This window comes from Streptomyces sp. NBC_00083 (assembly GCF_026343295.1).
GTDB lineage: Bacteria > Actinomycetota > Actinomycetes > Streptomycetales > Streptomycetaceae > Streptomyces.
In genome coordinates, this window is sequence record NZ_JAPELY010000001.1 from 1 (window position 1) to 57,671 (window position 57,671).

47 protein-coding genes, 1 tRNA gene and 1 pseudogene (1 of these 49 running past the window's edge) are annotated in these 57,671 nt (G+C 71.1%); 33 read left to right on the plus strand and 16 right to left on the minus strand.

The window, feature by feature from the left end:
• Window positions 1-34 precede the first annotated feature (34 nt).
• A complete protein-coding gene (locus tag OOJ98_RS00005; RefSeq protein WP_267055439.1) occupies window positions 35-373 on the plus strand; it encodes a DNA cytosine methyltransferase in 339 nt (112 codons plus the stop codon).
• Here the strand turns inward: OOJ98_RS00005 and OOJ98_RS00010 are convergent.
• On the minus strand, window positions 294-1,181 hold the full coding sequence (locus tag OOJ98_RS00010) for a hypothetical protein (RefSeq protein WP_267052528.1): 888 nt from the start codon (window positions 1,179-1,181) through the stop codon (window positions 294-296). The two genes, OOJ98_RS00005 and OOJ98_RS00010, sit on opposite strands and share 80 nt — an antisense overlap.
• Window positions 1,182-1,512: 331 nt before the next feature.
• Between OOJ98_RS00010 and OOJ98_RS00015 the strand changes: the two are divergent.
• Window positions 1,513-2,274, plus strand: a pseudogene (locus tag OOJ98_RS00015) (site-specific integrase); the annotation flags it as partial.
• Between the two features lie 67 nt (window positions 2,275-2,341).
• Here OOJ98_RS00015 and OOJ98_RS00020 read toward each other — a convergent pair.
• A tRNA-Pro gene (locus OOJ98_RS00020) sits at window positions 2,342-2,415 on the minus strand.
• A 102-nt stretch (window positions 2,416-2,517) separates the two neighbouring features.
• Complete coding sequence (locus OOJ98_RS00025; RefSeq protein WP_267052529.1) at window positions 2,518-3,447, minus strand: metallophosphoesterase; 930 nt, start codon at window positions 3,445-3,447, stop codon at window positions 2,518-2,520.
• Window positions 3,448-3,525: 78 nt separating this feature from the next.
• Here OOJ98_RS00025 and OOJ98_RS00030 point away from each other — a divergent pair, with 78 nt between their 5' ends.
• A complete protein-coding gene (locus OOJ98_RS00030) occupies window positions 3,526-3,990 on the plus strand; it encodes a GatB/YqeY domain-containing protein (RefSeq protein ID WP_267052530.1) in 465 nt (154 codons plus the stop codon).
• Window positions 3,991-4,295: 305 nt separating this feature from the next.
• Here the strand turns inward: OOJ98_RS00030 and OOJ98_RS00035 are convergent, their stop codons facing one another.
• Window positions 4,296-6,575 carry a transglycosylase domain-containing protein gene (locus OOJ98_RS00035; protein WP_267052531.1) on the minus strand — a complete coding sequence of 760 codons (2,280 nt, stop codon included), beginning with the start codon at window positions 6,573-6,575 and terminating at the stop codon, window positions 4,296-4,298.
• A gap of 450 nt (window positions 6,576-7,025) precedes the next feature.
• Between OOJ98_RS00035 and OOJ98_RS00040 the strand changes: the two genes are divergently transcribed.
• Entirely contained in the window at window positions 7,026-7,400 is a 375-nt protein-coding gene (locus OOJ98_RS00040) for a WhiB family transcriptional regulator (RefSeq protein ID WP_267052532.1), read from the plus strand.
• Between the two features lie 238 nt (window positions 7,401-7,638).
• Here OOJ98_RS00040 and OOJ98_RS00045 read toward each other — a convergent pair whose 3' ends face one another.
• Complete coding sequence (locus OOJ98_RS00045; RefSeq protein WP_267052533.1) at window positions 7,639-8,967, minus strand: ArsA family ATPase; 1,329 nt, start codon at window positions 8,965-8,967, stop codon at window positions 7,639-7,641.
• Entirely contained in the window at window positions 8,964-9,926 is a 963-nt protein-coding gene (locus OOJ98_RS00050; protein WP_267052534.1) for an ArsA-related P-loop ATPase, read from the minus strand. The genes OOJ98_RS00045 and OOJ98_RS00050 overlap by 4 nt, the downstream gene beginning before the upstream one ends.
• A gap of 312 nt (window positions 9,927-10,238) precedes the next feature.
• On the opposite strand from OOJ98_RS00050, the gene OOJ98_RS00055 reads away from it, so the two are divergent.
• The 4 genes from OOJ98_RS00055 (at window position 10,239) to OOJ98_RS00070 (ending at window position 13,110) form a co-directional block, all read left to right on the plus strand.
• Window positions 10,239-10,400, plus strand: a complete 162-nt coding sequence (locus tag OOJ98_RS00055; protein ID WP_010986011.1) for a DUF4177 domain-containing protein — start codon at window positions 10,239-10,241, stop codon at window positions 10,398-10,400.
• Complete coding sequence (locus OOJ98_RS00060; RefSeq protein ID WP_267052535.1) at window positions 10,397-10,867, plus strand: RidA family protein; 471 nt, start codon at window positions 10,397-10,399, stop codon at window positions 10,865-10,867. Before OOJ98_RS00055 ends, OOJ98_RS00060 begins: the two co-directional genes overlap by 4 nt.
• 160 nt (window positions 10,868-11,027) lie before the next feature.
• Window positions 11,028-12,086, plus strand: coding sequence for an NUDIX hydrolase (locus tag OOJ98_RS00065; RefSeq protein ID WP_267052536.1), 1,059 nt, complete (start codon window positions 11,028-11,030; stop codon window positions 12,084-12,086).
• 193 nt (window positions 12,087-12,279) lie between these two features.
• The gene (locus OOJ98_RS00070) at window positions 12,280-13,110 is read left to right on the plus strand and encodes an MBL fold metallo-hydrolase (protein WP_267052537.1); all 831 of its coding nucleotides are present in this window, start codon (window positions 12,280-12,282) and stop codon (window positions 13,108-13,110) included.
• A 509-nt stretch (window positions 13,111-13,619) separates the two neighbouring features.
• On the opposite strand, the gene OOJ98_RS00075 is transcribed toward OOJ98_RS00070, so the two are convergent.
• Complete coding sequence (locus OOJ98_RS00075; protein ID WP_017947815.1) at window positions 13,620-14,294, minus strand: Crp/Fnr family transcriptional regulator; 675 nt, start codon at window positions 14,292-14,294, stop codon at window positions 13,620-13,622.
• 680 nt (window positions 14,295-14,974) lie between these two features.
• Between OOJ98_RS00075 and nth the strand changes: the two genes are divergently transcribed.
• The 4 genes from nth (at window position 14,975) to OOJ98_RS00095 (ending at window position 20,127) form a co-directional block, all read left to right on the plus strand.
• A complete protein-coding gene (gene nth / locus OOJ98_RS00080) occupies window positions 14,975-16,114 on the plus strand; it encodes an endonuclease III (protein ID WP_267055440.1) in 1,140 nt (379 codons plus the stop codon).
• A 775-nt stretch (window positions 16,115-16,889) separates the two neighbouring features.
• Window positions 16,890-17,546 carry a CoA pyrophosphatase gene (locus tag OOJ98_RS00085; RefSeq protein ID WP_267055441.1) on the plus strand — a complete coding sequence of 219 codons (657 nt, stop codon included), beginning with the start codon at window positions 16,890-16,892 and terminating at the stop codon, window positions 17,544-17,546.
• 13 nt (window positions 17,547-17,559) lie between these two features.
• Window positions 17,560-18,753 (plus strand): MarP family serine protease, encoded by a 1,194-nt coding sequence (locus OOJ98_RS00090; protein WP_267052538.1) that lies wholly within the window; start codon window positions 17,560-17,562, stop codon window positions 18,751-18,753.
• A gap of 21 nt (window positions 18,754-18,774) precedes the next feature.
• The gene (locus OOJ98_RS00095) at window positions 18,775-20,127 is read left to right on the plus strand and encodes a 6-phospho-beta-glucosidase (protein ID WP_267052539.1); all 1,353 of its coding nucleotides are present in this window, start codon (window positions 18,775-18,777) and stop codon (window positions 20,125-20,127) included.
• 36 nt (window positions 20,128-20,163) lie between these two features.
• Here the strand turns inward: OOJ98_RS00095 and OOJ98_RS00100 are convergent, their stop codons facing one another.
• From OOJ98_RS00100 to OOJ98_RS00125, 6 genes are all read right to left on the minus strand, one after another.
• Window positions 20,164-20,361, minus strand: a complete 198-nt coding sequence (locus OOJ98_RS00100) for a hypothetical protein (protein ID WP_267052540.1) — start codon at window positions 20,359-20,361, stop codon at window positions 20,164-20,166.
• Window positions 20,362-20,496: 135 nt separating this feature from the next.
• On the minus strand, window positions 20,497-21,444 hold the full coding sequence (locus OOJ98_RS00105; RefSeq protein ID WP_267052541.1) for an alpha/beta fold hydrolase: 948 nt from the start codon (window positions 21,442-21,444) through the stop codon (window positions 20,497-20,499).
• The gene (locus tag OOJ98_RS00110) at window positions 21,441-21,917 is read right to left on the minus strand and encodes a phage holin family protein (protein ID WP_267052542.1); all 477 of its coding nucleotides are present in this window, start codon (window positions 21,915-21,917) and stop codon (window positions 21,441-21,443) included. The genes OOJ98_RS00105 and OOJ98_RS00110 overlap by 4 nt, the downstream gene beginning before the upstream one ends.
• 75 nt (window positions 21,918-21,992) lie before the next feature.
• A complete protein-coding gene (gene nhaA / locus OOJ98_RS00115) occupies window positions 21,993-23,387 on the minus strand; it encodes a Na+/H+ antiporter NhaA (RefSeq protein ID WP_267052543.1) in 1,395 nt (464 codons plus the stop codon).
• 318 nt (window positions 23,388-23,705) lie between these two features.
• Window positions 23,706-25,718 carry an acetate--CoA ligase gene (gene acs / locus OOJ98_RS00120; RefSeq protein WP_267052544.1) on the minus strand — a complete coding sequence of 671 codons (2,013 nt, stop codon included), beginning with the start codon at window positions 25,716-25,718 and terminating at the stop codon, window positions 23,706-23,708.
• 138 nt (window positions 25,719-25,856) lie between these two features.
• Window positions 25,857-28,175 carry a bifunctional SulP family inorganic anion transporter/carbonic anhydrase gene (locus OOJ98_RS00125; RefSeq protein ID WP_267052545.1) on the minus strand — a complete coding sequence of 773 codons (2,319 nt, stop codon included), beginning with the start codon at window positions 28,173-28,175 and terminating at the stop codon, window positions 25,857-25,859.
• Window positions 28,176-28,457: 282 nt separating this feature from the next.
• Between OOJ98_RS00125 and OOJ98_RS00130 the strand changes: the two genes are divergently transcribed.
• Window positions 28,458-29,753: a hypothetical protein gene (locus tag OOJ98_RS00130; protein WP_267052546.1), complete on the plus strand. Its 1,296-nt coding sequence runs from the start codon at window positions 28,458-28,460 to the stop codon at window positions 29,751-29,753.
• On the opposite strand, the gene OOJ98_RS00135 is transcribed toward OOJ98_RS00130, so the two are convergent.
• Window positions 29,731-30,729, minus strand: a complete 999-nt coding sequence (locus OOJ98_RS00135; protein ID WP_267052547.1) for an ATP-binding protein — start codon at window positions 30,727-30,729, stop codon at window positions 29,731-29,733. The two genes, OOJ98_RS00130 and OOJ98_RS00135, sit on opposite strands and share 23 nt — an antisense overlap.
• A 102-nt stretch (window positions 30,730-30,831) precedes the next feature.
• On the opposite strand from OOJ98_RS00135, the gene OOJ98_RS00140 reads away from it, so the two are divergent.
• Window positions 30,832-31,650, plus strand: coding sequence for a Fic family protein (locus OOJ98_RS00140; RefSeq protein ID WP_267052548.1), 819 nt, complete (start codon window positions 30,832-30,834; stop codon window positions 31,648-31,650).
• 457 nt (window positions 31,651-32,107) lie between these two features.
• Here the strand turns inward: OOJ98_RS00140 and OOJ98_RS00145 are convergent, their stop codons facing one another.
• Window positions 32,108-32,944 (minus strand): HAD family phosphatase, encoded by an 837-nt coding sequence (locus OOJ98_RS00145; protein ID WP_267052549.1) that lies wholly within the window; start codon window positions 32,942-32,944, stop codon window positions 32,108-32,110.
• 444 nt (window positions 32,945-33,388) lie between these two features.
• Between OOJ98_RS00145 and ssd the strand changes: the two genes are divergently transcribed.
• From ssd to OOJ98_RS00180, 7 genes are all read left to right on the plus strand, one after another.
• Window positions 33,389-34,504 carry a septum site-determining protein Ssd gene (gene ssd, locus OOJ98_RS00150; RefSeq protein ID WP_267052550.1) on the plus strand — a complete coding sequence of 372 codons (1,116 nt, stop codon included), beginning with the start codon at window positions 33,389-33,391 and terminating at the stop codon, window positions 34,502-34,504.
• Window positions 34,501-35,742, plus strand: coding sequence for a TadA family conjugal transfer-associated ATPase (locus tag OOJ98_RS00155; protein ID WP_267052551.1), 1,242 nt, complete (start codon window positions 34,501-34,503; stop codon window positions 35,740-35,742). The genes ssd and OOJ98_RS00155 overlap by 4 nt, the downstream gene beginning before the upstream one ends.
• Window positions 35,743-35,777: 35 nt before the next feature.
• Entirely contained in the window at window positions 35,778-36,674 is an 897-nt protein-coding gene (locus OOJ98_RS00160; RefSeq protein WP_267055442.1) for a type II secretion system F family protein, read from the plus strand.
• A 41-nt stretch (window positions 36,675-36,715) separates the two neighbouring features.
• Window positions 36,716-37,465, plus strand: a complete 750-nt coding sequence (locus OOJ98_RS00165) for a type II secretion system F family protein (RefSeq protein WP_323177869.1) — start codon at window positions 36,716-36,718, stop codon at window positions 37,463-37,465.
• Between the two features lie 166 nt (window positions 37,466-37,631).
• Window positions 37,632-37,889, plus strand: a complete 258-nt coding sequence (locus tag OOJ98_RS00170; RefSeq protein WP_267052553.1) for a DUF4244 domain-containing protein — start codon at window positions 37,632-37,634, stop codon at window positions 37,887-37,889.
• A complete protein-coding gene (locus OOJ98_RS00175; protein ID WP_267052554.1) occupies window positions 37,876-38,253 on the plus strand; it encodes a TadE family type IV pilus minor pilin in 378 nt (125 codons plus the stop codon). Before OOJ98_RS00170 ends, OOJ98_RS00175 begins: the two co-directional genes overlap by 14 nt.
• A complete protein-coding gene (locus tag OOJ98_RS00180; protein WP_323177870.1) occupies window positions 38,250-38,678 on the plus strand; it encodes an Rv3654c family TadE-like protein in 429 nt (142 codons plus the stop codon). Before OOJ98_RS00175 ends, OOJ98_RS00180 begins: the two co-directional genes overlap by 4 nt.
• Here OOJ98_RS00180 and OOJ98_RS00185 read toward each other — a convergent pair.
• Window positions 38,620-41,097, minus strand: coding sequence for a DEAD/DEAH box helicase (locus tag OOJ98_RS00185; RefSeq protein ID WP_267052555.1), 2,478 nt, complete (start codon window positions 41,095-41,097; stop codon window positions 38,620-38,622). The genes OOJ98_RS00180 and OOJ98_RS00185 overlap by 59 nt on opposite strands.
• Before the next feature lie 79 nt (window positions 41,098-41,176).
• On the opposite strand from OOJ98_RS00185, the gene OOJ98_RS00190 reads away from it, so the two are divergent.
• The 12 genes from OOJ98_RS00190 to tmk form a co-directional block, all read left to right on the plus strand.
• Window positions 41,177-41,530: an STAS domain-containing protein gene (locus OOJ98_RS00190; protein WP_053728100.1), complete on the plus strand. Its 354-nt coding sequence runs from the start codon at window positions 41,177-41,179 to the stop codon at window positions 41,528-41,530.
• A gap of 104 nt (window positions 41,531-41,634) precedes the next feature.
• On the plus strand, window positions 41,635-42,081 hold the full coding sequence (locus OOJ98_RS00195; protein WP_267052556.1) for an ATP-binding protein: 447 nt from the start codon (window positions 41,635-41,637) through the stop codon (window positions 42,079-42,081).
• 272 nt (window positions 42,082-42,353) lie between these two features.
• Window positions 42,354-44,747, plus strand: a complete 2,394-nt coding sequence (locus OOJ98_RS00200) for a sodium-translocating pyrophosphatase (RefSeq protein ID WP_267052557.1) — start codon at window positions 42,354-42,356, stop codon at window positions 44,745-44,747.
• A gap of 178 nt (window positions 44,748-44,925) precedes the next feature.
• Entirely contained in the window at window positions 44,926-45,618 is a 693-nt protein-coding gene (locus tag OOJ98_RS00205) for a small secreted protein (protein WP_267052558.1), read from the plus strand.
• A gap of 96 nt (window positions 45,619-45,714) precedes the next feature.
• A complete protein-coding gene (locus OOJ98_RS00210) occupies window positions 45,715-47,214 on the plus strand; it encodes a methyltransferase (RefSeq protein ID WP_267052559.1) in 1,500 nt (499 codons plus the stop codon).
• Window positions 47,215-47,313: 99 nt separating this feature from the next.
• Window positions 47,314-48,315: a helix-turn-helix transcriptional regulator gene (locus OOJ98_RS00215; protein ID WP_267052560.1), complete on the plus strand. Its 1,002-nt coding sequence runs from the start codon at window positions 47,314-47,316 to the stop codon at window positions 48,313-48,315.
• 116 nt (window positions 48,316-48,431) lie between these two features.
• Window positions 48,432-49,442: an ABC transporter ATP-binding protein gene (locus OOJ98_RS00220; RefSeq protein ID WP_267052561.1), complete on the plus strand. Its 1,011-nt coding sequence runs from the start codon at window positions 48,432-48,434 to the stop codon at window positions 49,440-49,442.
• Complete coding sequence (locus OOJ98_RS00225; protein ID WP_267052562.1) at window positions 49,439-50,212, plus strand: ABC transporter permease; 774 nt, start codon at window positions 49,439-49,441, stop codon at window positions 50,210-50,212. Before OOJ98_RS00220 ends, OOJ98_RS00225 begins: the two co-directional genes overlap by 4 nt.
• Before the next feature lie 12 nt (window positions 50,213-50,224).
• The gene (locus tag OOJ98_RS00230) at window positions 50,225-51,016 is read left to right on the plus strand and encodes an ABC transporter permease (protein ID WP_267052563.1); all 792 of its coding nucleotides are present in this window, start codon (window positions 50,225-50,227) and stop codon (window positions 51,014-51,016) included.
• A 224-nt stretch (window positions 51,017-51,240) separates the two neighbouring features.
• Window positions 51,241-51,468, plus strand: a complete 228-nt coding sequence (locus OOJ98_RS00235) for a hypothetical protein (RefSeq protein WP_267052564.1) — start codon at window positions 51,241-51,243, stop codon at window positions 51,466-51,468.
• A 189-nt stretch (window positions 51,469-51,657) separates the two neighbouring features.
• The gene (topA, locus tag OOJ98_RS00240; protein ID WP_267052565.1) at window positions 51,658-54,498 is read left to right on the plus strand and encodes a type I DNA topoisomerase; all 2,841 of its coding nucleotides are present in this window, start codon (window positions 51,658-51,660) and stop codon (window positions 54,496-54,498) included.
• A 112-nt stretch (window positions 54,499-54,610) separates the two neighbouring features.
• Window positions 54,611-57,671: the 5' portion of a dTMP kinase gene (gene tmk / locus OOJ98_RS00245; protein WP_267052566.1), read on the plus strand. Its footprint extends 290 nt past the window's final position; only the first 3,061 of its 3,351 coding nucleotides appear in the window; it begins with the start codon at window positions 54,611-54,613; its stop codon lies beyond the right edge, outside the window.

The window sequence follows — 57,671 nt, forward strand, 5'->3', positions numbered from 1 at the left end:
CCGCCTAAATGCTTATTGTGACGTTTATGGCCGTATGTTTTGGGATCGCCCTGCTCCCACGATCAAACGTGAGTGCTCACACGTCGGCAATGGGCGTTACGCCCATCCCGAACAAGACCGGCAGTGCACAGTTCGCGAGTTGGCGATTCTGAATGGGTTTCCTGAGGGTTATAGGTTCATCGGTCAAAGTCGCAAGAATCTGTACCGTCAGATCGGTGATGCGGTCCCGCCGCTAATCTCTTTCCAGTTGGCCCACACGGCTTCCTGGATTCTTGGAGGAGAGGCGCCGGAACTCAAAGCGGCAATTCTTCCTGGCTCGACTCTTCGTGCTGATGACCTCGTTGTGGAGGAAGCTCAGCTTTTTCTGGCTTGATCAGTTCCGCAACATTCGGCGGTGTAGAGGCTGGCAGAGTCCAGTAGCCGTGATGGCGGCACTCCTTCAGGGCGTGCCAAATGCGAACCTTTTCGACGCTTGTGTCGAGCAGCATGCGGAATAGTCTATTTTGAGTTCCGGCGAGTGGATAGTCGGCTCCGAAGCTCTTTGCTTCCTTTCCCCCGCGAATTCCCTTCGAGAAAATCTCCGCATGAGTTTCATTCTGCAAGGCCAAATATAGAGTATTATGTGGAATCTCTTCAATGCTATAGGTGATCATGCTGCCTGTCCTTACGGCGCGCAGTACGACGATTCTGTCGTAGTCCAACAGACGCGGTGTCACCCTCTCGCGAATGTTTCGGGCGCAGTCCTCTGCCGTAAGGCTGTCCCGGATCCAAAGAGCTTCGGTTAGCTTCTCAACCTTGACCATGTTCCGGCTCATGGATTCACCCGACTCGGTCTTGAGTGACCATCGCTGGCCGGCGCCTTCGACATCGTATTTTGCTTGTTTTTGGTTAGGGTTCAATCGAGCTTCCGGATCGCCGGATGCGATCAAACATTGCTTGAATACGTACTCGAAATTCTCCTTATTCAAGGCTCGCTCATGCAAGGCGTGATGGACTACAAGAAAGAGGGACATTTCGTCACGAAAGGCTTCACTGACGAGGTCTGTGGCATCTCCAGAGCGAAATTCAATCTTTCGATGCATATTGCGCACAACGGACTCGATGGCCGCAAGCTGGCGAGTCTCCAGACCGTCCAAACCTGTAACGATTTGGTCTTTGATGCTCTTGGGGTCAACGTCCATGAAGTGATCGTAGTGGCCGACGAGCAAAGGCTCGGCAGGATATGACCCACCACTCGCCCGGCTTCCATCCCCTCCGCCTTCGACCCACACTCCGTGGAGCGGTCGTGGTTCAGGGCGTCAAGGTGGAGCGCGCCACTGTACGAACGGCCTTGACGCCCAGGGCCGCGTCTGCTCGGCTCTGTGTGGGTCGGAGGTGGTCGGGATGGGAGCCCCCACGACGCTCGCCACGCTCCGGCGGGCACTCGCGAACGGCGCCCCTGCCATCCCGGAGTCTGAGCGCCCCCGCCGGAGGCATCCCCTTGAAGCCGCGGGCTTGGTTCTCTTCTCATGTCTGCAGAGCCTGCACTCCTGCCTCAACCGCTCAGTCAAGCGGGCCATGGCGCGAGACAAGGTGAAGCGCAACGTCGTCGAGCTGTGCGCCGTTCCGGCCGGCCGTCCGGGGCGCCCGTCCAAGGCGCTCACCTTGGTTCAGGCGGAAGCCGTGCTCAAGGCGGCTGAGGGGTCCTCGATGTACGCGTACATCGTCGTCGCCCTGCTGACCGGGGCCCGTACCGAGGAGCTGCGCGCGCTGACCTGGGACCACGTCTTCCTCAAGGGCAGGCCGGAAGCCAATCCGCCGCAGCCCCCGCACATCGCCGTGTGGCGGTCGGTCCGGCGTGGCGGGGACACCAAGACGCGGAAGTCGCGGCGGACACTCGCTCTGCCCTCGCGCTGCGTCGAGGTTCTGTGGGCTCAGTTCGAGGATCAGGGCTGGGATCGTCTCGCCGCCGGCGACGACTGGGAAGAGAACGGGCTGGTCTTCGCCTCGGCCGTCGGTAAGCCGCTGGACGCGACCAACGTTCGCCGTGCCTTCCGTGTGGCCCTCAAGGACGCTGAAGAGATCAACGCCGAGGAGTGGACGCCCCGGGAGCTCCGGCACAGCTTCGTCTCGCTGCTCTCCGACAGTGGCGTACCTCTGGAGGAGATCTCGCGTCTCGTCGGCCACTCCGGGACTGCCGTGACCGAGGAGGTCTATCGGAAGCAGATCCGGCCCGTGATCCAGACCGGCGCGGTGGTCATGGACGGCATCTTCAAGCGGGATCTGAAGCCGTAGTCACGCACGCAGAAACAGGTGAGGCGCCAACCGAATCCGGTTGGCGCCTCACCTGCTGTTTTGGCTGTCGGGGTGGCGGGATTTGAACCCACGACCTCTTCGTCCCGAACGAAGCGCGCTGCCAAGCTGCGCTACACCCCGATTGTCTCCGCTTGTCGCGGCGACGTCGTTTACTTTAGCCCACTGGCGGCTGGAGACGAAATCCGGTTTTCGGCGGTGCTGCCCGGCCCACCAGCGGTCCGCTCAGCCCCGTCGTCCCACCAGTGTCAGCAGGGTCGCCTCCGGGGGGCAGGCGAAGCGGATGGGGGTGTAGCGGTTGGTGCCGCAGCCGGCCGAGACGTGGAGGTAGGCGTGGTTGCCGGCGGCCTCGTGGGTGGAGAGGCCCTTCACCCGGTCCGTGTCCAGGTCGCAGTTGGTGACCAGGGCGCCGTAGAAGGGGATGCACAGCTGGCCGCCGTGGGTGTGGCCCGCCAGGATCAGCGGGTAGCCGTCCGTGGTGAACGCGTCGAGGGAGCGCAGGTACGGCGCGTGGACCACGCCGATCGACAGGTCCGCGTCCTTCTCGGGGCCGCCCGCCACCCGCTCGTACCGGTCGCGCTTGATGTGCGGGTCGTCCAGGCCGGTGAAGGCCAGCTCCATGCCGTCGAGCTTCAGGTGGCCCCGGGTGTTGGACAGGTTCACCCAGCCCGCCGCGTCGAACGCGTCCCGCAGGTCCTCCCACGGGTTGTGCACCACGCCCACCGCCGGCGCGTTGCCGTTCAGGCCGTGCCGGCCCTGCGCCTTCTCGAACAGGTACCGCGCGGGGTTGCGCAGCTTCGGTCCGTAGTAGTCGTTCGAGCCGAAGACGTACACCCCGGGGAACTCCATGAGGGGGCCCAGCGCGTCGAGGGCCTCCGGGACGCCCTCCGGGTCGGAGAGGTTGTCCCCGGTGTTCACCACGAAGTCGGGGCGCAGGCCCGCCAGCGACTGCAGCCACGCCCGCTTCTTGCGCTGCCCGGAGACCATGTGGATGTCCGACACCTGGAGTACGCGCAGGGGGCGCGCCCCGGGCGGCAGCACCGGCACCGTCACCCGGCGCAGCCGGAACGACCTCACCTCGACCCCGGCCGCATAGGCGAGACCCGCGGCCCCGATCGCCGTGACACCCAAGGGAATTCCGTATCGCGCGCGCATGTCCCCATCGTCGCAGACCCGGTGCCGGCGGCATTAATCGGCGGGCGAGGGGTGTCCCGCACCTGACACACTGGACACATGACCACGCTCAAGGCCCGACTCAAGGACGACCTCACCACCGCCATGAAGGCGCGCGACGAACTGCGCTCGTCCACGCTCCGGCTGACCCTCACCGCCGTCGCCAAGGAAGAGGTCGCCGGTACGTCCGCGCGCGAGCTCTCCGACGACGAGGTCCTCAAGGTGATCGCCAAAGAGGCGAAGAAGCGCCGCGAGGCCGCCGAGGCCTTCGACAAGGGCGGCCGCGCCGAGTCCGCCGCGCGCGAGCTGGCCGAGGGCGAGCTCCTCGACGCGTACCTGCCCAAGCAGCTCTCCGACGACGAACTCGCGACGATCGTCGCGAGCGCCGTGACGGAGGCGAAGGCCGCGGGGGCCGAGGGGCCGCGCGCGATGGGCGCCGTCATGAAGATCGTCAACCCGAAGGTGGCGGGTCTCGCCGACGGGGGCCGCGTCGCCGCCGCGGTGAAGAAGCAGCTCGCGAGCTGAGCCCGGCCCCGCGCAGGCCGTGCGGCTGAGAGCGGGCCGAGCCTCGCGGCCATGGTGGTGCGGCTCAAGGCGGCGAGGGCCGAGCCCCGCGCAGGCCGTGCGGCTCTGGCACGGGTGGGGGCCGAGTCCCGCGCACGCGGCCATGCCGCTTCGGGCCACATAAGCCACGCGGGCACATAAGCCACGCGGCCACGTAAGCCACGCGGCCACGCGGGCTGCGTCGCGCCCACGGCCGCGCGCCACGCAGAAGGGCGCCCCGGGAGAGTGATCCCGGGGCGCCCTTCGTCATGCCTGGCCGGCGAGGCTCACTGCGGCCAGTTGCCCGTGTCGCCGCCGATCATCCCCGGCGGGAACGAGATGCCCCCGGGGTTCGCCGGGCCACCCTGGGTGGGGGGCTTGTTGTCGCCGCCCGGCTTCGGCTTGTGCTTGCCCTTGTTCTTGTTCTTGCCCTTGCCGGGGTTGCCGGCGCCGTTGTCATTGCCGTTGTTGGCGGGCGCACCGGCCGTCGAGTCGTCCGACTTCTGGCCGTTGTCGGGGATGTTGACACTGGTGAACGGCACCGATGTCTGCCCCTGGAGCGCGCCGGTCATGGCATCGCGCCAGATGGGCCCGGGAACCTGACCGCCGTACACCTGCTCGTACGACTGCCCGCCGATCGTGATGTTGTTCATCTCGACACGCTGGGACGGGCTGCCGACCCAGACCGCGGCCGACAGGTTCGAGGTGTAGCCGACGAACCAGGCGTTCTTGCGGGCGTCGGTGGTACCCGTCTTGCCCGCGTTGTCCCGGTCCTTGAGCCCGGCCTCCTGGCCGGTACCGGAGTCGATCACACCGCGCAGCAGCGAGCTGATGGTGTTCGCGGTGTTCTCCGACATCGCCCTGCTGCACGACGACTTGGGCACCGGCAGCGACTTGCCGTCCGCCCGCTTGATGGACTCCAGGGCGATCGGCGTGCAGTACGTGCCGTGGTTGGCGAAGGCCGCGTACGCCGTCGCCATCGTCAGGGGCGAGATGCCCCGGGCGCCGAGGGCGATGGCGGGCGACTCGGGGAGCTTGGTGCCGCTGCCCTCCACCACACCGAGCTTGTCGGCCATCTTCATCACCGGGCACAGGCCGATGTCCTGCACCATCTGGATGAAGTACGTGTTGACCGACTTGGCCATCGCCTCCTTGAGCGCGTACGGACCGACCTCGTCCTCGCTCTCGTTCGGCACCCGGTCCTTGTGCTCGTTGATCCACGGCTTGCTGCCGCACGTCGCCACCGACGGGTAGTCCATCTCGTTCGGGGACGAGTAGACCTGCGTCGGCGGCCGGCCCTGCTCTATGGCGGCGGCCGCGACGAACGGCTTGAACGTCGAACCCGTCGGGAATCCGTAGTTGGAGCCGGCCATCTGCCGGTTCACCGAGAAGTTGATCTGCGTCTCGTTGTCCCCGAAGCCGTACGGCTTCGACTGGCCCATCGCCATGATCTTGCCGCTGCCCGGCTGGACCATGGTCACCGCGGTGGCGACCGAGTCCTTCTGGTAGACGTGCTCCTTGATCGAGGCCTGCGCGGCCTTCTGGCTCTGCGGGTCGAGCGTCGTCTGGACCGTGAGCCCGCCCTGGTTCCAGAGCTTGGCCCGCTCCTCCTTGGTCTTGCCGAAGACCGGGTCGGAGAGGAACACCTCGCGCACGTAGTCGCAGAAGAACCCGGCGCCGTCGACGGCCGTGATGCAGCCGTTCTTCGGCTTGCTCACGTGCAGCGTGATCGGGGCTTCCTTGGCCTTGTCGGCCTCGCCCTGCGAGACGTCCTTCATGTCGACCATCCGCTGAAGCACCGTGTTGCGGCGCTTCTTCGCCTCCTGCGCGTCATTGACGGGGTCGTACCGCGTCGGCGACTGCACGATGCCGGCGAGCATCGCCGACTCGTCGAGGGTCAGGTCCTTGGCCGGCTTGGAGAAGTACCGCTTGGCCGCGGCCTCGATGCCGTACGCCTGCTGCCCGAAGAACGTGATGTTGAGGTAGTTCTCCAGGATCTTCTTCTTGCCGAGCTCCTCCTCGACCTGGATCGCGTACTTGAGCTCCTTGACCTTGCGGCCGATCGTCTGCTGGGTGGCCTCGGCGACCTTGTCGGGGTCGTCACCGGCCTCCTCGACGAAGACGTTCTTCACGTACTGCTGGGTGAGCGTGGACGCGCCCTGGGCGACACCGCCGCTCGTCGCGTTCTTGTTCATCGCGCGCAGCACGCCCTTGAGGTCGATCGCACCGTGCTCGTAGAAGCGCGAGTCCTCGATGGCGACGATCGCCTTCTGCATGTACGGGGAGATGTCGGAGAGCGGCACCACGGTGCGGTCGCGCGAGTAGACCTGGGCGATCGTGCCGCCCTTGCTGTCCAGGATCGTGGTGCGCTGGCTCAGCGGCGGGGTCTTCAGGTTGGCCGGGATCTCGTCGAACCCCTCGACCGTCCCCTTGGCCGCGAGCCCCAGCGCACCGGCCGCGGGGAGGGCGATTCCCGCGAGCACCGCGCCCGCCAACACACTCACGCCCAGGAACTTGGCCGCCTGCTGGGACCCGGTCAGGCCTCCGCCTGATCGCTTCATTGCCATGGGGGGCAGCCTACGTTCTCAATCGCCGGACACGGGTGAAGGCTCTGGCCTAAGCTGCTCTCAACTGTCACAGCAGTCCGGTCGCGCCGTGTGGTCCCGATCGTTCGTGGAAGTGCTGGTAAGCGCCCCGAAGTATTCCGCCGTCCCCCGAATCCGGCGGGAATCAGGTCAGTTGACGTCCGTCATCGATGTCCGGTTACACCTCTTGCGTCACTCGCCGTCCGTTGTGACCCAGGTGATACGTCCTGTTATTTCGGATTCATCACGCATGTCTCCCGCTCACTCCGTTGGGTGATCTGCCGCGTACGCATAGTCCGTTCGGACCATTCAAGATTGGGCCCGACGGGGGTGTTGCGCTGCGCCTACCTTCCGTAACGTCCTCAACTGGCAGCGGTGAATATGCCGCTACCGCCGTGGGGGAGCCTCGATTCGGGAGAGGACGGCGCCGGCATGGGCTGGGTAACCGACTGGAGTGCGCAGGCAGCCTGCCGCACTACCGATCCGGACGAACTGTTTGTACAGGGTGCAGCGCAGAACAGGGCCAAGGCGGTGTGCACCGGTTGCCCGGTGCGGACCGAGTGCCTGGCCGACGCGCTCGACAACCGCGTCGAGTTCGGCGTGTGGGGCGGCATGACGGAACGGGAGCGGCGCGCCCTTCTGCGCAGGCGCCCCACCGTCACCTCGTGGCACCGCCTCCTGGAGACCGCGCGTACCGAGTACGAGCGCAGCACCGGGATACTGCCCGGGTGCGCGGAGGAGGAGGCGGCGTACGACGACTACCGGCACTCCTTCGGAGACGACGAGGCGTACGCGGCGGCGGGCTGAGGGCGTACGCGTGCGCACGGTACGGGTGCACGCGGATACGACTGCGCACGGTATGAGGGCGCACGGTACGGCTGCGCGCGATATGGCTACGCGCGATATGGGTGCGGGCGTCTGGCTGGGCTCGGGCGTACGGCTCGGCTCCGCTCGGCATGCTGCTCGACTCGTGCGTACGGGTGCGGGCGATACGGCTGGGCGCCTGGGCTTGAGGTCGGCGGTCTGGCGGTCGGCTCCGGTGCGGTCAGGCAGCTCCGGTCGGGGACGCGCCGGCCGCGAGCCGGTCACCGATGGCCCTCAGCCCGGCGAGGTCGTGCACATCGCCGGGCAGGGCGGCCACTTCGGTCACCGCGACTTCGGGGTGGAGCGCGGTGAAGCGCTCGCGCGTCCGCCGTTCGCGCGCGATCACCTGCATCCGCTCGGCATGGAGCCTCAACAGGGCGGCGGTGAGCCGGTCCACGGAGTCGACGCCCTGGGATTGGTTCGGTGAGCCGTCGGCGTCGGGAGAGGAATCGCCGGGGCCACGATCCCCAGCCTTCCCGGCCTCCTGATCCACAATGCGACGTCCGTCAAGATTTTCTCCGGCGGAATCCTCTACGGAGCGGTCCGCAGCGGCCCCCGCATCCCTCTCCGGACCCTCCTCCGCGAGGTGCTCCGCCGCGGCGAGAGCGCGCTCGGCGGAGAGCCGGGCGGCCGCGCTGTCGTGTACGCGGTTGAGGACCAGCCCCGCCAGCGGCATGGAATCGGCGGCCAGACGCTCCACGAAGTACGCCGCCTCGCGCAGCGCGTCCCGCTCGGGCGCGGCGACGACCAGGAACGCGGTGCCCGGCGCCTGGAGCAGCCGGTAGGTGGCGTCCGCCCGGGTCCTGAACCCGCCGAACATCGTGTCCATGGCGGCCACGAAGGTCTGTACGTCGTTCAGGAAGGGCCCGCCGAGCAGCTTGCCGAGCGTGCCCGTCATCATCGACATGCCGACGTTGAGGAACTTCATCCCGGCCCGGCCGCCCATCTTGGCGGGCGCCATGAGCAGCTTGATGAACTTGCCGTCGAGGAAGGACCCGAGCCGCTTCGGCGCGTCCAGGAAGTCGAGCGCGGAGCGGGAGGGCGGGGTGTCGACCACGATGAGGTCCCACTCGTCCTGCGCCCGCAGCTGACCCAGCTTCTCCATCGCCATGTACTCCTGCGTGCCCGCGAAGCCGGCCGACAGCGACTGGTAGAACGGGTTCGTCAGGATCGCCTTGGCGCGTGCCGGGTCCGCGTGCGCCTCCACGATCTCGTCGAAGGTCCGCTTCATGTCGAGCATCATGGCGTGCAGCTCGCCGTCGCCCTGGACGTCCTTGACCCGGCGCGGGGTGTTGTCGAGCGAGTCGATACCCATGGACTGGGCGAGCCTGCGGGCCGGGTCGATGGTGAGCACCACGACCTTGCGCCCCCGCTCGGCAGCCCGAACGCCCAATGCGGCGGCGGTGGTTGTCTTCCCCACCCCGCCCGATCCGCAGCACACGATGATGCGGGTGCCCGGATCGTCCAGCAGAGGATCGACCGCCAGCGGCTCGACCGCGTCCAAAGTCACTCACCCACCCCGAGCTCGCGCAGTTCCGCGGCCAGGCGGTAGAGCCCGGCCAGATCCATACCCCCGCCGATCAGGGGCAGTTCATACGTCGGAAGGCCCAACTGGCCCAGCACCGCCCGCTGTTCACGCTCCAGCTCCACCCGCTCCGCGTGCTCGGCGGCCTGGTCGAGGAGGGGTGACACCAGCTTCGCCGAACCGGTCACCCCGGCCCGCGTCAGCGCCTTGGCCACCTCCTTGCGCCGGTCTCCGGTGACCCCGCGCACCGCGGCCTCGTCCAGGATGTGCGGCCGCACCATGTTCACGATGACGTTGCCCGTCGGCAGCTCGGCGCCGCGCAGCTCACCGATCCCGTCGACGGTCTCCTGCACCGGCATCTCCTCGAGCAGCGTCACCAAGTGCACCGCCGTCTCCGGCGACTTGAGCACCCGCATGACCGCCTGCGCCTGGTTGTGTATCGGGCCGATCTTCGCGAGCCCGGCCACCTCGTCGTTCACGTTGAGGAAACGCGTGATGCGGCCGGTGGGCGGCGCGTCCATGACGACATAGTCGTACGCGTACCCGCCCTGCTTGTTCTTACGACGCACCGCCTCGCAGGCCTTGCCCGTCAGGAGCACGTCCCGCACCCCGGGCGCGATGGTGGTGGCGAAGTCGATCGCGCCGAGCTTCTTCAGGGCCCGGCCCGCGCCGCCCAGTTTGTAGAACATCTGGAGGTAGTCGAGGAGCGCCCGCTCCGCGTCGATGGCCAGGGCGTACACCTCCCCGCCCCCCGGCGCGACGGCGATCTTGCGTTCCTCGTACGGAAAGGCCTCCGTCTCGAAGAGCTGCGCGATGCCTTGCCTGCCCTCGACCTCGACGAGGAGCGTGCGCCTGCCCTCCGTCGCGAGGGCGAGCGCGAGTGCTGCGGCGACCGTGGTCTTGCCGGTACCGCCCTTGCCGCTGACGACCTGGAGCCTGCTCACACCATCGAGCCTAACCAGTCCGCCCGCGGTGTACGCATGTGGTCCGCGTAACGAGGCCCACGCGGTGTCCGCATGTGGCCCGTGCGGTGAGGCCCCAGGGTGCGGCCGGCTCCTGCCCGGGGCGGGGCGGGGCGGGGTGGGCGAAGGGGTCCGGTGTGGCGCTGCCTCCTGACCGGGGCGGGGCGGGGTGGGGGTTGGGGTGGGCGAGGGGGTGCACCGCGTGTGGCTCCTCCTGTTCTGGGACGGTCGGGCGGGGCGGTCGCGAACGAGGCCCGCGCGAGTGGGTGGTGGTCAGCGGCTACAGTCGGGCCCATGACCAAGTGGGAATACGCGACCGTGCCCCTTCTCGTGCACGCGACCAAGCAGATTCTGGACACCTGGGGCGAGGACGGCTGGGAGCTGGTCCAGGTCGTCCCCGGGCCGAACAACCCCGAGCAGCTCGTGGCCTACCTGAAGCGGGAGAGGCAGGCATGAGCGCCGTCGAAGCCAAGCTGGCCGAACTCGGCCTGACCCTTCCGTCGGTCGTCCCGCCGCTCGCCGCGTACCAGCCCGCCGTGCGGTCCGGTGCCTACGTGTACACCGCCGGCCAGCTCCCCATGGTGGAGGGCAAGCTGCCCGTCACCGGCAAGGTCGGCGGCGAGGTCACCGCGGAGGAGGCCAAGGAACTGGCCGCCACCTGCGCCCTCAACGCGCTCGCCGCGGTCAAGTCCGTCGTGGGCGACCTGGACCGCATCGCGCGCGTCGTGAAGGTCGTCGGCTTCGTGGCCTCCGCCCCCGACTTCACCGGCCAGCCCGGTGTCATCAACGGCGCCAGCGAACTCCTCGGCGCCGTCCTCGGCGACAAGGGCATCCACGCCCGCAGCGCGGTGGGCGTAGCGGTCCTGCCCCTGGACGCCCCGGTCGAGGTCGAGATCCAGGTGGAACTCGTCGAGGGCGCGTAAGCACCCCCTTTCGTCAGCACCTCCTTTTTCGTCAGCATCTCCTTTCGTCGTGGGCCGGCCTCAAGAGGCCGGCCTTCGTCGGTTCACGGCGGGGCGAGCCGGGACCGCCATCTCCCCGCACCCCCTCGAACATCCGCACGCCACCCCGTAGCATCCGCCCATGCCCAATGGTCAGTGGTACCCGCCGGAGTGGCCGGACCGCATCCGTGCCCTAGCCGCAGGCGAGCTCACCGCGGTCGAACCGCGCCGGGCCGCGACCGTAATGCTGCTCCGGGACGGCGCCGCCGGTGTGGACGCCGGTACTCGGGACGGCGCCGCCGGTGTGGACGCCAGGCCTGACGGCAGCTCCGGTGCAGCCGCCGGTATGGACGCCGGGCCTGACGGCAGCTCCGGCGCCGCCGCCGCTGGTACAGGCACCGCTGCCACCGGCACGGGCCCCCGCACCCCTGCCACCGGCACAGGCACCGGCCCTGGCCTCTCCGTGCACATGCTGCGCCGACGCACCTCCATGGCCTTTGCCGGCGGCGCCTATGCCTACCCCGGCGGTGGGGTGGACCCGCGTGACGCCGAGGACGCGCAACTGGGCTGGGCCGGCCCGTCCCGTGACGCCTGGGCCGCACGGCTCGGCACGGACCCCGCGGCCGCCCAGGCCATCGTCTGCGCCGCGGTCCGCGAGACCTACGAGGAGGCGGGCGTCCTCCTCGCGGGCCCCGACGCCACCACCGTCGTCGGCGACACCACCGGCGACGACTGGGAGGCCGACCGCCAGGCGCTGGTCACGCGCGACCTCAGCTTCGCCGAGTTCCTGGACCGGCGCGGACTGGTGCTCCGCTCCGACCTGCTGGGTGCCTGGGCACGCTGGATCACCCCCGAGTTCGAACCCCGCCGGTATGACACCTGGTTCTTCGTGGCGATGCTGCCCGAGGGCCAGGTCACCCGGAACGCCTCCACCGAGGCCGACCGGACCGTCTGGATCCGCCCCGCCGAAGCCGCCGCCGGCTACGACAAGGGCGAACTCCTGATGATGCCGCCGACCATCTCCACCCTGCGTGACCTCCTTCCGTACGACAGCGCCGCCGAAGCCCTCGTGGCCGCGGCCGAACGCGATCTCGATCCCGTGCTCGCCCAGGCCCGCCTGAGCGCTTCCGGTGAACTCGTCCTCAGCTGGCCGGGCCACGACGAGTTCACCAAACACATCCCGGCAGGAGGGCGGGCATGATGCGGGATGTCCACATGCGGGCCGCCCTGACACCGGATGCCCCTACGCCGGACCCTGGGCCGGATGCCCCTACGCGGGCCGTCCGCATACTGGGCGAAAACGTGAGACACGTTCGCCGTTCCCTCACCGCCTCGGCGAGGCTTGCCCAGGTAGCCATCGATCCACTGACCGCGCCGCTCCTCGGAGGTGCCGTATGAGTGACGCTGCCGCCCTTCCCGGGCAGCCGCGCGGCGGGGTCCTTTCGGGCCCTGCCACCGACCGGGCGATCAACGTCCTGGCACCCAACGCCTCCGCGATGACCCTGGACGGCACCAACACCTGGATCGTCGCCGAGCCCGATTCCGAGCTGGCCGTCGTCATCGACCCCGGGCCCCTCGACGACGGCCACCTCAGCCACGTCATCGCCATGGCCGAGAAGGCCGGCAAGCGTGTGGCGCTCACCCTGCTCACCCACGGCCACCCCGACCACGCCGAGGGCGCGGCCCGCTTCGCGGAGCTGACCCGTACCCCTGTGCGTGCCCTGGACCCTGCCCTGCGCCTGGGTGACGAGGGCCTCGCTGCGGGCGATGTCATCACCACCGGCGGCCTGGAGCTGAGGGTGGTGCCCACCCCGGGCCACACGGCTGACTCGCTCTGCTTCCATCTGCCCGCCGACCGGGCCGTTCTGACGGGCGACACGGTCCTGGGGCGCGGCACGACCGTCGTTGCCCATCCCGACGGGCGCCTGGGCGACTATCTGGACTCCCTTCGCAGGTTGCGTTCGCTGACTGTCGACGACGGTGTGCACACAGTGTTGCCGGGGCACGGTCCGGTGCTCGACGACGCTCAGGGCGCCGTCGAGTTCTATCTGGCCCACCGCGCCCACCGGCTGGCCCAGGTGGAGACGGCAGTGGAGAACGGGCACCTCACGGCGGCCGATGTGGTGGCCCTGGTCTACGCGGACGTCGACCGCTCGCTGTGGCCGGCTGCCGAGCTTTCGGTGCTCGCGCAGCTCGAGTATCTGCGCGAGCACGGCCTTATCTGAGCGGCCCTATCTGAGCGGCGGGATCCGGGCCGCAGGATCTGAGCGGGGGAATCCGGGCCGCAGGATCTGAGCGGGGGGATCCGGGCAGCGGGATCCGAGCCGCGGGGTTCGGCCGGCCCGACGCGGCGTCGTGGGTCCGGTCTGCGAGATTCCGCCGGGTCGACCGGGCCCTTTCCGGGGCTCCGCGCGGCGGTAATGGGCGTCCGGCAGAGGAGAGTTGGGCGGGGAGGCTCTCAACTCTCGTACCGACGCGGCGCCTTGGCGCCAGAGACCGTGAGGTGTCGGTGGTGCGGCGGCAGTTCACGGTCTGATCTTTTTTCGGTGTACGTCGTGAGAACGGACCGGCCCGCGAGCGGGTTCCCGGCGGCGCGAGATTTTTTCTTCCCCTGCCTCCCGGCCGTCTCCGGGGCCGCCTGACGCGCGCATGCGAGAGGGGCCGGTCCCGAAACGGAACCGGCCCCTCAGCGTGTGTACCGGAGCCGGCGCGAAGCCGACGCAGGCCCACCCAGTCAGCGGGAGCGCTTCGCCAGACGCTCCACGTCCAGCAGGATGACCGCGCGGGCCTCCAGGCGCAGCCAGCCGCGCTGTGCGAAGTCGGCGAGGGCCTTGTTGACCGTCTCGCGGGAGGCGCCGACCAGCTGGGCCAGCTCTTCCTGCGTCAGGTCGTGCACGACGTGGATGCCCTCCTCAGACTGCACACCGAACCGGCGCGACAGGTCGAGGAGTGCGCGGGCGACACGGCCCGGCACGTCGGAGAAGACCAGGTCGGACATCTGGTCGTTGGTCTTGCGCAGGCGGCGGGCCACAGCGCGCAGCAGGGCCGTGGCAACCTCCGGGCGGGCGTTCAGCCAGGGCTGAAGGTCGCCGTGGCCCAGGCCGAGCAGCTTGACCTCGGTGAGCGCGGTCGCGGTGGCGGTGCGCGGGCCCGGGTCGAAGAGGGAGAGCTCACCGATGAGCTCGCCCGGACCGAGGACCGCCAGCATGTTCTCGCGGCCGTCGGGCGAGGTGCGGTGCAGCTTCACCTTGCCCTCGGTGACCACGTACAGGCGGTCACCCGGGTCGCCCTCGTGGAAGAGCGCGTCGCCGCGGGCGAGCGTCACCTCACTCATCGAGGCGCGCAGCTCCGCGGCCTGCTCGTCATCGAGCGCCGCGAAGAGCGGGGCGCGCCGCAGAACGTCGTCCACGAATCTCTCCTTGTGACCGGTTTCAGGGGATCCAGCTCCCCATTTTGCCGGACGGTATAAACAGTGCGATCAATCACAGGATGACGTACCGGAGTGCCGGACCGTGAGTCAGGGGGCCGATTGGGGCGCGGATTCGCTGTGCTCGGGGCGGATGTCGGTGCCGGGCTTTAGGCTGGCCGGGTGTCCAATTCGCCGGTGAGAGCGCAGGCCAGGGGGGCTGAAGGAGTGTCCGCGGAGAACGATTCAGCTGTGGGCGAACACCCCGCGTCCAGGGCGAAAGGTGCCGCGAAGAGGGCCCCGGAGGCGCGTGCGGCGGGCCCGCGAGGGTGCCTGCGGCGACCCGCGCGAGGGTGCCTGCGGCGGGGCCCGTGAGGACGCATGAGGTGAAGCCCGCGAGGGTGCCTGCGACAGAGCCCGCTACGACTGGGCGAGGACCCGCCCGCGACGACGTACCCACGGTCGGCGAAGGAAGCAAGGACAACACTGTGCCCAAGTCTCAGCGCACGCCCGAGGGCGTCGACGCCCTCGAACCCGACACCGCGGCGCCGGGCAGCTCCGGTACCGCCGACGCCCCGCAGGCGCCGCCCAAGCGGCGGGCCGCCTCCAAGGGCGCGGCCTCCGCCAAGAAGGCGCCCGCGTCCAAGCCTTCGGCGGCCACCACGGCAGCGGCCGCCTCCGAGATGGTGCCCGCATCCGCATCCGCATCCGCATCCGCGTCCAAGGGCGCTGCCTCAGCGAAGAAGGCTTCAGCGGAGAAGGCCAGTGCCAAGAAGGCCACTGCCAAGAAGGCGTCCTCGGCCAAGCGCCCAGTTGCGGCCAAGGCTCCTGCCGCCAAGCGCGCGACCGGTTCCACCAAGGCCGAAGCCGCCACGGGCGCGGCCGCCACCAAGGGCGCCGCGGCCGGCAAGACCGGCGCCGCCGTCAAGACCGGCGCCGTCAAGACCGCCGCCGTCAAGGCTGCCGCCGTCAAGGCTGCCGCCTCTAAGACTGCGGCTTCCAAGGGCTCGGCCGCGGCCAAGGCCAAGCCGGGTGCGAAGCCGTTCGCCGGAGTCAAGGCCGAGTCGCACACCGCGATGGTGCGGCGGGCCCGGCGGATCAATCGGGAGCTCGCGGAGGTCTATCCGTACGCCCACCCCGAGCTCGACTTCCGCAACCCGTACGAGCTGCTCCTCGCGACCGTTCTGTCCGCGCAGACCACCGATCTCCGCGTCAACCAGACGACGCCGGGGCTGTTCGCCGCGTACCCGACGCCCGAGGACCTTGCCGAGGCCAACCCCGAGGAGGTCGAGGCGCTCATCCGCCCGACCGGGTTCTTCCGGGCCAAGGCCAAGTCGATCATGGGGATCGCGGTCGCCCTCAGGGACGAGTTCGGCGGTGAGGTGCCGGGGCGGCTCGAAGATCTGGTCAAGCTCCCCGGGGTCGGGCGCAAGACCGCGAATGTCGTTCTCGGCAACGCCTTCGGGGTGCCGGGAATCACCGTCGACACCCACTTCGGCCGGCTCGTACGCCGCTTCAAGTGGACCGAGCAGGAAGACCCGGTGAAGGTCGAGGCGGAGATCTGCGCGATCTTCCCCAAGAGTGACTGGACGATGCTCTCGCACCGCGTCGTGTTCCACGGCCGCCGCATCTGCCACTCCCGCAAGCCCGCCTGCGGCGCCTGCCCGATCGCGCCGCTCTGCCCGTCCTACGGGGAGGGCGAGACCGATCCCGAGAAGGCGAGCAAGCTCCTGAAGTACGAGAAGGGCGGCTTCCCCGGCCAGCGGCTCAGCCCGCCGCCGGACTACCCGGGTCTCCCCGCGCCGCCGCTGGGAGGCGCCTGACGTCACCCGGAAGACGGACGCTGCGGCCGGGCGGAACGAATGCGACCGGCACAGGCGTTGTGGACGATGAACGACGGGGGTGCAGATGACGCACACGAGCGAGACGTACGACGGTGATCTGAGCGGCATCGACGGGCGGGGCCGCACCGGCGGCCCGGTCGGAAGCGCGGACACCGGCCACGGTGGCCCGAGCACCGGCCATGGCGGCGCCGACACCGGCCATGGCGGTGCCGGCGGCCGTGCGGCTGCCGACGGCCGTGCGGACGGCCAGGCCGACCGCCTCAGCGACCGGGTCTGCCACCCGGGGCACGCCCGGCCCGAGAGCCGCCCCGGCAGCCGTCCCTACGACCGAGCCGGTGACCGAGCCGGTGATCGAGCCGGTGATCGGGACGGCGAACGCGTGGCCGACCGCGACAGCCACCCTGCCGGCGGCACAGGAGGCGCCTCCGGCGGCCCCCTCGGCACAGTGCCCCCCGCCTCGGACGCCGACCGGACACCGCCCGCCGCCCGCGCCCGCCCCGCCGCCGGGCACACCGGCCGTGACGGCGACACCGGTCCCGGTGATGCGGATGACGGTGCCAGGCAGCACACCACCCCCGCATCGCACACGGGCCCCGCATCGCACACCACCCCCGCACCACACGGCACACCCACCTCCGCACAGCATGGAGCCACCCCCCTGCACGGCACACCCGCGCCTCACCGCCCACCCGCCCCGCACGACACGCCCGCCCTTCATGGCACCCCCGCCCCGCACACCGCCCCCGCCCTCTCCGTGTCCACCGACGGTCTCCCCGGCTGGCTGGAGCCCGTCGCGCGGGCGGCCGAAGGGGTGCGGCCCGAGCAGATGAGCCGGTTCCTGCCGCCGGAGAGCGGCGACGGGCGGCAGTCCGCCGTGCTCGTGCTCTTCGGCGAGGGGCCGCGCGGGCCGGAGCTGCTCCTCATGGAGCGGGCGACCCAGCTCCGTTCGCACGGCGGCCAGCCGTCCTTCCCGGGCGGCGCCCTCGACCCCGAGGACGGCGACCCGGCCACCACCGGGCCGCTGCGGGCCGCGCTCCGTGAGGCCGAGGAGGAGACCGGGCTCGACCCGGCCGGCGTTCAGCTCTTCGGCGTGCTGCCGCGGCTCTACATCCCGGTGAGCGGTTTCGTCGTGACGCCCGTGCTCGGCTGGTGGCGCGAGCCCACGCCGGTGCGGGCCGTCGACAGCGGCGAGACGGCCCGAGTCTTCACGGTGCCCGTGGCGGATCTCACGGACCCGGCCAATCGCGCCACCGCCGTGCATCCGCGAGGACACGCAGGCCCGGCATTCCTGGTCGAATCGGCACTGGTGTGGGGGTTCACGGCAGGGGTGATCGACCGGATCATGCACTTCGCGGGCTGGGAGCGCCCGTGGGACCGAGCCAAGCGGGTGCCGCTCGACTGGCACGCGTGACAGGCTGGGGCCCGTGAACGTGCTGGACATCCTGTTGCTGGTCGCCGCCGTATGGTTCGCGATCGTCGGCTACCGCCAGGGCTTCGTCGTCGGCATCCTGTCGGTGATCGGGTTCCTCGGCGGTGGTCTCATCGCCGTGTACCTGCTCCCGCTCATCTGGGATCAGCTGACCGACGAGTCCCAGGTCTCGACGACGGTTGCCGTCGTCGCGGTCGTCGTCGTGATCGTCTGCGCCTCCGTCGGCCAGGCCTTCACCACCCACCTCGGCAACAAGCTGCGCCGGTACATCACTTGGTCGCCGGCCCGCGCCCTGGACGCGACCGGCGGCGCCCTCGTCAATGTCGTGGCCATGCTGCTCGTGGCCTGGCTGCTCGGTTCGGCGCTCGCGGGCACCGCCCTGCCCACGCTGGGCAAGGAGGTCCGCAACTCCAAGATCCTGCTGGGCGTCTCCCAGGTGATGCCGCAGCAGGCGTGGTTCAGCGACTTCACGTCGGTCCTGGCGCAGAACGGCTTCCCGCAGGTCTTCACGCCGTTCTCGAACGAGTCGATCACCGAGGTGCAGGCGCCCGATCCGAAGCTCGCGGGCAGCCCCGTCGCGGCCGCCGCCAAGAAGTCGATCGTCAAGGTCGTCGGCATGGCGCCGAGTTGCGGCAAGCGCCTGGAAGGCACCGGCTTCGTCTTCGCCGACCGCCGCGTCATGACCAACGCACACGTGGTGGGCGGCGTGGACGAGCCGACCATCCAGGTGGGCGGCCAGGGGCGTACGTACGACGCGAAGGTGGTGCTCTACGACTGGCGTCGCGACATCGCCGTCCTCGACGTGCCGGACCTGAAGGCGCCCGCGCTGCAGTTCACCTCCACCGACGCCCACACCGGCAACGGCGCGATCGTCGCGGGCTTCCCCGAGGACCACCCCTACGACGTCCGCTCCGCCCGGATCCGTGGCCGCATCAGCGCCAAGGGGCCGGACATCTACCGGCGCGGCACGGTGCGCCGCGACGTGTACTCGCTGTTCACGACGGTGCGGCCGGGCAACTCCGGCGGCCCGCTGCTGACTCCCGACGGCAAGGTGTACGGCGTGGTCTTCGCCAAGTCGCTCGACGACCCGGACACTGGATACGCGCTGACCGCCGACGAGGTGCAGGACGACATCCGGCAGGGCCGTACGGCCAACCAGCAGGTGGACAGCGAACAGTGCGCCCTGTGACCCCCTGACGAGAAGGCTGCGATGCGACTGACGATCCTCGGCGGCGGCGGCTTCCGGGTCCCGCTCGTGTACGGCGCCCTGCTGCGCGACCACGCGCCCGGCCGGGTGACCGAGGTGGTCCTCCACGACCTCGACGCGGCGCGGCTGCACGCCATCGGCCGCGTGCTCGCCGACCGGGCGTACGGGATCGAGGACGCCCCCGCTGTCCGTACGACCACCGATCTCGACGAGGCACTGCGCGGCGCGGACTTCGTGTTCTCCGCGATCCGCGTCGGCGGCCTCGAAGGACGGGCCGCCGACGAGCGGATCGCCCTCGCCGAAGGCGTACTCGGGCAGGAGACGGTGGGCGCCGGCGGCATCGCCTACGGGCTGCGCACCGTGCCGGTCGCCGTCGAGATCGCCCGCCGGGTCAAGGCGGTCGCCCCCGACGCCTGGGTCATCAATTTCACCAATCCGGCGGGCCTGGTCACCGAGGCGATGGCCGAGCACCTCGGCGACCGCGTCATCGGTATCTGCGACTCCCCGGTGGGCCTGGCCCGCAGGGTCGCCGTCGCGGTGGGCGCCGACCCCGGCGCGGTACGCCTGGACTACGCGGGCCTCAACCACCTGGGCTGGCTGCACGGCCTGTACGAGGGCGAGAAGAACGTCCTGCCGCGCCTGTTCGACCGGGGCGACGAGCTGCTCACCTCCTTCGAGGAGGGCAAGCTGTTCGGCGCCGACTGGCTGCGCTCGCTCGGGTCGGTGCCCAACGAGTATCTGCACTACTACTACTTCAACCGGGAGGCCGTGGCCGCCTACCGGCAGGCCAAGCAGACTCGCGGCGCCTTCCTCAAGGACCAGCAGGCACGTTTCTACGCAGGCGCGGACACGGTGCCGGACGCTTCGGTGTGGGCGGCCTGGGACCGCACGCGCGCCGAGCGCGAGGCCACGTACATGGCCGCGAACCGCGACGTGTCGGGGGCGGGCGAGCGCCATGCCGACGACATGGAGTCCGGAGGGTACGAGAAGGTGGCGCTCGCCCTGATGCGGGCGATCGCTCGCGACGAGGCGGCCACGCTCGTCCTGAACGTACGCAACGGCGATGCGCTGCGCGTCCTCGACGAGCGGGCCGTCATCGAGATCCCGTGCCTGGTCGACGCGGAAGGCCCGCACCCGTTGCCCGTCTCCCAGTTGACGGGCCATGAGGCAGGCCTGGTCAGCTCGGTGAAGGCGGTCGAGCGCTGTGTTCTGGAGGCGGCCGCGAGCGGGTCGGCGCGGGCGGCGGTCAAGGCGTTCGCCCTGCATCCGCTGGTCGACTCCGTCCAGGTGGCGCGAAAGCTCCTGGACGGATACCGGAGCGTCCACCCCGGGCTCGGCTATCTCCGGGTCGGCTAGGCCTCCGGCTCCGCTGCGGCCCGGCGCCCTTCCGGCCTAGGTCCGCGCATGTCGTAGCCGGGCCGAGACCCAGCGGGCCCGGCGGCGCAGGATGCGCGGAATGCCCACCTCCCGGGAGTCGGGGGAGGGGAGTTGCAGCCCCCGCCCCTGCGGGCCGCCCCTCTCGTACGAGACCGGCCCTGCGGCCGTTCGGCGGTTGCGTGCTGCGTCACCGTAGTCGTGCGTCCAGCCCATACCCCGACGTGTGCCCGGGGCCCATGGTCGGTAACCGCCTCGGAGGCGGCCAATTGGCCTATGCGCCAGGCATTTGGCTGTTCGTAGGACAAGCGTTCCCCCGGTGGCCGGAACTGGTCGGCCGGGCAGCGGAGTTCAGCGGTCCGGTTCGGGATCCTTGAGCCAGTTGACGAGCTCGGTGGAGAACGCCACCGGGTCCTCCTCGTGCGGGAAGTGGCCCAGACCGTCGAAGAGCCGCCAGCGGTAGGGCGCTTCGACGTACTCGCCCGAGCCGGCCGCGCTGCGGGTGCGCATCACGGGGTCGAGCGAGCCGTGCAGATGCAGCGTCGGCACCCGGACAGGACGCTTCATCCGCCGGTTGAACTGGATGCCGTCGGGCCGTGCCATCGAGCGCACCATCCACCGGTACGGCTCGATCGAGCAGTGGGCCGTGGAAGGGATGCACATGGCGCGCCGGTACGTCTCCACCGCGTCGTCCTCGGGCTGGCGCGGGCCCGACCAGTCCCGTACGAGGCGCCCGACCAACGCGGCGTCGTCCGCGACCAGTTGACGCTCCGGCAGCCAGGGCCGCTGGAAGCCCCAGACGTAGGAGCCCGCCGAGGTCTGCTTGTAGTCGGCGAGCATCGCCGAACGCCAGCGGCGCGGGTGCGGCATCGACGACACCACGAGCCGGCGCACCACCTTCGGGCGCATCACCGCCGCCGTCCACGCCAGATAGCCGCCCAGGTCGTGCCCGACGAGCGCCGCGTCGGGCTCGCCCAGGGACCGTACGACGCCCGTGATGTCGAGGGCGAGGTTGGCGGGGTCGTAACCGCGCGGGGTGCGGTCGCTGCCGCCCACGCCCCGCAGGTCCATCGCGACCGCGCGGTAGCCGGCGTCGGCCAGCGCCGTCAGCTGATGACGCCAGGTCCACCAGAACTGCGGGAAGCCATGGAGCAGCAACACCAGGGGCCCGTCGCCGAGTTCGGCGATGTGGAAGCGCGCCCCATTGGCAGCCACGTCCCTATGGGTCCAGGGACCATCGATGCGGACAGGGCTGCCGGTGCCGCCGGGGCTTCCGGTGCCGGGATCGGGTGCGGTCATGCAGACGAGCGTGCCACAGTGGCGCCGGTGTCCGTGACCGTCACCTCGACGGTGGCCGGGCGCGGGTGGGGCTTCACGCCCTGGAGCGCGGCGGCGGTCGCCTTGGCCGACGCGATGGACTTCTCCGGCGGGCTGACCTTCTTGAACTTGGTGATGGCGAGCAGCCCGAGCAACGCCGCGAGCAGCAGGAACGCGCCGCCGACGATGAGGAACGACCAGGCGAGCCCGAGCCCCAGGTTGTGGATGCCGTACGCCGCCGCGAAACTCAGCACCGGCAGCGAGAACAGGGCGAGCACACCGGCCGTACTGATGGCGATGCCACCGATCGCCCCGCGCTTGACGTCCTGCCGCAGCTCCGCCTTGGCCAGCGCGATCTCGTCGTGCACCAGGGCGGACATCTCGGCGGTCGCGGAGGCGACCAGCTGGCCGAGGCTGCGCTCGGCGCTGCCGGCGTTGTGGCTGGGGTCGCTCATCGCTGACTCCCTCATCTCTTCTCGGTTACCGACGGGTCCAATGGGTCCAACGGGTCCAACAGGTCCGTTGTCAGATCATGCCGGACGGTCGGCGTCATCGCGCTCCGCCCCCGCCAGTTGAGCCAGTCTGCGGTGTTCGGCCGCCTTGTTCTCGTAGATCGCGGCCATCCGCAGGTGATACTCCGGCTTGTCCGCTTCGTACACGTCGGGGATGCCGTCCTGGTCGTCGTCGCGCTCCTCGTCGTCGACGAGCTGCTTGTACTTGCGCACCCGCAGCTTGAGCAGGACCGAGGAGAGTACGGCGGCGGTCAGCGAGCCCACCAGGACGGCGGCCTTGATCTCGTCGGTCAGCTGGTCCTGGCCGTCGAAGGCGAGTTCGCCGATGAGCAGCGAGACCGTGAAGCCGATGCCGGCGAGCGAGGCGACGGCGAAGACGTCGGGCCAGGCCAGGTCGTCGTTGAGTTCGGCCTTGGTGAAGCGGGCGGCGAGCCAGGTGCCGCCGAAGATGCCGACCGCCTTGCCGACGATCAGGCCGAGGACGACGCCGAGGGTCTCGGGCCGGGTGAAGACATCGGCCAGGGTGGAGCCGCTGATGACGACACCGGCCGAGAAGAGCGCGAAGAGCGGCACCGCGAGCCCGGCCGAGATCGGCCGCACCAGGTGTTCGATGTGCTCGCCCGGGGAGTGGTCCTCGCCCTCGGTGCGGTGGCAGCGGAGCATCAGGCCCATCGCGACGCCGGCGATGGTGGCGTGGACGCCGCTGTTGTACATCAGCCCCCAGATGACGAGCGCGAGCGGGATGTAGATGTACCAGCCCCGCACGCCCTTCCTGAGCAGCCACCAGAAGAGGACGAGCCCGACCACGGCGCCGCCGAGGGCCGCGAAGTTGATGCTGCTGGTGAAGAAGACGGCGATGATAAGGATCGCGAAGAGGTCGTCGACGACGGCGAGCGTCAGGAGGAAGGCGCGGAGCGCCGAGGGCAGCGAGGTGCCGATGACCGCGAGCACGGCAAGGGCGAACGCGATGTCTGTAGCGGTCGGTACGGCCCAGCCGTCAAGAGAGCCGTTGCCGACGACGTTCACCAGCGCGTAGACGAGCGCGGGGACGGCCATGCCGCAGAGGGCCGCGATCACGGGCAGGGCGGCGGCCTTCGGGTCGCGCAGCTCACCGGCGACGAGTTCACGTTTGAGTTCGATACCGGCGACAAAGAAGAAGATCGCCAGCAGCCCGTCGGCCGCCCAGTGCTGGATGGAGAGGTCGAGCCCGAGGGCGCTGATGCCCACATGGAAGCCGCGGACCGACTCGTAGCTCGAACCCAGGGTGTTCGCCCAGATCAGGGCAGCGATCGCGGCTACGAGCAGCAGGACTCCGCCGACGGTCTCGGCGCGCAGGGCCTCGGCGATGTAGGTGCGCTCGGGGAGCGAGAGCCGGCCGAGGAACTTCTGCTTGCTGGGGGTGGGCGTGGCCACGAGGGCGACCTCCGGTCGGGTTCGGCGGGCATGACTGAGCACGTTGCCGACCAGACTTCCCGGCGCACCTGACTTTCTTGTCGCGTCGTTGACGCTTTCCTTACTTTACCTAACTTTACGGTGCGGCGCATACGCCGGGGTGGATCCGGTGATCATCACTTTAGGTGCGCGGTCGCCATACGGCGCGTGAAGCGGGACCGACCGGGCGGGTCCGGCGGCGGAACTCGCGCGGTCACGCGCAGGGGCCCGGCCGCGCGTGCGACCGGGCCCCTCTCTTACGCGACTGCCGCCGCTTTCCTTACGCGGCGGCTTCCGCGCTCAGTCCTCGCTCGCCGCGCTCGGCAGCTTCGTCTGGATGAGCGCCATGACCGACGAGTCGGTCAGCGTGGTGACATCGCCCAGCTCGCGGTTTTCGGCGACATCGCGCAGGAGGCGGCGCATGATCTTGCCCGAACGGGTCTTGGGCAGCTCCGCCACCGGCAGGACGCGCTTGGGCTTGGCGATCGGGCCGAGCGCCGAACCGACGTGCGCCCGCAGCTCCTCGACAAGGGTCTCGGTCTCGGTCGCGCTGCCGCGCAGGATCACGAAGGCCACGATGGCCTGCCCGGTCGTCTCGTCGGCCGCGCCCACCACGGCGGCCTCGGCGACCGAGGGGTGCGAGACGAGGGCGGACTCGACCTCGGTCGTGGAGATGTTGTGCCCGGAGACGAGCATGACGTCGTCGACGCGGCCAAGGAGCCAGATGTCGCCGTCGTCGTCCTTCTTGGCGCCGTCACCCGCGAAGTACTTGCCCTCGAAGCGGGACCAGTAGGTGTCGATGAAGCGCTGGTCGTCGCCCCAGATGGTGCGCAGCATGGAGGGCCACGGCTCGGTCAGGACGAGGTAGCCGCCCCCGCCGTTCGGGACCTCGTGCGCCTCGTCGTCGACGACGGTCGCGGCGATGCCGGGCAGTGCGCGCTGGGCCGAGCCCGGCTTGGTCGCGGTGACGCCCGGCAGCGGCGAGATCATCATGGCGCCGGTCTCGGTCTGCCACCAGGTGTCCACGATGGGGCACTTGTCGGCGCCGATGTGCTTGCGGTACCACATCCACGCCTCGGGGTTGATCGGCTCACCGACCGAGCCCAGGACCCGCAGACTGCTCAGGTCGAACTTGGCGGGGATGTCGTCGCCCCACTTCATGAACGTGCGGATCGCGGTGGGCGCGGTGTAGAGGATGGTCACGCCGTACTTCTGCACGATCTCCCAGAACCGCCCCTGATGCGGGGAGTCGGGGGTGCCCTCGTACATGACCTGGGTCGCGCCGTTGGCGAGCGGTCCGTAGACGATGTACGAGTGCCCGGTGACCCAGCCGATGTCGGCGGTGCACCAGTAGACGTCGCTCTCCGGCTTCAGGTCGAATACTGCGTGGTGGGTGTACGCGGCCTGGGTGAGGTAGCCGCCGGAGGTGTGCAGGATGCCCTTGGGCTTCCCTGTCGTACCAGACGTGTAGAGGATGAACAGCGGGTGCTCGGCGTCGAACGCGGTGGGCGTGTGCTCCACGGACTGGCGGGCGACGATGTCGTCCCACCACACATCGCGGCCCTCGGTGAAGGCGGTGTCCTGGCCGGTGCGACGGACCACGAGGACGTGCTCGACCTGCGGGCAGCGGGCGACGGCGTCGTCGATGGCGGGCTTCAGGGCCGACGGCTTGCCGCGGCGGTAGCCGCCGTCGGCGGTGATGACGAGCTTGGCGTCGGCGTCCTGGATGCGGGAGGCGACGGCGTCGGCCGAGAAGCCGCCGAAGACCACGGAGTGCGCGGCGCCGATGCGGGCGCAGGCGAGCATCGCGACGGCCGCCTCGGGGATCATCGGCAGATACACCGCGACCCGGTCGCCGGCCCGGACACCCAGCTCCGTCAGGGCGTTGGCGGCCCTTGACACCTCGTCCTTGAGCTCGGCATAGGTGATCGCGCGGCTGTCGCCCGGCTCGCCCTCGAAGTGGATGGCGACCCGGTCGCCGTTCCCGGCCTCGACATGGCGGTCGACGCAGTTGTACGCGACGTTCAGCTGGCCGTCGGCGAACCACTTCGCGAAGGGCGGGTTCGACCAGTCAAGCGTCTCGGTCGGCTCGGTGGCCCAGGTCAGGCGCCGGGCCTGCTCGGCCCAGAAACCCAGCCTGTCCGCCTCGGCCCGCTCGTACGCCTCCGCGGTCACGTTGGCGTTCGCGGCCAGCTCGGAGGGCGGCGCGAACCGCCGTTCCTCCTTGAGCAGGTTGGCCAGGCTTTCGTTGCTCACGACATCTCCCTTTCCCAGGGCGTCCTCAGTGCGTATGTGTCCCGGGCCATAGCTCATCAGGCCAAGCGCCGGGGCACAAGGGTCTCCAAGAAATTGGTTTAGACCTGTAAAGATTTCCTGGTCATCGGCGTGGCGTACGAACGGCCTCCCCCTTGGTGGGGGAGGCCGTCGGGTGCCGGGGCGAGCGCGGGGAGTTCAGGCGGGCGTGTCCTCCAGGAGGTTGACGCCGACGCCCTCGAAGACCTCCTCGTGATCGTTCGCGGAGAGCAGATAGGCCTGCGCCTCGCCTACGTGGAAGTACATCCCGTGCAGCGCGAGCGTGCCCGCGGCGAGCGCACGCGCCACCGACTCGTGCCGGCGCAGATGCTCCAACTGCTGGACCACATTGGTCAGACAGAGCTGCTCCACGGCGTCGGCGGGCAGCCGGCCCGCGATCCGGGCCCAGGCGTGGCTCCGGCTCGCCATCCGCTCCAGGCTCGGCCCGCCGTGCCGCAGCCAGCGGCGCAGCGGCGTCATCGGCGCGCCCGGCTTGCCGTTGAGCAGCGCCGTCATCGCGCCGCAGCCGGAGTGACCGCAGACCGTGATCGACTGGACCTGGAGGATGTCGACGGCGTACTCGATGGCCGCCGCGACCGACTCGTCGCCGCCCTCCTCGCCCGGCGGCGGCACCAGGTTGCCGATGTTGCGCACGGTGAACAGATCACCCGGACCGCTCGACGTGATCATGCTGGTGACCAGGCGGGAGTCGGCGCAGGTGATGAAGAGCTGCTGTGGACGCTGGCCCTCGCGGGCGAGCCGGGCCAGCTCGTCGCGGACCAGGGGCGCCGTGTTGCGCTGGAACGAGCTGAGCCCGCTGGCCAGTTGGTGCCCGTGGGTGCGCTGCGGCGGCTGGTCGTGGCAGTGGTGGTTGCGCCACGGGGTCCAGGGGCGGCAGCAGGTGTGCGCCGCACCGGCCGGCTCGGCGATCCTCCCGCCGGCCCGGGTCGTGATCCGTACGGCGCCGCCCCGCGCCTGGTGCGCGGTCTGCCAGCCGTGCAGTGCTTCGAAGGCCGCGTGATCCATGAACGATCCGTCCAACTCCACGATGGTCTCTGCTCCTTGGGGGACGTGGCCGAGCGTCCGGGTCAGCCGGGGCACGGCGAGAAACGTCAACTGACCGCGGGCGCGCACCCAGTAGGTGCCGTCCGCTTCCTGCTGGGCCGTGATGCGCGTGCGCGAAAGCCGGTGCAGCGCGACCGCGACGGCGACGGCGATTCCCAGGACGACTCCTTGCAAGACGCCCAGGACGAGCACTCCGCCTACGGACGCCACATAAACCAGGAACTCGCGGTGTTTGTGGACGTTGCGGATGTGCGCGAAGTTGACCATCTGGATGCCGACCATCATGACCAGCGCGGCGAGCGCGGCCAGCGGGATCCACTCCAGGACGGAGACGAGCAGTCCGGCCGCGAGCAGCACCCACACGCCGTGCATCACCGTCGACGCGCGGCCGGTCGCGCCCGCACGGACGTTGGCGCTGCCGCGCACCGCGCCGCCCGAGATGGGCATGCCGCCCAGCACGCCGGAGACGGCGTTGGCGATGCCCTGGCCGCGCAGTTCGCGGTCGAGGTCGGCGCGCGGCACGGTGCTGCCGGGCCGCTCGGCCCCCAGCCGGTCGACGGCGACCGCGGAGAGCAGCGACTCCAGGCTCGCGACCAGGGTCACCGTCAGCACGGCGGTGATGAGCCCGAGCAGCGGGCCGTGCGGCAGCTCGGGCAGCACGTGGGCGTCCCAGGAAGGCAGGTCGACCCGGGCGATGCCCGGGGCGGCGAACGCGGCGACGCCGGTGGCGACCACCACGCAGACGAGTGCGGCGGGGATGCGGCGCAGGACCTTTCCGACGCGGCCGGGGATGCGGGGCCACAGCAGGAGGACGGCGAGGGTCAGCGCGCCGATGAGCGGCTCGGCGGGCCCCACCTGGGCGAACTGCCCCGGCAGCGCGAGGGCGTTGGCCACGGCGGAGCTCTGCGGGGAGCCGCCGAGGACGATGTGGAGCTGGGCCAGCGCGATCGCCGCTCCGATGCCGGCGAGGGTGCCGTGCACGATGGCGGGGCTGACCGCGAGGGCGGAGCGCGCTGTCTTCAGCGAGCCCAGGGCGATCTGGACCAGCCCCGCGCAGACGGTGATGGCGCAGCTGGTGCGCCAGCCGTATGTCTGGATCAACTCGGCGGACACGACGGTCAGTCCGGCGGAGGGGCCGCTGACCAGCAGGGGCGAGCCGCCGAGCAGTCCGGCGACGATGCCGCCGATGCCCGCGGCGATGAGGCTGGCCTCCAGCGGTGCGTCGATGGCGACGGCGAGGCCGAGCGACATCGGGACGGCGAGCAGGAAGACGGTGATGGACGCCGACAGATCGGCGCCCCGGATCCGGAAGCGGCGGCGGTGGGGGCCGCCCTCGGCGGGCGGCTCGTGCGGCGGTCGGCCGCCGGGCGGCCGGGCTGGGGTGGTGGCGCGAGTGGGTACGCAAGCAGGCATGGTTCCCGTCTCCTCCGGGGCAGCGCGGTCGCGGAACGAGGGGTCGCGGCCGTGGGTCACGGCAGTGCAGCGGCGGGATTCTCAACTCTCGGTAAACGAATCGTAATGCAGAGTAAAGCCGCTTACTTCTCATTTAGGGCAAATAGGGCAACGGTTCACTCGCGAGGGTGAATAGGCAGCTTTTCGTTCGGCTTGTCGTGCCGGTGTGTCCCACTCTGCGTGCGACTTTTGCGGCGCCGTGACGGCATTCAACGCACAGAACCGCAAGGAAGAGGTGGGCGGATGATCGCCGCCACGCACGCCAAGAGGATCGCTGTCGGCGTCATCGCCGCCGCGCTGGCCGTCGGAGCCGCGGGCTGCTCCTCGAACCCCGGACCGGCCAAGCCGGCCCCCGGCCACCAGGGCGCCGCCGCCCCCAACATGGCCCCGCACGTCATCGGGGACGGCTCGACCGCGTACACCGGGCTCCAGCCGCACCTGCTCAAGCCCACGAAGCTGCAGCCGGGACAGCGGCCGCCGCAGTTCGTGGTGTTCTCCTGGGACGGCGCGGGCGAGGACAGCCAGAAGCTCTTCTCGCACTTCCGTGAGGTCGCCAAGGAGTCCAACGCGACCATGACGTACTTCCTGAGCGGCGTGTACATGCTGCCGGAGGCGAAGGCCAACCTCTACACCGCGCCCAAGCACTCACCGGGCCACTCGGACATCGGCTTCAACGACCTCAAGGGAATCAAGGACACCGTCACCCAGGTCCGCGCGGCGTGGAAGGAGGGCAACGAGATCGGCACCCACTTCAACGGCCACTACTGCGGGCCCGACGGCGGCGTCGGCACCTGGTCGGTCGCCGAGTGGAAGAGCGAGATCGCCCAGGCCAAGTCCTTCGTGAAGAACTGGAAGACCAACTCGGGCCTGAAGGCCGAGGCGCCGCTTCCGTTCGACTACGACAAGGAACTCATCGGCGGACGCACGCCCTGTCTCGAAGGCCAGAAGAACTTCGTCAAGACCGCGGGCGAACTGGGCTGGCGCTACGACACCAGCGGCGTCAACGACCAGGTGTGGCCGAAGAAGAACCCCAACGGCGTCTGGGACCTGTCGATGCAGCTGGTGCCGGTCCCGGGCCGGGAGTTCCAGACCCTGTCCATGGACTACAACTTCTACATGAACCAGTCCAACGCGATGACCGGCGACGCCGATCAGCACGAGTACTGGGGCAACCAGATGCGCGACGGACTCTTCCAGGCCTTCGACCGCTCCTACGAAGGCAACCGCGCCCCGCTGATCATCGGCAACCACTTCGAGTCGTGGAACGGCGGCGCCTACATGAAGGCCGTCGAGGAGACGGTCAGGACGGAGTGCGTCAAGCGCGACGTCCACTGCGTCTCGTTCCGTCAGCTCGCCGACTGGCTGGACGCCCAGGACCCGGCCGTACTCGCCAAGTTCCACTCGCTGAAGGTGGGCGAGGCCCCGAAGGGCGGCTGGGCGGCGCTCGAGGCCACCCAGCCCGCGGCCCCGGCGAAGCCCGTCGCCCCGCTGCGGCCCGCCGCGCCCCAGCCCGCCGTCAAGCAGGCTGCGGCTCGCTGACCTCGGCGATCAGCCGCTCGCTCAACACGAAACCGGGGTCCACCTGCGCTGCCAGGTCGGCCCCGGTCTTCGCGTTGCCCCAGCTCTCCGCGTTCTTCAGATGGAAGTGCACCATCTGCTGCGTGTAGCGCTCCCAGTCCCGGTTTCCGTACGAGTCGTCCGCCGCGTCCTGCAGCGTCTGCAGAGCGACCCGGTTGTCGGCCTCCAGGAGCTCGAATCGCGCCGGGCGGCCCTTCTCCATGGCGCGCACCCAGTCGGAGTGCCCCACCGTGACCAGGAGGTCGTCGCCGACCTCGGCGCGCAGGAAGTCCACGTCGTCCTGGCTCTGCACCTTGTTGCCGACCACCTTGAGCGCGACCCCGTAGTCCCGGGCGTACTCCTTGTACTGGCGGTAGACGGAGACGCCCTTGCGGGTCGGCTCGGCCACCAGGAACGTCATGTCGAAGCGCGTGAACATGCCGGAGGCGAACGAGTCGGAGCCGGCCGTCATGTCGACGACGACGTACTCGTCCACGCCGTCCACCAAGTGGTTCAGGCACAGCTCGACCGCGCCGACCTTCGAGTGGTAGCAGGCCACCCCGAGGTCGGACTCGGTGAACGGGCCCGTCGCCATCAGACGGATGTCCCCGTCGTCGAGCCCCACCCGGCGCGCGCACGCCTCGTACACCGGGTTCGCCTCGCGCACGCGCAGCAGCCGGGAGCCGTGACCGGGCGGGGTCGTCTTGATCATGGTCTCGGTGGAGGCGATCCGCGGGTTGGTGCCCCGCAGGTACTCCTTGATGAGGGGGAGGTGGGCACCCATCGCGGGCAGCGCGGCGGCCTCCTCGTCGTCGAGCCCGAGCGCGGCCCCGAGATGCTGGTTGATGTCGGCGTCGACCGCGACGACGGCGGCCTCGTTGGCGGTGAGGTGGCGGATGAAGAGCGAGGACAGCGTGGTCTTGCCGCTGCCGCCCTTCCCCACGAAAGCGATCTTCATGTTCACCAAAGGTAATCGCTTAGTGACGCGAAGTATGCGAGCCGAGTGAAGAAGACCACTCGAAGGTGGGGTGCGGCTTGCCAACGCGTAGCCTCCTTACCTATGAGTACGAACGCCGCTGACCCCCTTGTCGCCCTCGGTGGACTGCCGGGCGTCCCGGACGCCGTGGACCGTGTGCGCAAGGCCGTGGACCGGGTGTACGGGCACCGTGTGATGCGGCGCCGCAGCAACGAGATCACCTCGGAGGCGGCGCTGCGCGGGGCTCGCGGCAGCGCGGCCCTGTCCGGTGCGGACTGGGCGCTGGAGGAGGTGCGGCGCCGCACGGACTTCGGCTCCGAGTCCGAGGCCCGTACCGTCGGGGCCGCGCTGCGACTGACCGCGGAGGCGGGCCAACTCCTGTCCATCTGGCGGCAGTCGCCCCTGCGGGTGCTCGCCCGGCTGCACCTGGTGGCGGCCGCGGACGCGGGCGACGCGGTGGGCCGGCCGCGGCAGGGCGGCGAGAGCGTCGACGAGCCGCTGATCGAACTTCCGCTGCCGGACGCCGAGGAGGTCGCCGGCCGCCTCGAAGGGCTCTCCCGGCTGATCATCGCGGGCGGCTCCGCGCCCGCCCTGGTGACCGCCGCGATCGTGCACGGCGAACTGCTCGCGCTGCGGCCCTTCGCCTCCTGCAACGGCCTTGTCGCGCGTACCGCCGAGCGGATCGTGCTGATCGGCAGCGGCCTCGACCCGAAGGCGATCTGCCCGGCCGAGGTCGGCCACGCGGAGCTGGGGCGCGCGGCGTACGCGGCGGCGCTCGACGGCTATGTGTCCGGCACCCCGCAGGGGATGGCGGCGTGGATCGCCCACTGCGGCAAGGCGGTCGAGCTGGGCGTGCGCGAGTCGACGGCCGTGTGCGAGGCGCTTCAGCGCGGCGCGGCGTAGGCGCGAGCGGGCGCCGCGGAACGCCGTACGGCGTTCGGGCGCCGGTGCGCCGGCGGGAAAAGGGTTGCGGCGGTATCGGAGACCGATACCGCCGCTGGCATGTTCACCGTGTTACCAAGCGTCCTCGAAAATTGCCCATCAGGCCGGGATTCTCTGCCCGTTCACCTGGTGCGGCTGGCCCGTAATCGACGGGTCGACGTCGCGTGGGTGCTCGATGTCCATGCGCGGTCCGTGGGGCCGTGATGCGTAGAAGGTGATCCTCTCGGATGTCCCAGGTCTCGCGGGCCGTTGAGTCCTTTCTACTCCCGTACGACGAGAAGCGAAACCCCTCACCCCAGTTCTTTACTTTTATGTTCAAACAGGGGTAAATCGGACGGTTGTTTTCAGAAGGCGTCCATAGACGCGCTGTTCGGGCTTCGCCGGATCGTCTCTGTCTCTCCGCGGCGAAGGCCGTCGCTCAGGCCGGGACGGATCCGCGCCTGCGGGCGGCGTACCAGACGATGCCCGCGGTGGCCGCGGCCGCGCCGACCGCCGCGGCGGCGAGGAGAGCGGACCGTGGCGGCATGGAAAGGGCGGGCAGCCGTTGCTTGAGGCTGACCGGCCGGTTGAAGACGAGAATCGGCCATTCCCTGGCAGTGGCTTCACGGCGCAGGGCTCGGTCGGGGTTGACGGCATAGGGGTGGCCGACCGACTCCAGCATCGGGACATCGGTCGCGGAGTCGCTGTAGGCATAGCAGCGCGCCAGGTCGTACCCCTCGGACGCGGCCAGGTCCTTGACGGCCTCGGCCTTCGTCGGCCCATAGGCGTAGTACTCGACGTCGCCCGTGAAGCAGCCGTCGTCGCCGACCACCATGCGGGTGGCCACCACCCGGTCCGCGCCGAGCAGTTCGCCGATCGGCTCGACGACCTCGGCCCCCGAGGTCGACACGATGACCACGTCGCGGCCGGCCGCGTGGTGCTCCTCGATGAGGGAGGCGGCCTCGTCGTAGATGATCGGGTCGATCAGGTCGTGCAGGGTCTCGGCGACGATCTCCTTGACCTGCTGGACGTTCCAGCCCTTGCAGAGGGCGGACAGATACTCACGCATCCCCTCCATCTGATCGTGGTCGGCGCCACCGGCGAGGAATACGAACTGCGCGTACGCAGTGCGCAGTACGGCGCGACGGTTGATCAGTCCTCCTTGATAGAAGGACTTGCTGAAGGTCAGCGTCGACGACTTGGCAATGACTGTCTTGTCCAAGTCGAAGAAGGCGGCGGTGCGCGGCAGCGAGTGGTTTTCCACGAGTCCGAGCATAGGCGCCCACCATTCGGCGTAAGCTGGGGCGCGTGGGTTTGCCTGAGAAGGCTCTCGGGTACACCATGGAAGTCACGGATCGTTCGCGACCGTGCTAACCCGGTCCGACTCCTCCCCCCCCGAGTCGACCGTGGGGACGACCCCCGCTCTCCCCCCCGGCGGGGGTCGTCGCATGTCCAGATGCTTTTTCGAGCCTGGGTCGTCACCGCACCGCATCTCCGCTCCTTCTTCGCGCGAGTGCTTCATGATCACTAATCGTGACTGTGCGTAGTGGTTGCGCTGCACTCCGGAAAGTCACCGGTATAGGTGAACGGGATATTCACAACGCGCATAGTTGTCCACAGATTTCGACCAAGATCCACATTATTTCGGGTCTCCCTCCACCGTGATTCCAGTTCGCGAAGTGCGCGGACGCAGGAATCGCAGGGAGAGGGGGCGGAAATCATGGACGGAGCCATGGCTTCCGATCGGCCGCAGGGCGTGGAGGGCCGCCGCGGCGGACCGCTGATCGTGACCGAGGACGAGGATCTGCTCGACGATCTGCTGAGGCTGTGCGCCGCGGCCGGCACCGAGCCCGAGGTGTGTCACGGGGTGCCCGACCGCAGGGGCGGATGGGAGAGCGCACCGCTGGTCCTGGTGGGCGACGACGCCGCGCCCCGGCTGCGCGGGGCGGCCCGCAGGCGCGGAGTGCTCCTGGTGGGCCGGGACCAGGACGACCCGGGTGTCTGGCAGACGGCGGTCGAGCTCGGCGCGGACCATGTGCTGCGGCTGCCCGACGCCGAGCCCTGGCTCGTCGACCGGATCGCGGATGCGGTGGAAGGCGTGGGGCGCCCCGCCCTGACCGTCGGGGTGATCGGCGGGCGCGGCGGCGCGGGCGCGTCGACACTGGCGTGTGCCCTCGCGGTCACCGCAGCCCGCACCGGGAAACGGACCATGCTGATCGACGCCGATCCGCTCGGCGGCGGCCTCGATGTGCTGCTCGGAGGCGAGCAGACCGACGGCCGGCGGTGGCCGGATTTCGCCGCTTCGCGAGGGCGCGTGGCCAGCGGAGCCCTGGAGGAATCGCTGCCCCGTCTGCACCGGTTGAGGGTGCTCAGCTGGGACCGGGGGGACTTGGTGGTCATCCCGGCGGAGGCGATGCGCGCGGTCCTCGCGGCGGCCCGCCGACGCGGTGGCGTGGTCGTCGTCGACCTGCCGCGCCGGATCGACGACGCGGTGGTCGAGGCGCTCGCGCAACTGGACCTCGGGCTGCTGGTGGTCCCCGCCGAACTGCGCGCCGTCGCCGCGGCCAACCGGGTCGCCTCATCGGTCGGCATGGTGCTGCGCGATCTGCGCGCGGTGGTGCGCGGCCCCTATGCGCCGGGGCTCGACGAGCAGTGGGTGGCGGGTGCGCTGGGGCTGCCGCTCGCCGGTGAACTCCCGGTCGAAGCAGGCCTGTTGGAAGCCCAGGAGGGCGGGGCGCCACCGGGGAGTGCGGCCCGCGGCCCGCTGGCCAGATTCTGCGCCGCCTTCTGGGACCAGACTCTGACCGGCGGCCTCACCGGAGGGGCGCTCTCATGAACGACCGGCGCGATGAAGGCATCCCCTCCGCCGGCGCGCCCGGCCCTGCCGACGGCGGGGCGTGGTCCCGGGGCGCGCCGTCGTGGAGCGCGGGACCGCCGCTGCTCGACGCGGTGCGGCAGCGGCTGGCGCAGAGCGGGGCCGAACCCACCCCGGCCAGGGTCGCGGCGGCGCTGCGCGCCCAGGGCCGGCTGCTCGGCGACGCGGAAGTGCTGGGCGGAGCCGAGGAGTTGCGGTCCGAGCTGGTGGGCACCGGCCCCCTGGAGCCGCTGCTCGCCGACCCCGATGTGACGGACGTCCTGGTCTCGGCACCCGACCGGGTGTGGGTGGACCGGGGCGGCGGGCTTGAACCGACCGGCATCCGCTTCGCCGACGCGGCGGCCGTACGCAGGCTGGCGCAGCGCCTCGCCGCGGTGGCGGGCCGCCGGCTCGACGACGCGAGGCCCTGGGTGGACGCCCGACTGCCCGACGGAACCCGGATGCACGCCGTCCTGGAACCCATCGCCGTCGGCTCGACCTGCCTGTCCCTGCGGGTGGTCCGCCCCAGGGCGTTCTCGCTGGCCGAACTGACGGCGGCGGGCACGGTCCCGCCCGGGGGCGAGAAGCTGCTGCGCGCGCTGATCCGGGCCCGGGTGTCGTTCCTGGTGAGCGGCGGCACCGGCACCGGCAAGACCACGCTCCTGTCGACCCTGCTCGGCCTGGTCGGCGCGGGCGAGCGCATCGTCCTCGCCGAGGACTCCGCCGAGTTGAGGCCCGACCACCCCCATGTCGTACGCCTCGAATCGCGGCCCGCCAACCAGGAGGGCGCGGGCCTCGTGACCCTGCGGGACCTGGTGCGCCAGGCCCTGCGGATGCGCCCCGACCGGCTGGTCGTGGGCGAGGTGCGCGGAGCCGAAGTGACCGACCTGCTCGGCGCCTTGAACACCGGGCACGAAGGAGGCTGCGGGACGGTCCACGCCAACTCGGCCTCGGATGTGCCGGCCCGCCTGGAGGCACTCGGCACCGCCGCCGGGCTCGACCGGGCCGCGCTGCACAGCCAGGTGGCGGCCGCGCTGTCGGTGGTGCTCCATCTCGCCCGCGACCGGGAGGGCCGACGCCGGATCGCCGAGGTGCGTGTCCTCGAACGGGACCCGGCCGGCCTGGTCAGGACGGTGCCCGCACTGCGGTGGGGCGCTCAGGGGTTCCTGCGCGACGCGGGCTGGGAGCGGCTCCGGGCGCTGATCGGGGGTGCGCTGTGACCGATCCTCGGACGGGGCTGCCCGCGTGGGCGGCGATGTGCGCGGGCCTTGCCGTGTGGCTGTGGGCCGGTCAGGACCAGGGGATGCGGCGGGCCCGGCTGATGTTCGCGGGGGCCGGGACGGGAGCGGAAACGGGGAGCGGCACGGGAGCCGGCGCCGGGCTCGGCGGATTCCAGGCGGCCGTTGCCGGCGGCGGGTTCAGGGCGTCCCCGCTGGGGCGTTGGCTCGCCGCGGTGCGGCACCGGGAGCGGTGGCGGGCGGAGTGGCTGTGTCTGCCGCTGGGGCTCGCCCTCGCCGTCCTGGGTGGCTCGGTGCTGCCGCTGGTCGCAGGGGCGCTGGCGGTGCCGTTGCTGGGGAGGCGGCTGCGGCTCGAGCAACGCGAGCGGGCCAGGGCCCGGCGGGCCGACCAGGTGATCGCCTGGTGTGCCGCGGTGGCCGGTGAGCTCCGGGCGGGCCGCCAGCCCGGACCGGCGCTCGTGACGGCCGCGCGGGAGACGGGCGCCCTCGGCGCCGGGGCGGCCCCGGTGGTGGCGGCGGCCACGTTCGGCGGCGATGTGCCGGCCGCGCTGCGGTCGGCGGCCAGCGAGCCGGGCGCCGAAGGGCTCGCCGGGATCGCCGCCTGCTGGCAGGTCGCGGTGGACGGCGGGGCAGGGCTCGCCTCCGGCCTGGAGAGGCTGGAGAACGCGCTGCGGGCGGAGCGGGAACAACAGGACGCGTTGCGCTCCGAGTTGGCGGGGCCCCGCACCACGGTGCTGCTCCTCGCGCTGCTGCCGGCGCTCGGCCTGGTGCTCGGCACCGCGATGGGCGCGAGCCCGCTGCGGGTGCTGCTGCACAGCCCGGCGGGGTTCGGATGCCTGCTGGTGGCCGCGGTCCTGGAGACGGCCGGCGTGGTGTGGGCGGCCCGGATCGTACGGGCGGGGGAGGGCCGATGAGCCCGCCGGGGCCGGAGGTTGTCCACAGGCTGGGGGCAGTGGTGGGGGCTGCCACCCTCGCCCTGTGGACGGTGGCGGCGGTGGCCCGGCGCCGGGAGGAGCGCCGGATCCGCCGCCGGATGGCCGCGCTGCTGGCCCTGGAGGCGACGTTGACACCGACCGGACCGAGGCTCTGGAACCCGGCCTGGACGGAGCGGGCGAAACAGTGGGGAGCGCCACTGGCGGCGTGGGCGGCCTGCTACGTACTGCTCGGCGGGGCCGCGGGGGCCCTGGGCGGCCTGGCGGCGGCGTACGGAGCCCGGGTGTGGACGCGCAGGCGACGGGCGCGGGGGACGGGCGCCGACGTACGGGAGGTGGGGCGCGAACTGCCGCTCGCCGCCGACCTGCTGGCCGCGTGCCTGGCCGCCGGAGCCGGGCCGCGCGAGGCGGCGGGGGCGGTCGGAGCCTGTCTGGAGGGGCCGGTCGGGGCCCGCCTGGGCCAGGTCGCAGCCGAGCTGCGGATGGGCTGCGAACCAGGCGACGCGTGGGGGAGGTTGGGTGCGATACCGGGCGCGGCCGAACTGGCCCGCTGCCTGGAGCGGGCGGCTTCCTCGGGAGCGCCCGCGGCCGGCGCCGTCGCCCGGGTCGCCGCGCGATGCAGGGCCGAGCGGAGCCGGGACGCCTCGGCGCGGGCCAGACGCGCGGGCGTCCTGATCACCGGGCCGCTGGGCCTCTGCTTCCTGCCGGCGTTCCTCGCGGCGGGCGTCGCGCCGGTCGTGATCGGTCTGGCGGGAGGACTGCTCAAGCGGTGACGGGACCCGCCCGGTGCTCGGCCCGGCGAGGGGCTGCCCAGGTGGTGCGGGGCGCCGCCGTCACTCGCGCCGCAGGTGCGTCTCCGGCCATCCACATCTGCGACCAGGCACAAGGACCTGGTGAACAAGTCAATGAACACGAATGTCGGACAAGGGAGTTGGAACCATGAACGCGATCACCGACGGGCAGACGCATTCCACGGAGAGCCGAGCGAGCGGCCGCGCGAGGAGCCGGCTGCGGCACTGGGGTTCGGCGCTGCGGCGCCGGGCGCGGCGCGACGACGGGATGTCTACCTCCGAGTACGCCGTGGGCACGCTCGCGGCCTGCGCCTTCGCGGCGATCCTGTACAAGGTCGTCACCAGCGAGGGCGTGGTGTCGGCGCTGAACCAGCTGATCACCAAGGCGCTCGATGTCCAGGTCTGAGCACGGCCGGCGCCTGCGGGGCGACCGGGGGTTCGTGACGGCCGAGACGGCCGTCGCGATCCCGGCCCTCGTCGGGTTCGCGCTGGCCCTGCTGTGGGCCCTGATGGCGGCCTCGGCCGAGATCAGATGTGTGGACGCGGCCAGGGCGGGGGCTCGCGCGGCGGCCCGGTCCGAGCCGGAGGCCGTCGCGGTGGCGGCGGCGCGGTCGGCCGCGCCGGAGGGCGCCACGGTCACGGTGCGGCGCAGCGGGGAGCTGTGGCGGGTCCGGGTGGAGGCCGCCACGCCGGGCCCCACCCATCTGGCCCTGACGCTCCACGCGGAGGCGGCGGCCCTGGCCGAGGACACGGCGGGGGAGGGGTCGTGAGCGGATGGGGGCGACGGTCCGCGCGGTGGGCGCGGTGGGCGCGGTGGGCCGCGAGGCGGTTTCGCGAGCGAGGCGACCGGGGCTCCGCCACCGTATGGGTGGCGCTGACGGCCGCCACGATGTGCTCGGTGTTCGCGGCCGTGCTCTGTCTCGGCCAGGTGGTGGCCGCGCGGCACCGGGCGGCCGGCGCCGCGGATCTGGCGGCCCTCGCGGCGGCCGACCGGGCCCTGTGGGGCTCGCCGGACGCCTGCGCCAAGGCGGTCGAGGTGGCTCGGGCCCAGGGCGCCGAGATGGTGCGCTGCACGGTCGTGGGCGAGATCGCCGACGTACGGGTGAGGGCGGGGTTCGGACCGTACGCACCCAGCGTCAGGGCGCGGGCGGGGCCGGCTCCGGCTCCTGCGGAGCCCCCCGCAGCAGCTCCGTGAGGAGGCGGACCGCGCCGCGCTTGTGCAGCGGGTCGTTGCCGTTGCCGCACTTGGGGGACTGGATGCAGGACGGGCAGCCGGCCTCGCACTCGCAGGACGCGATTGCCTCGCGGGTCGCGGTCAGCCAGCGTGCGGCCGTGTGGAAGGCCCGTTCGGCGAATCCGGCTCCGCCCGGGTTGCCGTCGTACACGAAGACCGTCGGCAGCAGGGTGTCCGGGTGCAGCGGGATGGAGACGCCGCCGATGTCCCAGCGGTCGCAGGTGGCGAAGAGCGGCAGCATGCCGATGGAGGCGTGTTCGGCGGCGTGCAGGGCGCCGCCGAGGATCTCCGGGTTGATCCGGGCGGCATCGAGCTGGTCCTCGGTGACGGTCCACCACACGGCCCGGGTGCGCAGGGTGCGCGGTGGCAGGTCGAGCTTGGTCTCGCCGAGCACCTCGCCGGTGATGAGTCTGCGGCGCAGAAAGGAGACGACCTGGTTGGTGACCTCGACGGAGCCGTAGCAGAGGCGGCCGGACCCCCAGGGGATCTCGGTGTCGGTGGTGAGGACGGAGATGGAGGTGGTGTCCCTGGCGACGGTCGAATAGGGCGGACTTGCCTCCTCGACGAGGGCGGCGGAGTCCTCCAGGTCCAGATGCTTCACCAGGTACGTACGGCCCTGGTGGAGGTGGACGGCGCCGTCGTGGACGGCGGTGTGGGCGGCGGCCGCGTCGACCGTGCCGAGCAGCCGTCCCGTCGAGGCCTCGACGATCTGGACCGGGCGGCCGCCCCCGCCGCGGATGTCGGTGAGGTCGGCGGCCCGTTCGCGACGGGTCCAGAACCAGCCGTTGCTGCGGCGCCGCAGCAGCCCCGCCTGCTCGAGCTGCGGCATGAGCTCCGGGCTCGCCGGTCCGAAGAGCTTCAGGTCGCTCTCGGTGAGCGGCATCTCGGCGGCTGCCGCGCACAGGTGCGGGGCCAGCACGTACGGGTTGTCCGGGTCGAGCACGGTGGACTCGACGGGCTGCTGGAACAGCGCCTCGGGGTGGTGGACGAGGTAGGTGTCCAGCGGGTCGTCGCGGGCGATCAGGACGGCCAGGGCGCCCTGGCCCGAGCGTCCGGCCCGGCCGGCCTGCTGCCACAGGGAGGCCCGGGTGCCCGGGTAGCCGGCGATCAGGACGGCGTCGAGGCCCGAGACGTCGATGCCGAGTTCCAGGGCGGTGGTGGCGGCCAGGCCGAGCAGTTCGCCGGAGTGCAGGGCCTGCTCCAGGGCGCGGCGTTCCTCGGGCAGGTAGCCGCCCCGGTAGGCGGCGACGCGCCGGGCGAGGGTGCGGTCGACCTCGTACAGGCGTTCCTGGGCGATCACCGAGATGAGTTCGGCGCCGCGCCGGGAGCGGACGAAGGCGACCGTGCGGACGCCCTGCACGGCGAGGTCGGTGAGGAGGTCGGCGGTCTCGGCGATGGCGGTGCGGCGCACCGGGGCGCCCTTCTCGCCGGGCAGCTCGGTGAGCGGCGGCTCCCACAGGGCGAAGACCAGCTCGCCGCGCGGGGAGGCGTCGTCGGCGACCTCGACGACGGGCAGACCGGTCAGGCGGCCCGCTGCGACGGCGGGGTCGGCGGCGGTGGCCGATGCGAGCAGGAAGACCGGGTCGGAGCCGTAGCGGGCACACAGGCGGCGCAGACGGCGCACGACCTGGGCGACGTGCGAGCCGAAGACACCGCGGTAGGTGTGGCACTCGTCGATGACGACATAGCGCAGGGCGCGCAGGAAGGAGGCCCATCGGGGGTGGGAGGGCAGGATGCCCAGGTGCAGCATGTCCGGATTGGTGAGGACGTAGTTCGCGTACTGGCGCACCCATTCGCGTTCCTCGACCGGGGTGTCGCCGTCGTACACGGCGGGCCGGATCGCGTTGCCCAGAGGCGCTGCCAGGGCCTTCACCGAGCGGCGCTGATCGGCCGCCAGGGCCTTGGTGGGGGCGAGGTAGAGGGTGGTCGCACCCCGCCCGTTCGGGGCCTCCGAGCCGTCCAGGAGGGCGCTGAGGACGGGCGCGAGGTAGGCCAGCGACTTGCCGGACGCGGTGCCGGTGGCGATCACCACCGACTCGCCGTCGAGGGCGTGCCCGGCGGCGGCTGCCTGGTGGGCCCAGGGGTGCTCGATGCCGGCGGCCTGGATGGCGTTGATCACTTCCGGGCGGATCAGGTGCGGCCATACTGCATGACGTCCCCCTCGCGGGGGCAAGTGCTCCGTATGAGTGATGCGCGCAGCCCGGCCTGCCCCGGTGCTGAGCCGGTCGAGGACCGTGCCGGGGTCGGGTCGTTCACCCGTGCTGTCGGCGGGTGTTCTGGGTCGGTGATTCCTGGCCATCGGCACCGAGTGTGTCACTGGCGTAGCGGACAATGGTCCCAAGGCGTCGTGCATGGCTGCTGGTAAGTGATTGAATGCCATCGCGGCTGGCGATCCGTTCTCTGGCTCCGCCGGGGAGACTCAGGGGGCGGCCGCTCGATAGCAAGGTGCTGGAGGATCCGTGGACCTGTCCCTGTCGACTCGCAATGTGTCCGGCCCTGGTGGCGACCGTACGGTCGTCGAGGTCGGTGGCGAGATTGATGTGTATACCGCGCCCAAGCTGCGCGAGCAGTTGGTCGAGTTGGTGAACGACGGCAGCTACCACCTGGTTGTCGACATGGAGGGCGTGGACTTCCTCGACTCCACGGGCCTGGGTGTCCTGGTGGGTGGGCTCAAGCGCGTGCGCGCGCACGAGGGCTCGCTGCGCCTGGTCTGCAACCAGGAGCGCATTTTGAAGATCTTCCGGATCACGGGGCTCACCAAGGTGTTCCCGATCCACGGCTCGGTCGACGAGGCCGTCAACGCGACCGACTGACGGCGGCCGTCCTCGGACGGCTCCGGAGGAAGGACAGGGGCGCCGGGCGGCACAGTGGCCCGGGGCCTCTGAGATGTACGCCCGTACGTTCGAGGGGGATCACCATGGCCACCGTTGAACTCCGTTTCAGTGCCCAGCCCGAACACGTCAGGACGGCCCGTCTGGTGGCGGCCGCCGTGGCGCGCCGGGCCGGGGTCGACGAGGCAGTGCTCGACGAGGTCAGACTCGCCGTCGGCGAGGCGTGCAGCCGTGCCGTCGGGCTGCACCGTGCGCATGGCATCGAGTCCCCCGTCCACGTCGTCCTGACCGAGGAGGAGAAGCTGTTCTCCATCGAGGTCGGTGACGGAGTGCCGGGGTCGGGCGGCGGTGCGGCGGCGGTGCCGGGCGTGCGCGGCTCGGCGCCCGCGGACGACCTGGACGACGGCGCGGAGGACGAAATGGGCCTCGCCGTCATCAGCGGTCTTGTGGACGACGTGGAGGTCACGTCCGGCGATTCCGGGGGCGTCATCCGGATGAGCTGGCCCACCACGCCGTCCGAGGTGCTCCCCTGATCCACATTTGTTGGATATGAAGACTGGCCCTGCTGAGCAGGGCCTTTTTTCATTTCTTGATCCACCATTCGGCCCAGTTCCCGGGTGTTTCCTAGATCGACGATCAAGCGTCAATGCTTTTGCCCCATTACCGCTTTCGGGGGCAGTTTCGTGACCGGATCTCTCTCTGATGAGCCGATGAAGGTCAATTCCATTTGCGGCGCCCTGTTTTGATCGTGTTCCGCTACCTACAATCCGTCCACATCTTGAGCTCTGAGCGTCAAGGAGGACGAATGGCGGGGCTCTTCAACCCAACGGAACTCGACCACCCCACATCTCTGGCCGCCGCGGTACTGACCGACGGCAACCGGACGATCGTGATCGTCATCGCGGCTGTCGCGCTGGCGGCCCTGATCGTCGCCCAATTGCTGGTGCGCCAGGTCCTCGCGGCAGGCGAGGGCACCGAATCGATGAAGAAGATCGCGGCGGCCGTACAGGAAGGCGCGAATGCCTATCTGACCCGGCAGTTGCGCACCCTCGGCGTCTTCGCCGTCGTGGTGTTCTTCCTGCTGTTCCTGCTGCCGTCCGACAACTGGTCGCAGCGCGTAGGCCGTTCCGTGTTCTTCCTGATCGGCGCCGTCTTCTCGGCGACGACGGGATACATCGGGATGCGTCTCGCCGTACGCGCCAATGTGCGCGTCGCGGCGGCCGCCCGAGAGGCGACCCCCGCCGAAGGCGAACCCGAAAGGGATCTCACCTCGGTTTCCCACAAGGCCATGAAGATCGCTTTCCGTACGGGCGGCGTCGTCGGCATGTTCACGGTGGGCCTCGGCCTGCTCGGTGCCTCCGTCGTCGTGCTCGTGTACGCGGCCGACGCGCCCAAGGTCCTGGAGGGCTTCGGGCTCGGCGCCGCGCTGATCGCGATGTTCATGCGTGTCGGCGGCGGCATCTTCACCAAGGCCGCCGACGTCGGCGCCGACCTGGTCGGCAAGGTCGAGCAGGGCATCCCCGAGGACGACCCGCGCAACGCCGCCACCATCGCGGACAACGTGGGCGACAACGTCGGCGACTGCGCCGGCATGGCCGCCGACCTGTTCGAGTCGTACGCCGTGACCCTGGTCGCGGCGCTGATCCTCGGCAAGGCGGCGTTCGGCGACTCGGGTCTCGCCTTCCCGCTGATCGTCCCGGCGATCGGCGTGGTCACCGCGATGATCGGCATCTTCGCGGTCGCCCCGCGGCGCGCCGACCGCAGCGGAATGTCGGCCATCAACCGCGGCTTCTTCATCTCGGCGGTGATCTCGCTCGCCCTGGTGGCCGTCGCGGTCTTCGCCTACCTGCCGTCCTCGTACGCCAAGTTGAGCGGCGTCACGGACCAGGTGATCAAGGGCCATGACGGTGACCCGCGGATCCTCGCGCTCGTCGCGGTCGCCATCGGCATCGTCCTGGCGGCGCTGATCCAGCAGCTGACGGGGTACTTCACCGAGACCACCCGGCGTCCCGTCAAGGACATCGGCAAGTCCTCGCTCACCGGCCCCGCCACCGTCGTCCTGGCCGGCATCTCCATCGGCCTCGAATCGGCCGTCTACACCGCCCTGTTGATCGGCCTCGGCGTGTACGGGGCCTTCCTGCTCGGCGGCACCTCGGTCATGCTCGCGCTGTTCGCCGTGGCGCTGGCCGGCACCGGCCTGCTCACCACGGTCGGCGTCATCGTCGCCATGGACACCTTCGGCCCGGTCTCCGACAACGCCCAGGGCATCGCGGAGATGTCCGGCGACGTCCAGGGCGCGGGCGCCCAGGTGCTCACCGACCTGGACGCCGTGGGCAACACCACCAAGGCCATCACCAAGGGCATCGCCATCGCCACGGCCGTCCTGGCCGCGGCGGCGCTCTACGGCTCGTTCAAGGACGCCATCGCCACGGCCGTGGGCGACGTCCACGCCAAGGCGAACGAACTGACCTTGAGCATGGACATCTCACAGCCCAACAACCTCGTCGGGCTGATGCTGGGCGCGGCGGTCGTCTTCCTCTTCTCGGGGCTCGCGATCAACGCCGTGTCCCGGTCGGCCGGAGCCGTGGTCTTCGAGGTGCGGCGGCAGTTCCGCGAGCACCCCGGGATCATGGACTACACCGAGCAGCCGGAGTACGGGCGCGTCGTCGACATCTGCACGAAGGACGCGCTGCGCGAGCTGGCCACCCCCGGCCTGCTCGCGGTGCTCGCCCCGATCGCGGTCGGCTTCACCCTCGGCGTCGGCGCGCTCGGCTCGTACCTGGCGGGAGCGATCGGCACCGGCACCCTGATGGCGGTCTTCCTCGCCAACTCGGGCGGCGCCTGGGACAACGCCAAGAAGCTGGTCGAGGACGGCCACTTCGGCGGCAAGGGCAGCGATGCCCACGCCGCGACCGTCATCGGCGACACCGTCGGCGACCCCTTCAAGGACACCGCGGGCCCCGCGATCAACCCGCTGCTGAAGGTGATGAACCTGGTGGCGCTCCTGATCGCGCCGGCCATCGTCAAGTTCAGCTACGGCGACGACGCGAACCCGCTGGTGCGGGGGATCGTGGCGGCGCTCGCCATCCTCGTCATCATCGGCGCGGTGTACGTGTCGAAGCGGCGCAGCGTGGCCGTGGGTGACGACGGCACCAACGAGCGGGTCGCTAAGTCGGCGGACCCGGCGGTGGTTTCGTAACCACAGGTGCGGCAAAGGGCGGGCGGACGGTGGGGTTTGACACACCGTCCGCCCGTTCTGCTTGGTGCAAATGGCTTCAAATAGCTGAAATAGGGGACACATCACACGGACGGCAAGCGATTGTCGCCCACTTGGCGTGTATGTTCCGGGGCCGAGAGCCTTGGAAGGGACCAAACCGGTGAACAAGAAGCTTGCGGCCGCACTGTCCGGCGGTGCGGTACTGATGCTGGCGCTGTCGGGCTGCAGCGACGACTCCAGCAAGAAGGTCGACGACTGGGCGAAGACCTTCTGCAACACGGCCCAGCCCCAGTTCAAGAAGATCACTGACGCCAACGCCGCCATCCAGGCGCAGACGCGTGACGACAGCAAGCCCGCCGATGTGCAGAAGACGGACTCCAACGCCTTCCAGCAGATTTCGGACGCCTACAAGGCGCTTGCCGGAGCCGTCGACAAGGCCGGCGCTCCGCCGGTCAAGGACGGCGCCACCACGCAGCAGGAAGCCGTCAAGGGCCTGAACGCCTCGTCCGTGGCGTACGCGAACCTGAAGAAGAAGGTCGACGCGCTCGACGCCGGCGACCAGGCCGCGTTCGCCAAGGGACTTGAAGACATCGCCACCGAGCTGGGCAAGACCAGCTCGACGGGCGACGCCTCCCTGAAGAACCTGGAGTCCGGCGACGTCGGCAAGGCGATGCAGAAGCAGCCCGGCTGCCAGAAGCAGACGCCGTCCTCCCCGGCGCCCGCGGGCTCGGGCGCACCGGCCGACAAGGCGGCCGCCCCGTCCCAGTCGGCCTCGCCGTCGGGCTCCGCGTCGCCGTCGGGCTCGGCGTCTCCGTCCGGCTCCGCCGCTCCGTCGCAGAGCGCCAAGTCGTAGCCCGTACGCGCCCCTGACCGTGGCCCGGCCCCTTCGCGGGGGCCGGGCCACGGCCGTGAGGCGGTGATTGTCAGAGGCAGCGGCGACAATGGCCGGGTGAGTACGACCAGCCTTCCCGCGCCCGGTCACGCAGCCCGCCTGCGCGACGCCCTGCTCGCCGCCGCGTTCACCGCCGACGGCCTGCTCGACCTGCTCGGTGCCCCCGCGTATGCCGCGCTGGCCCGCAGCGAGACCGTCCCCGCCCTGCGCGCCACCCGGGGGCAGGCGCCGCTCGACACCCTGGTGCGGCTCTTCCTGCTCCAGCAGCCCGTTCCCCACGCGAGCGCCCGCGCGGCCCTGCCGCTCGACGAGGCGCTCGCCGACGGCTGGGTGGTCCGCGAGGGCGAAGAGGTGCGCGCCACGGTCGACGTGCGGCCCTACGGCGGCCCCGAGGAGCAGGACTGGTTCATCGTCTCCGACCTCGGCTGCGCGGTCGGCGGCGCGGGCGGTGCGAGCGGGCGCGACGAGGCCATGGTGCTCGGCGTCGGCGGCGCCTCCACGACACTGGCCGGCATCACCGTGCGGATGCCCGTGGGCTCCGCCCTCGACCTCGGCACCGGCTCCGGCATCCAGGCGCTGCACGCCGCACAGCACGCCACCCGCGTCACCGCCACCGACCTCAACCCCCGCGCCCTCGGCTTCACCCGTCTGACGCTGGCTCTGTCGGGCGCCGCCGAGGCCGAGTTGCGGACGGGGTCGCTGTACGAACCGGCGGGCGAGGAGACGTACGACCTGATCGTCTCCAACCCGCCGTTCGTGATCTCGCCCGGCGCCCGGCTGACCTACCGGGACGGCGGCATGGGCGGGGACGATCTGTGCCGCACGCTCGTTCAGCAGGCGGGGGAGCGCCTCAACCCCGGCGGCTACGCCCAGTTCCTGGCCAACTGGCAGCACGTCGAGGGCGAGGAGTGGCAGGACCGGCTGCGCTCCTGGGTCCCGCGCGGCTGCGACGCCTGGATCGTGCAGCGCGAGGTCCAGGACATCACCCAGTACGCCGAGCTGTGGCTGCGCGACGCCGGGGACCACCACAGCGACCCCGCGCGCTACGCGGAGCGCTACGGGGCGTGGCTCGACGAGTTCGAGGCGCGCAAGACCAAGGCCGTCGGCTTCGGCTGGATCACCCTGCGCCGCACCGACAGCGACCGGCCGTCCATCGTGACCGAGGAATGGCCCCACCCCGTCGAGCAGCCCCTCGGCGACACCGTGCGGGCCCACTTCGAGCGCCACGACTACCTGCGCCGGCAGGACGACGCGGCGCTGCTCGCCGACCGGTTCCGCCTCGCCGACGAGGTGGTGCAGGAGCAGGTGGGTCCCCCGGGCGCCGAGGACCCGGAGCACGTGGTGCTGCGGCAGAACCGCGGCATGCGCCGGGCCACCAAGGTCGACACGGTGGGCGCCGGCTTCGCGGGCGTCTGCGACGGTCAGCTGCCCGCCGGCCGGATCCTGGACGCGATCGCCCAGCTGATCGAGGAGGACCCGGTGCTGCTGCGCGACCGCACCCCGGAGTCCATCCGGCTCCTGGTGGAGCAGGGCTTCCTGGAGCCGGTGGCGGAGTGAACCGGACCGGGGGGACCGGCCGGGCGGCGCCCGGCCGGGAGAGGGAAGGCCGTTGCGGACGGCGAAGAGCCTGGCGAAGAGCCTGAGGGAGGGGGAGCTGTGATCCGGATCGAGCTGGACGAGGCGGCACTGGGGTCGACCCGCATAGCCGTCAGCCCGCTCTGGGACGCCTTCTGCAGCCTGCACCTGCTCGCCGAGCACCGGCGGCCGTCCTGGCCCTACCAGGAGTGGGCGGCGCGGGCCCGGCAGGTCCTGACCGGGGACGAGCGGGTCGAGCCGCTGCGCCGCCTCCTCCACGGCCCCCTGCACTTCCCGGACTTCGTCCTTCCGCGCCCCATCGGGACGACCTCGGTGGAGGAGGAGCTGGCCGCTCTGCGCGCGACCCCGCCCGAGGTCGTGCGCCGGCAGCTCGCCGAGCACTATCCCGGCAGGGAGGACGACCCCCTGGTCCGGCCCTACCGCCAGGATCCGGAGGCCGCCTGCGCTGCCCTCGCGGACGCCTACCAGGCGTACTGGGACGGCGCGTTGGCCGAGCTGTGGCCCACCATGCGACGGCTCGTCGAGGACGAAGTCCTGGTCCGGGCGCGGACGTTCGCGACCGAGGGCATCGACGCGCTGTTCGCCGGGCTCGAATCACGCGCCCGGTGGACCCCGCCGGTCCTGGAACTGACCAAGCACATCGACGCCGAGTACGCGGCGGGCGAGCGCCGGCTGCTGCTGATCCCGCTGGTCTTCGCCGAAGGCTGCCGGCTGTACTCGACGGACGACCCCGAGGTGCTGGCCGTCTCCTTCCAGGCGAGGGGCGCGGGCGCGCTGCGCGAACGGCCCGGCCTGCCGGACGACGACCGGCTCGGCCTGCTCCTGGGGCGTGGACGCGCCGCCGTGCTGCGGCAGTTGGGCGGCCCGCTCACCACGGCCGGTCTCGCCGACCGGCTCTCGCTGGCCCCCAGCACCGTCTCGGAACACCTCTCGGCGCTCGCGCAGGCCGGAGTCGTCACCCGGCACCGGGTGGGCCGCAGCGTCTACTACCAGCTCACCGACACCGGCCGCTCCCTCCTCGCACTGCTGTCGGGGCAGAACGTGCTCCGGGCGGTGGGCTGAGCGGACGACGCGGCACCCGAGGAATGTCCAGGCGCCCCGAGCGCGCGGGGCTCCCAGGATTCGGGGCCTCCCGAATCGATGGCTCCGGCCCCGGGCGGACTCCTAGCGTCCGGGGCATGACAGCGATCGAAGTACGGGACCTGCGCCGCACCTACACCTCGCGCAGCGGCTGGCTGCGGCCTCGGCGGGTGACGACCGAGGCGGTGCGCGGCGTCACCTTCGACGTCGGGCGGGGCGAGCTCTTCGGGCTGCTCGGGCCCAACGGCGCGGGCAAGACCACCACCATCAAAATGCTCAACACCCTGCTCCTGCCGACCTCCGGCACGGCCCGCGTGCTCGGTCACGACGTGGCACGCGATCCGGTCCGCGTACGCCGCAGCATCGGGTACGTCTTCGGTGGCGACCGGGGCCTGTACGAGCGGCTCTCCGCGCTCGACAACCTGCGCTACTTCGCCGAGCTGTACGGGGTCGAGCCCCGCGAGCAGAAGGCGCGGATCGCCGAACTCCTCGACCTGGTCGGGCTGCGCGGACGCGAGCGGGAACGCGTCGAGGGGTACTCCCGCGGCATGCGGCAGCGGCTGCACATCGCGCGCGGGCTGCTGCACCGGCCCGACGTCCTCTTCCTCGACGAGCCCTCCATCGGCGTCGACCCGGTCGCCGCGCGGGACCTGCGGCGGACCGTCGCCGACCTGCGGGCCGGCGGCACCACCGTGCTCCTGACCACCCACTACATGGCCGAGGCCGACGAGCTGTGCGACCGCATCGCGGTCATCGCGGGCGGCACGATCCGGGCGCTCGGCACCCCCGGCGAACTCAAGGCCCGCGTCCAGGAACGCGACGTCCTCGAAATAGAGGCGTTCGGGGCCGACGAGACCGCCCTCGAACGGCTGCGCGGCCTGCCCGGGGTGCGCGGGGTCGCCGCCGAGGAGCGCGGCGCCGCGCAGAGCGTCACCGTGCAGACCGATCGCGGCGCCGACCTGCACGGACAGGTACTCGCGGCGCTGGACGGCATCCGCGTCGGACGCGTCGGCACCCGCGAACCGACCCTGGAGGACGCCTATATCGCGATCGTGGAGGGCGCCGCCGCCACCTCCCCCGCGCCGGCCGCGGCCGGGGTGACCGCGTGAGGCGCGCACTGCGGCTGATCCGGGTCGGCGTGCGCACCCACGTCACGTACATGTCCCGTTCGCCCCTCGAAATCACCTTCGCGGTGCTGGTCCCGCTCGTCTACGCCACGCTCGCCGTCTACCTCTTCCGGGCGGCGGGCGACCCCGACCGGCTGCTCACCGCGTCCGTCGGCGCCGGCCTCATGGGCATCTGGTCGTCGGTCCTGTTCGGCTCGGGCGGCGCGGTGCAGAACCAGCGCTGGCTCGGCACCCTGGAGATGCTGGTCGTCTCCCCCACCCGGCTGCCCCTCGTCCTGCTGCCGATCACCCTGGCCACCGCCGTCGTCGGCACCTATTCGATGGTGGCGACCGTGCTGTGGGGCCGGCTCCTGTTCGGGGTGCCGCTGAGCTTCGCGCACCCGGTGCTCTTCCTGGTCGCGGTGCCGGTCTGTGTGCTGGCGCTCGGCATGATGGGGCTGCTCCTCGCGGCCACCTTCGTACTGCTGCGCAACGCCAACGCCCTCGCCAACCCGCTGGACGCGCCGGTCTGGCTGCTCTCCGGAATGCTCCTGCCGATCACCGTCCTGCCGGCGTGGACCCGGCCCATCTCCTGGGCCCTGCCCACCACTTGGGGCTCCCGGGCGGTGCACGCCGCCACCTCCGGCGGAGACGTGGTGACCCCGATGGGCGTCGCGCTCGCCCTCGGCGTGCTCTACGCGCTGCTCGCGGTCGCCGTCCTCGGCCGGGTCGAACACCGCGCCCGCGCCGCCGCCTCGCTCGCCCTCGCCTAGGAGACCACCGACATGCGTCAACTCATCCGTACCGGGCGGCTGGTCGTCGTCGGCGGGACGATCTCGTACCGGGCCCTGTTCAACTGGACCACGCCGCCCATGTTCATCGGGACCCTGCTGGTGGGGCCGGTCCTGCAACTCCTCTTCTTCGTCTTCCTCGGACGGGAACTCGGCGTCGCCGACGACCGTTTCTATCTTGTGGGAAACGCCGTCCTCGCATCCTCCACCGCATGCGTGTACGGCGGCACGATGGCCGTCGCGAACGAACGGCGGTACGGCACTCTGGGGGCCGTGCTGCTCTCGCCGCGGCGCCGCGCGCCCCTCTGGTTCGGCCGCGCCCTGCCGTATGTGGTGAACGGCCTGGTCGTCAGCGCCGTCACGCTCGCCGCCGCGTGCCTGGTGCTCGGTCTGAGCCTGCCCGCCACCGCCCTGCCGGGGCTCGCCCTGGTGCTGGTCGCGGCCGCCGTCGCCTGCTCGGCGTTCGGTCTCGCGCTCGGCGCCCTCGGCCTGCGCTTCAGGGACGTGTTCCTCGTGTCCAACGTGGCCAGTTCCGCCCTGCTGCTGCTCACCGGGGCCAACGTGCCCCGCTCGTCCCTGCCCGGATGGATGCGTACGGCAGGCGACGTACTGCCGCTGACCCACGCGGCGGACGCGGCCCGGCTGCTCGCGGGCGGCGGGGGGATCGCCTGGGGCACGGTCGGCGCGGAGTGCGCGGTCGGCGCGGGCTACGCGCTGCTCGCGGTGGGGCTGCTCGCGCTGTTCGAGCGGGGCAGCAGACGGCGGGCGACGCTCGACGTGATGTGAGGCCGGTGCGAGGCGACGCCGGTGCCGGGTGACGCTCAGTGCCGGTGTGACGCTCGACGCCTTTTGCCGGTGCCGCCCGACGCCCTGCCGGGGAGGCGCGACCCGGCTGTCGGGGCCCGGATCTGGCTGGAATGCGCATGATCGGGTGACCGTTCACCCGGTGTTCGCCCCGATGCGGCCCCCGCTCTGCCCGGGGGCGTCGCACCGTGACGAGGATCGCGCCCATGAACGCACTGGAAGGGACCGAGGCGGGGCCGGCCGTCTTCGCGGGGACGGTGTTCGTGCTGTTCGGGGGCGCCCTGCTGCTGTGGACCGCGTCCTGTGCGCGCCGCCGCACGCCGGTCGCGCACGGGGCGTCGCCGGTCGCCTCCGCCATGGTCGCGGCCGCCTTCGGTGTCGGATTCCTCCTGCTTGGCGTCTGGTGCTTCACCCGCATCGGGGGAACGTTCTAGACCGAAAGGGGATGAAACGCTTTTCAGAAGGCTTCGGGACGGTCCGGGCGGCAGGATCTCGGTAAGTCGGGTTACCGTTCGAGTGGCCGCTGCGGGCTTTTGCTGTTTGACACGGGGGCGGGTTGTACCGTCACACTCCGCAGCGTCACGTACCGACAACCCGAGTGCCGACCGGAGAGAAGAGCGAAGTTGTCCCCGACCAGCGAGACCGCAAAGGGCGGCCGCCGACTCGTCATCGTCGAGTCTCCTGCCAAGGCGAAGACGATCAAGGGCTACCTCGGCCCCGGTTATGTCGTCGAGGCGAGCGTCGGGCACATCCGCGACCTGCCGAACGGCGCCGCCGAGGTGCCCGAGAAGTACACCGGCGAGGTGCGCCGGCTCGGCGTGGACGTCGAACACGACTTCCAGCCGATCTACGTCGTCAACGCCGACAAGAAGGCCCAGGTCAGGAAGCTCAAGGAGCTCCTCGCCGAGTCCGACGAACTGTTCCTCGCCACCGATGAGGACCGCGAGGGCGAAGCCATCGCGTGGCACCTCCAGGAAGTCCTGAAGCCCAAGGTCCCGGTCCACCGGATGGTCTTCCACGAGATCACCAAGGACGCCATCAGGGACGCCGTCGCCAACCCGCGCGAGCTCAACCAGCGCATGGTCGACGCCCAGGAGACCCGCCGCATCCTCGACCGTCTCTACGGCTACGAGGTCTCGCCGGTCCTGTGGAAGAAGGTCATGCCGCGGCTGTCCGCCGGGCGCGTCCAGTCGGTGGCCACCCGGCTCGTGGTGGAGCGGGAACGCGAGCGCATCGCGTTTCGTTCAGCCGAGTACTGGGACCTGACCGGCACGTTCTCCACCGGACGCACGGGCGACGCCTCCGACCCGTCCACGCTGGTGGCACGGCTCAACGCGGTCGACGGCCGGCGCATCGCGCAGGGCCGCGACTTCGGCCCCGACGGACAGCTCAAGAGCGACGTCCTGCACCTGGACGAGGCCGGCGCGCGGACCCTGGCCGCGGCGCTCGCCGACTCCTCCTTCGCCGTGCGCTCGGTGGAGTCCAAGCCCTACCGCCGCTCGCCGTACGCCCCGTTCCGCACGACCACGCTCCAGCAGGAGGCCTCGCGCAAGCTGGGCTTCGGCGCGAAGGCGACCATGCAGGTCGCCCAGAAGCTGTACGAGAACGGCTTCATCACCTATATGCGTACGGACTCCACGACGCTGTCCGACACGGCGATCAACGCCGCTCGGGCCCAGGTGACGCAGCTCTACGGCGCCGACTACCTGCCGGACAAGCCGCGCACGTACGCCGGGAAGGTCAAGAACGCGCAGGAGGCGCACGAGGCGATCCGCCCTTCGGGTGATCGTTTCCGCACCCCGGCCGAGACCGGCCTGACCGGCGACCAGTTCCGGCTCTACGAGCTGATCTGGAAGCGCACCGTCGCCTCCCAGATGAAGGACGCGGTCGGCAACTCGGTGACCGTGAAGATCGCCGGACGGGCGAGCGACGGCCGGCAGGCCGAGTTCTCCGCCTCCGGCAAGACGATCACCTTCCACGGCTTCATGAAGGCGTACGTCGAAGGCGCCGACGACCCCAACGCCGAGCTCGACGACCGTGAGCGCCGGCTGCCGCAGGTGGCCGAGGGCGACGCCCTGTCGTCCGAGGAGATCTCGGTCGACGGCCACGCCACCAAGCCGCCGGCCCGCTACACCGAGGCCTCGCTGGTCAAGGAGCTGGAAGAGCGCGAGATCGGGCGCCCGTCCACGTACGCCTCGATCATCGGCACGATCCTGGACCGCGGCTACGTCTTCAAGAAGGGCACGGCGCTCGTGCCGTCCTTCCTGAGCTTCGCCGTCGTCAACCTCCTGGAGAAGCACTTCGGGCGGCTCGTCGACTACGACTTCACCGCCAAGATGGAGGACGACCTCGACCGCATCGCGCGGGGCGAGGCCCAGGCGGTGCCGTGGCTGAGGCGGTTCTACTTCGGTGAGGGCGACGCGGCGACGGCCGGCGCGGCCTCCTCCGCCGGCAACGGCGACGGCGACCACCTCGGCGGGCTCAAGGAGCTCGTCACCGACCTCGGTGCCATCGACGCCCGCGAGATCTCCTCGTTCCCCGTCGGCGAGGGCATCGTGCTCCGCGTCGGGCGCTACGGCCCCTACGTCGAGCGCGGCGAGAAGGACTCCGAGGGCCACCAGCGCGCCGACGTTCCCGAGGACCTCGCGCCCGACGAGCTGACCGTCGAGTACGCGGAGGAACTGCTCGCCAAGCCGAGCGGCGACTTCGAGCTGGGCACGGACCCCGTGAGCGGCAACCAGATCGTCGCCAAGGACGGCCGCTACGGCCCGTACGTCACCGAGATCCTGCCCGAGGGCACCCCGAAGACCGGCAAGAACGCGGTCAAGCCGCGCACCGCCTCGCTCTTCAAGTCGATGACCCTCGACACGGTCACCCTCGACGACGCCCTCAAGCTGATGTCGCTGCCCCGCGTCGTCGGCAACGACGCGGAAGGCGTCGAGATCACCGCGCAGAACGGGCGCTACGGCCCGTACCTGAAGAAGGGCACCGACTCGCGCTCCCTGGAGACCGAGGACCAGCTCTTCTCCATCACGCTCGAAGAGTCCCTCGCGATCTACGCCCAGCCCAAGCAGCGTGGCCGCGCCGCCGCCAAGCCCCCGCTCAAGGAGCTCGGCGTCGACCCGGTCAGCGAGAAGCCGGTCGTGGTGAAGGACGGCCGCTTCGGACCGTACGTCACCGACGGCGAGACCAACGCGACGCTGCGGACCGCCGACAGCGTCGAGGAGATCACGCCCGAGCGCGGCTTCGAGCTGCTCGCCGAGAAGCGGGCCAAGGGCCCCGCCAAGAAGACGGCGAAGAAGGCCCCCGCCAAGAAGGCCGCCACCGCCAAGAAGGCGCCCGCCAAGAAGACGGCGGCCGCGAAGAAGACGACCGCGTCCAAGACGACCGCGGCGAAGAAGGCCCCCGCCAAGAAGGCCCCCGCCAAGAAGGCCGCCGCCAAGAAGGCCGCGACTTCCGAGTAGGCCAGGGATGGTGACGGGGGGTCGGGGCACACGCCCCGGCCCCCCGTCGTTCGTCCGCCCATATGTTCGGGCACCCCCGCCGGGACGGCGACGCTCCGGATAGGCTGGGCGGATGACGCGAGGAGCCGAGCATCACCCAAGCTCTGAAGGATCAGGGGGGACCCCCACGGTTGTGAGCCCCATCTCCGAAGCCCTGGCAGCGGATTCACGCGAACGTGCGGTACGCGCCCTGTTGCGCATCCCCACGTTGCGGCGACTGTGGAGCGCGCAGCTCGTCGGGGGGATCGGCGACGTACTCGCCGTCCTTGTCACGCTGCTGCTGGCGCTCCAGGCCGCGCTGGCCCAGCAGTCCTTCGGGGGTGGTTACCGGGGGGCGGCGTTCGCCGTCGCTGCCGTGCTCGGCGCACGGGCGCTCGCGACGGTGCTCTTCGGCGCCGTGCTGCTCGGGCCGGTCTCCGCGCTCACCGCGCCCAGCGGGCCGCTCGACCGGCGCTGGACCATGGTCGGCGCCGACGGCATCCGGGCCGCGCTTCTGATCGTGGCCCCGCTGTGGATCGACTGGACCCCCTCCCACGCCCTGCTCCTCGTCCTCATCACCGCCTTCCTCGCAGGCGTCGCCGAACGGTTCTGGACGGTGGCCAAGGAGAGCGCGGCCCCCGCGCTGCTGCCGGCGCCGCCCCTGGAGGGCGCCGCCGTCCGGCCGCTCCCCGACCACCTGGGCGCCCTGCGCCGCCTGTCGCTGCGTACGACGTTCGTGGCGATCCCCCTCGGCGCCGCCGCCCTGCTCGTCGCGGCCCTCGTCAGCAATCTGCTCGGCACCGGCATCGACTGGTTCAAGCTGCACCAGGCCGCCCTCGGCTCCTACCTGGCCGCCGGGCTGTTCGCCGCGTCGATCTCCGTGGTCGCCCTGCTCGAACTCCCGGACACCCAGACACCGCGCGCCCGTTCACCCCTGGAGGGGCTGCGCAGGCCCAGCACCGGCAACGGCCCCGACAAGGGCCGCACCGGCGCCGTCCCGCTCCTGGTCCTCGCCTGCGCCTCGGTCGCGGGCGCCATCGCCGCCGCCGCGTCCGTCGCCGTGCTGCACGCCGTCGACCTGGGCGGCGGCCCGGCCGCGTTCGCGCTCCTCGTCCTCGCCCTGACCGGCGGCACGGTGCTCGGCATCCGCGGCGCCGCCAAGATCCTCCCGGTGCTCTCGCGGCGCCGGCTGCTGTCGTTCGCCATCACTGTCACCGGCGTCGCCCTGCTCGCCATAGGCCTCGTGCCCGACCTCGCGACGGTCCTCTTCATCGCGCTGGTCGCGGGCGTCGCCGCCGGCGTCGCGGCCAACACCGGCCACGTGCTGATCGACCAGGAGACCGAGGAGTACCGCAGGACCCGCACCGGCGAACACCTCCAGGCGGTCGTACGGGTCGCCATCGGGCTCGGCGCCATCGTCGCGCCGCTGCTCGCCGCGGCCATCGGCAGCCACCGCGTCGAGTCGGGCTCGTTCGTCTTCGCGCACGGCGGCGCCGGCTTCACGCTGATGCTCGTCGGCGCCCTCCTGCTGCCGCTCGCCGCGGTGGTCCTCGCCAAGGCCGACGACCGCCAGGGCGTCCCGCTCCGGCGCGACCTGGCCGACGCGGTACGCGGCGCGGACCCCGCGCAACTGCCGGCCACGTCCGGATTCTTCATCGCCCTCGAAGGCGGCGACGGCGCCGGCAAGTCCACCCAGGCCGAGGCGCTCGCCGAGTGGATCCGCGCCAAGGGCCACGAGGTCGTCGTCACCCGCGAGCCCGGCGCGACGCCGGTGGGCAAGCGGCTGCGGTCGATCCTGCTCGACGTGTCGTCGGCCGGCCTCTCCAACCGGGCCGAGGCCCTCCTGTACGCGGCCGACCGCGCGGAGCACGTCGACTCGCTGGTGCGGCCCGCCCTGGAGCGCGGCGCGATCGTCATCTCGGACCGCTACATCGACTCGTCCGTCGCCTACCAGGGCGCCGGCCGTGATCTGTCTCCGACCGAAATCGCCCGGATCAACCGGTGGGCAACTGGCGGACTCGTACCGCATCTGACCGTTCTGCTCGATGTTTCGCCCGAAACGGCCCGTGAGCGCTTCACGGAGGCGCCCGACCGCCTCGAGTCGGAACCGCCGGAGTTCCACGGCCGGGTCAGGTCCGGCTTCCTCACCCTCGCCGCCGCCGACCCCTCCCGCTACCTGGTGGTCGACGCGGGTCAGGAGCCCGAGGCCGTCACCACGGTCGTACGCCACCGGCTCGACCAGATGCTGCCGCTCTCCGAGGCCGAGATCAGGGCCCAGGAGGAAGCACGCAAGAAGGCCGAGGAAGAGGCCCGCAAGCGCGCCGAGGAAGAAGCCGCGCGCAAGGCCGAGGAAGAGCGCCTGGAGCGCGAGCGCCAGGAACAGCTCGCCAAGCTGCGCGCGGAGGAAGAGGAACGCAAGCGGCGCGAGCTGGAGGAGGCGCGCCGCCGCGAGGAGGAGCGCAGGGCGGAGGAGGCCCGGCAGCGGGCCGAGGAGGCCAGGCGCCTCGCCGAGGAGGAGCGCGTACGGCGCGAGGCCGAGGAGAAGGCGCGCGCCGTCGAGCAGGAGCGGCTGCGCAAGCAGGCGGAGGAGGAGGCCCGGCTGCGCGCCGAGGCGGAGGCCCGCCGCCTGGAGAAGCAGCGCAAGGCCGAGGAGGCGCTGCTGCGCGCCGAGGAGGCCCGCCGGCTCGCGGAGTCGGCGGCGGCAGCCGCCGCGGCGACCGCGGCTTCGGCCGCGCAGAGCGGGACCGGTACGGCTTCGACGCCGCGTCCTTCGGGCGCGTCCGGCCCGGCCCGTCCGGCGTCGGGCTCCTCGAAGCCGGGCGGTGCCGCCGGCGCGCCGGGTTCTGCCAAGTCGTCCCGCGGCTCGGCCGACGAGTCGGAGTCGGAGGTCACCGTGACGACCCCGGTCGTCAGCCCCAACGAGGTGACGCAGCCGGTGCCGGTCGCCGAGCCCGACGAAGTCACCCAGAACGTGCCGGTCGCCCAACCGGAGAAGCGGGACACGAAGGGGACCAGGGGCGCCCAGGGGTCCAAGGACGCCAAGGGCGCCGCGGCCGGTCGGGGCGGCGACGCCGACGAGACGACGGTCCTGCCGGCGGTGTCGGACGCCGAGACGACCGTGCTGCCCGCCGTGTCCGCGGCGTCCGCCGAGGAGA

Bases quoted from the DNA above. Each gene is read 5' to 3' on its own strand.
- OOJ98_RS00005 (WP_267055439.1), top strand. From the start codon at position 35: ATGTTTTGGGATCGCCCTGCTCCCACGATCAAACGTGAGTGCTCACAC.
- OOJ98_RS00010 (WP_267052528.1), bottom strand. From the start codon at position 1,181: ATGGACGTTGACCCCAAGAGCATCAAAGACCAAATCGTTACAGGTTTG.
- OOJ98_RS00025 (WP_267052529.1), bottom strand. From the start codon at position 3,447: ATGCGCGCGCGATACGGAATTCCCTTGGGTGTCACGGCGATCGGGGCC.
- OOJ98_RS00030 (WP_267052530.1), top strand. From the start codon at position 3,526: ATGACCACGCTCAAGGCCCGACTCAAGGACGACCTCACCACCGCCATG.
- OOJ98_RS00035 (WP_267052531.1), bottom strand. From the start codon at position 6,575: ATGGCAATGAAGCGATCAGGCGGAGGCCTGACCGGGTCCCAGCAGGCG.
- OOJ98_RS00040 (WP_267052532.1), top strand. From the start codon at position 7,026: ATGGGCTGGGTAACCGACTGGAGTGCGCAGGCAGCCTGCCGCACTACC.
- OOJ98_RS00055 (WP_010986011.1), top strand. From the start codon at position 10,239: ATGACCAAGTGGGAATACGCGACCGTGCCCCTTCTCGTGCACGCGACC.
- OOJ98_RS00060 (WP_267052535.1), top strand. From the start codon at position 10,397: ATGAGCGCCGTCGAAGCCAAGCTGGCCGAACTCGGCCTGACCCTTCCG.
- OOJ98_RS00065 (WP_267052536.1), top strand. From the start codon at position 11,028: ATGCCCAATGGTCAGTGGTACCCGCCGGAGTGGCCGGACCGCATCCGT.
- OOJ98_RS00070 (WP_267052537.1), top strand. From the start codon at position 12,280: ATGAGTGACGCTGCCGCCCTTCCCGGGCAGCCGCGCGGCGGGGTCCTT.
- nth (WP_267055440.1), top strand. From the start codon at position 14,975: ATGGTGCCCGCATCCGCATCCGCATCCGCATCCGCGTCCAAGGGCGCT.
- OOJ98_RS00095 (WP_267052539.1), top strand. From the start codon at position 18,775: ATGCGACTGACGATCCTCGGCGGCGGCGGCTTCCGGGTCCCGCTCGTG.
- OOJ98_RS00100 (WP_267052540.1), bottom strand. From the start codon at position 20,361: ATGGGCTGGACGCACGACTACGGTGACGCAGCACGCAACCGCCGAACG.
- OOJ98_RS00105 (WP_267052541.1), bottom strand. From the start codon at position 21,444: ATGACCGCACCCGATCCCGGCACCGGAAGCCCCGGCGGCACCGGCAGC.
- OOJ98_RS00110 (WP_267052542.1), bottom strand. From the start codon at position 21,917: ATGAGCGACCCCAGCCACAACGCCGGCAGCGCCGAGCGCAGCCTCGGC.
- acs (WP_267052544.1), bottom strand. From the start codon at position 25,718: ATGAGCTATGGCCCGGGACACATACGCACTGAGGACGCCCTGGGAAAG.
- OOJ98_RS00125 (WP_267052545.1), bottom strand. From the start codon at position 28,175: ATGCCTGCTTGCGTACCCACTCGCGCCACCACCCCAGCCCGGCCGCCC.
- OOJ98_RS00130 (WP_267052546.1), top strand. From the start codon at position 28,458: ATGATCGCCGCCACGCACGCCAAGAGGATCGCTGTCGGCGTCATCGCC.
- OOJ98_RS00135 (WP_267052547.1), bottom strand. From the start codon at position 30,729: ATGAAGATCGCTTTCGTGGGGAAGGGCGGCAGCGGCAAGACCACGCTG.
- OOJ98_RS00140 (WP_267052548.1), top strand. From the start codon at position 30,832: ATGAGTACGAACGCCGCTGACCCCCTTGTCGCCCTCGGTGGACTGCCG.
- OOJ98_RS00145 (WP_267052549.1), bottom strand. From the start codon at position 32,944: ATGCTCGGACTCGTGGAAAACCACTCGCTGCCGCGCACCGCCGCCTTC.
- ssd (WP_267052550.1), top strand. From the start codon at position 33,389: ATGGACGGAGCCATGGCTTCCGATCGGCCGCAGGGCGTGGAGGGCCGC.
- OOJ98_RS00155 (WP_267052551.1), top strand. From the start codon at position 34,501: ATGAACGACCGGCGCGATGAAGGCATCCCCTCCGCCGGCGCGCCCGGC.
- OOJ98_RS00160 (WP_267055442.1), top strand. From the start codon at position 35,778: ATGTGCGCGGGCCTTGCCGTGTGGCTGTGGGCCGGTCAGGACCAGGGG.
- OOJ98_RS00170 (WP_267052553.1), top strand. From the start codon at position 37,632: ATGAACGCGATCACCGACGGGCAGACGCATTCCACGGAGAGCCGAGCG.
- OOJ98_RS00175 (WP_267052554.1), top strand. From the start codon at position 37,876: ATGTCCAGGTCTGAGCACGGCCGGCGCCTGCGGGGCGACCGGGGGTTC.
- OOJ98_RS00185 (WP_267052555.1), bottom strand. From the start codon at position 41,097: ATGGCATTCAATCACTTACCAGCAGCCATGCACGACGCCTTGGGACCA.
- OOJ98_RS00195 (WP_267052556.1), top strand. From the start codon at position 41,635: ATGGCCACCGTTGAACTCCGTTTCAGTGCCCAGCCCGAACACGTCAGG.
- OOJ98_RS00200 (WP_267052557.1), top strand. From the start codon at position 42,354: ATGGCGGGGCTCTTCAACCCAACGGAACTCGACCACCCCACATCTCTG.
- OOJ98_RS00220 (WP_267052561.1), top strand. From the start codon at position 48,432: ATGACAGCGATCGAAGTACGGGACCTGCGCCGCACCTACACCTCGCGC.
- OOJ98_RS00230 (WP_267052563.1), top strand. From the start codon at position 50,225: ATGCGTCAACTCATCCGTACCGGGCGGCTGGTCGTCGTCGGCGGGACG.
- OOJ98_RS00235 (WP_267052564.1), top strand. From the start codon at position 51,241: ATGAACGCACTGGAAGGGACCGAGGCGGGGCCGGCCGTCTTCGCGGGG.